This is a genomic window from Vibrio sp. SCSIO 43155 (genome assembly GCF_023716605.1).
Classification (GTDB): domain Bacteria; phylum Pseudomonadota; class Gammaproteobacteria; order Enterobacterales; family Vibrionaceae; genus Vibrio; species Vibrio harveyi.
Genome location: NZ_CP071852.1, coordinates 1,785,119 through 1,842,789 on the forward strand (window position 1 = coordinate 1,785,119; position 57,671 = coordinate 1,842,789).

37 protein-coding genes (2 of these 37 running past the window's edge) are annotated in these 57,671 nt (G+C 44.2%); 18 read left to right on the forward strand and 19 right to left on the reverse strand.

Annotated features, from left to right (window positions below):
- From J4N44_RS08070 to msrC, 12 genes are all read right to left on the reverse strand, one after another.
- Positions 1-1,721, reverse strand: partial view of an ABC transporter ATP-binding protein gene (locus J4N44_RS08070; protein ID WP_252044167.1) — the 5' portion only. Its footprint begins 199 nt before the window's first position; the window shows 1,721 of its 1,920 coding nt (coding positions 1-1,721); it begins with the start codon at positions 1,719-1,721; its stop codon lies beyond the left edge, outside the window.
- Positions 1,699-1,950, reverse strand: a complete 252-nt coding sequence (locus tag J4N44_RS08075; protein WP_009702647.1) for a glutaredoxin family protein — start codon at positions 1,948-1,950, stop codon at positions 1,699-1,701. The genes J4N44_RS08070 and J4N44_RS08075 overlap by 23 nt, the downstream gene beginning before the upstream one ends.
- A gap of 18 nt (positions 1,951-1,968) precedes the next feature.
- A complete protein-coding gene (gene rlmKL, locus J4N44_RS08080) occupies positions 1,969-4,092 on the reverse strand; it encodes a bifunctional 23S rRNA (guanine(2069)-N(7))-methyltransferase RlmK/23S rRNA (guanine(2445)-N(2))-methyltransferase RlmL (protein ID WP_050908734.1) in 2,124 nt (707 codons plus the stop codon).
- 511 nt (positions 4,093-4,603) lie between these two features.
- Positions 4,604-5,146, reverse strand: a complete 543-nt coding sequence (locus J4N44_RS08085) for a cell division protein ZapC (protein ID WP_252044168.1) — start codon at positions 5,144-5,146, stop codon at positions 4,604-4,606.
- A 169-nt stretch (positions 5,147-5,315) separates the two neighbouring features.
- Positions 5,316-6,326, reverse strand: a complete 1,011-nt coding sequence (pyrD, locus tag J4N44_RS08090) for a quinone-dependent dihydroorotate dehydrogenase (protein ID WP_017190185.1) — start codon at positions 6,324-6,326, stop codon at positions 5,316-5,318.
- 304 nt (positions 6,327-6,630) lie between these two features.
- Positions 6,631-11,472 carry an NAD-glutamate dehydrogenase gene (locus J4N44_RS08095; RefSeq protein ID WP_005446807.1) on the reverse strand — a complete coding sequence of 1,614 codons (4,842 nt, stop codon included), beginning with the start codon at positions 11,470-11,472 and terminating at the stop codon, positions 6,631-6,633.
- Positions 11,473-11,671: 199 nt separating this feature from the next.
- Positions 11,672-11,890, reverse strand: a complete 219-nt coding sequence (locus tag J4N44_RS08100) for a DUF2835 domain-containing protein (RefSeq protein ID WP_005446806.1) — start codon at positions 11,888-11,890, stop codon at positions 11,672-11,674.
- A gap of 66 nt (positions 11,891-11,956) precedes the next feature.
- A complete protein-coding gene (gene pepN, locus J4N44_RS08105) occupies positions 11,957-14,563 on the reverse strand; it encodes an aminopeptidase N (RefSeq protein ID WP_252044170.1) in 2,607 nt (868 codons plus the stop codon).
- Between the two features lie 232 nt (positions 14,564-14,795).
- Positions 14,796-15,461, reverse strand: a complete 666-nt coding sequence (locus J4N44_RS08110; protein ID WP_005446804.1) for a hypothetical protein — start codon at positions 15,459-15,461, stop codon at positions 14,796-14,798.
- Positions 15,462-15,670: 209 nt separating this feature from the next.
- Complete coding sequence (prc, locus tag J4N44_RS08115) at positions 15,671-17,665, reverse strand: carboxy terminal-processing peptidase (protein WP_252044172.1); 1,995 nt, start codon at positions 17,663-17,665, stop codon at positions 15,671-15,673.
- Between the two features lie 17 nt (positions 17,666-17,682).
- Positions 17,683-18,309, reverse strand: coding sequence for an RNA chaperone ProQ (gene proQ / locus J4N44_RS08120; RefSeq protein WP_005446802.1), 627 nt, complete (start codon positions 18,307-18,309; stop codon positions 17,683-17,685).
- Positions 18,310-18,407: 98 nt separating this feature from the next.
- Positions 18,408-18,881: a free L-methionine (R)-S-oxide reductase MsrC gene (gene msrC, locus J4N44_RS08125; protein WP_252044173.1), complete on the reverse strand. Its 474-nt coding sequence runs from the start codon at positions 18,879-18,881 to the stop codon at positions 18,408-18,410.
- Between the two features lie 92 nt (positions 18,882-18,973).
- Here msrC and J4N44_RS08130 point away from each other — a divergent pair, with 92 nt between their 5' ends.
- The 4 genes from J4N44_RS08130 to rsmF all read left to right on the forward strand — a co-directional run bounded on the left by J4N44_RS08130 (position 18,974) and on the right by rsmF (position 26,260).
- Positions 18,974-20,770, forward strand: a complete 1,797-nt coding sequence (locus tag J4N44_RS08130; RefSeq protein ID WP_252044174.1) for an ABC transporter ATP-binding protein — start codon at positions 18,974-18,976, stop codon at positions 20,768-20,770.
- A 24-nt stretch (positions 20,771-20,794) separates the two neighbouring features.
- Positions 20,795-22,042: a paraquat-inducible protein A gene (locus J4N44_RS08135; RefSeq protein ID WP_026000329.1), complete on the forward strand. Its 1,248-nt coding sequence runs from the start codon at positions 20,795-20,797 to the stop codon at positions 22,040-22,042.
- Entirely contained in the window at positions 22,035-24,689 is a 2,655-nt protein-coding gene (locus tag J4N44_RS08140; protein WP_053053150.1) for an MlaD family protein, read from the forward strand. The genes J4N44_RS08135 and J4N44_RS08140 overlap by 8 nt, the downstream gene beginning before the upstream one ends.
- A gap of 134 nt (positions 24,690-24,823) precedes the next feature.
- Positions 24,824-26,260 carry a 16S rRNA (cytosine(1407)-C(5))-methyltransferase RsmF gene (gene rsmF, locus J4N44_RS08145; RefSeq protein ID WP_252044175.1) on the forward strand — a complete coding sequence of 479 codons (1,437 nt, stop codon included), beginning with the start codon at positions 24,824-24,826 and terminating at the stop codon, positions 26,258-26,260.
- 616 nt (positions 26,261-26,876) lie between these two features.
- Here rsmF and J4N44_RS08150 read toward each other — a convergent pair.
- Positions 26,877-27,713 carry a CvfB family protein gene (locus tag J4N44_RS08150; protein WP_005446795.1) on the reverse strand — a complete coding sequence of 279 codons (837 nt, stop codon included), beginning with the start codon at positions 27,711-27,713 and terminating at the stop codon, positions 26,877-26,879.
- Positions 27,714-27,896: 183 nt separating this feature from the next.
- On the opposite strand from J4N44_RS08150, the gene J4N44_RS08155 reads away from it, so the two are divergent.
- Positions 27,897-29,249, forward strand: coding sequence for a hypothetical protein (locus J4N44_RS08155; protein ID WP_252044176.1), 1,353 nt, complete (start codon positions 27,897-27,899; stop codon positions 29,247-29,249).
- A 25-nt stretch (positions 29,250-29,274) separates the two neighbouring features.
- On the opposite strand, the gene J4N44_RS08160 is transcribed toward J4N44_RS08155, so the two are convergent.
- Complete coding sequence (locus J4N44_RS08160; RefSeq protein ID WP_045489062.1) at positions 29,275-29,766, reverse strand: DUF4442 domain-containing protein; 492 nt, start codon at positions 29,764-29,766, stop codon at positions 29,275-29,277.
- A 396-nt stretch (positions 29,767-30,162) separates the two neighbouring features.
- On the opposite strand from J4N44_RS08160, the gene J4N44_RS08165 reads away from it, so the two are divergent.
- Both J4N44_RS08165 and J4N44_RS08170 read left to right on the forward strand, forming a co-directional pair.
- Positions 30,163-31,215 carry a 3-deoxy-7-phosphoheptulonate synthase gene (locus tag J4N44_RS08165; protein ID WP_005446791.1) on the forward strand — a complete coding sequence of 351 codons (1,053 nt, stop codon included), beginning with the start codon at positions 30,163-30,165 and terminating at the stop codon, positions 31,213-31,215.
- A gap of 32 nt (positions 31,216-31,247) precedes the next feature.
- Positions 31,248-31,730, forward strand: a complete 483-nt coding sequence (locus J4N44_RS08170; protein ID WP_005446779.1) for a YajQ family cyclic di-GMP-binding protein — start codon at positions 31,248-31,250, stop codon at positions 31,728-31,730.
- 157 nt (positions 31,731-31,887) lie between these two features.
- Here the strand turns inward: J4N44_RS08170 and J4N44_RS08175 are convergent, their stop codons facing one another.
- A complete protein-coding gene (locus tag J4N44_RS08175; RefSeq protein WP_005446778.1) occupies positions 31,888-32,808 on the reverse strand; it encodes a precorrin-2 dehydrogenase/sirohydrochlorin ferrochelatase family protein in 921 nt (306 codons plus the stop codon).
- Positions 32,809-33,269: 461 nt separating this feature from the next.
- Here J4N44_RS08175 and J4N44_RS08180 point away from each other — a divergent pair, with 461 nt between their 5' ends.
- The 6 genes from J4N44_RS08180 (at position 33,270) to J4N44_RS08205 (ending at position 39,157) form a co-directional block, all read left to right on the forward strand.
- On the forward strand, positions 33,270-34,298 hold the full coding sequence (locus tag J4N44_RS08180) for an amino acid ABC transporter substrate-binding protein (protein ID WP_005446777.1): 1,029 nt from the start codon (positions 33,270-33,272) through the stop codon (positions 34,296-34,298).
- An 80-nt stretch (positions 34,299-34,378) separates the two neighbouring features.
- A complete protein-coding gene (locus J4N44_RS08185; RefSeq protein WP_005446776.1) occupies positions 34,379-35,584 on the forward strand; it encodes an amino acid ABC transporter permease in 1,206 nt (401 codons plus the stop codon).
- A 1-nt stretch (position 35,585) separates the two neighbouring features.
- Positions 35,586-36,683, forward strand: coding sequence for an amino acid ABC transporter permease (locus J4N44_RS08190; RefSeq protein WP_005443946.1), 1,098 nt, complete (start codon positions 35,586-35,588; stop codon positions 36,681-36,683).
- A 23-nt stretch (positions 36,684-36,706) separates the two neighbouring features.
- On the forward strand, positions 36,707-37,456 hold the full coding sequence (locus J4N44_RS08195; RefSeq protein WP_005443945.1) for an amino acid ABC transporter ATP-binding protein: 750 nt from the start codon (positions 36,707-36,709) through the stop codon (positions 37,454-37,456).
- 354 nt (positions 37,457-37,810) lie between these two features.
- Complete coding sequence (locus J4N44_RS08200) at positions 37,811-38,473, forward strand: Bax inhibitor-1/YccA family protein (protein WP_005446774.1); 663 nt, start codon at positions 37,811-37,813, stop codon at positions 38,471-38,473.
- Positions 38,474-38,827: 354 nt separating this feature from the next.
- Positions 38,828-39,157, forward strand: a complete 330-nt coding sequence (locus tag J4N44_RS08205; protein WP_005446773.1) for a TusE/DsrC/DsvC family sulfur relay protein — start codon at positions 38,828-38,830, stop codon at positions 39,155-39,157.
- Positions 39,158-39,230: 73 nt separating this feature from the next.
- On the opposite strand, the gene yccX is transcribed toward J4N44_RS08205, so the two are convergent.
- The gene (gene yccX, locus J4N44_RS08210) at positions 39,231-39,503 is read right to left on the reverse strand and encodes an acylphosphatase (RefSeq protein ID WP_005446772.1); all 273 of its coding nucleotides are present in this window, start codon (positions 39,501-39,503) and stop codon (positions 39,231-39,233) included.
- Between the two features lie 90 nt (positions 39,504-39,593).
- On the opposite strand from yccX, the gene J4N44_RS08215 reads away from it, so the two are divergent.
- Together J4N44_RS08215 and J4N44_RS08220 are read left to right on the forward strand one after the other, a co-directional pair.
- Entirely contained in the window at positions 39,594-40,997 is a 1,404-nt protein-coding gene (locus J4N44_RS08215) for a methyl-accepting chemotaxis protein (RefSeq protein ID WP_005446771.1), read from the forward strand.
- A 186-nt stretch (positions 40,998-41,183) separates the two neighbouring features.
- A complete protein-coding gene (locus J4N44_RS08220; RefSeq protein ID WP_252044179.1) occupies positions 41,184-42,377 on the forward strand; it encodes a class I SAM-dependent methyltransferase in 1,194 nt (397 codons plus the stop codon).
- Between the two features lie 50 nt (positions 42,378-42,427).
- Here the strand turns inward: J4N44_RS08220 and J4N44_RS08225 are convergent, their stop codons facing one another.
- Positions 42,428-43,693: a calcium-binding protein gene (locus tag J4N44_RS08225; protein WP_252044180.1), complete on the reverse strand. Its 1,266-nt coding sequence runs from the start codon at positions 43,691-43,693 to the stop codon at positions 42,428-42,430.
- 1 nt (position 43,694) lies between these two features.
- Entirely contained in the window at positions 43,695-50,864 is a 7,170-nt protein-coding gene (locus tag J4N44_RS08230; protein WP_252044181.1) for a Calx-beta domain-containing protein, read from the reverse strand.
- Positions 50,865-51,308: 444 nt separating this feature from the next.
- On the opposite strand from J4N44_RS08230, the gene J4N44_RS08235 reads away from it, so the two are divergent.
- Together J4N44_RS08235 and J4N44_RS08240 are read left to right on the forward strand one after the other, a co-directional pair.
- Positions 51,309-52,583, forward strand: a complete 1,275-nt coding sequence (locus J4N44_RS08235) for a TolC family outer membrane protein (RefSeq protein WP_005445923.1) — start codon at positions 51,309-51,311, stop codon at positions 52,581-52,583.
- 1 nt (position 52,584) lies between these two features.
- The gene (locus J4N44_RS08240) at positions 52,585-53,211 is read left to right on the forward strand and encodes an OmpA family protein (protein ID WP_005445925.1); all 627 of its coding nucleotides are present in this window, start codon (positions 52,585-52,587) and stop codon (positions 53,209-53,211) included.
- Between the two features lie 100 nt (positions 53,212-53,311).
- Here the strand turns inward: J4N44_RS08240 and J4N44_RS08245 are convergent, their stop codons facing one another.
- Positions 53,312-54,853 (reverse strand): diguanylate cyclase, encoded by a 1,542-nt coding sequence (locus J4N44_RS08245; RefSeq protein ID WP_005445927.1) that lies wholly within the window; start codon positions 54,851-54,853, stop codon positions 53,312-53,314.
- A gap of 439 nt (positions 54,854-55,292) precedes the next feature.
- Between J4N44_RS08245 and J4N44_RS08250 the strand changes: the two genes are divergently transcribed.
- Positions 55,293-57,671 carry the 5' portion of a response regulator gene (locus J4N44_RS08250; protein WP_252044182.1) on the forward strand. It continues 783 nt past the right edge of the window, so the window shows 2,379 of its 3,162 coding nt (coding positions 1-2,379); it begins with the start codon at positions 55,293-55,295; its stop codon lies beyond the right edge, outside the window.

The following is a 57,671-nucleotide window of genomic DNA, read 5'->3' on the forward strand; positions in this document are numbered from 1 at the left end:
AATTCTCTTTGCAGCTTATACGATAACTTCTTCGAATTGTTCTTAGGTTGCGTAGTTTTGGGAGTTTCCTCAACCACTTTCTCTTTCTTCGCTGCTTTTTCAACCTGACTGCGCGAAGCAAGAACTTGATCACGCTGCTGTTTTGCGTCGTGGTAACCACCAACAAACTCTTCGATTATGCCGTTACCTTCAAAAATCCAACTGGTCGTCACCGTATTGTCTACGAACTCACGGTCGTGGCTCACTAACAGTAACGTACCCTGATAATTGGCAAGCATTTCTTCTAAAAGTTCCAACGTTTCGATGTCCAAATCGTTGGTAGGTTCGTCAAGAATAAGCAAGTTGTTAGGTTTCAACAAGATACGAGCCAGCAACAAACGGTTTTTTTCGCCTCCAGACAAGGCTTTTACTGGCGTGCGAGCACGTTTTGGTGCAAACAAGAAATCTTGTAGGTAGCTCAATGCGTGACGCTGACGCCCTCCAACCATCACTTCTTGCTTACCATCTGCTAAGTTATCAATAACCGTCTTTTCAGGATCAAGAATTTCACGGTACTGATCGAAGTAAGCCACTTCGAGCTTTGTTCCACAATGAAGACGACCGCCTTGCGCTGATAATTGCCCTAATAGCAACTTGAGAACGGTACTTTTACCACAGCCGTTAGGACCAATCAGTGCGATTCGATCACCACGCATAATGTTGAAGCTAAAGTTATCAACGATTTTTTTGCCTTCAAAAGCAAAAGAGACATTCTCAGCTTCAAAGACGATCTTACCTGAGCGTGAAGCATCGTCGATGTTAAGGTTAACTTTACCTTGAACCTCACGTCTGTCACGACGTTCTTCACGAAGCTTCTTAAGGGCACGAACACGACCTTCGTTGCGTGTACGACGTGCTTTAATGCCTTGGCGAATCCACACCTCTTCCTGAGCTAGCTTTTTGTCGAACTCTGCATTTTGCATTTCTTCGACACGAAGCATCTCTTCTTTGTCATTTAAGTATTGGTCATAATCACCAGGGAAAGAAGCGAGTTGTCCGCGATCGAGGTCAACAATGCGTGTCGCCATCGATTTGATGAATGCACGGTCGTGGGAAATGAAGATGATCGAGCCTTTGAAGTCCTTTAGAAAGTTCTCTAACCATTCGATGGTCGTTACATCAAGGTGGTTAGTTGGCTCATCAAGAAGCAATACATCAGGGTCACAAACAAGTGCATGAGCGAGAGCGGCTTTACGTTGCCAACCACCCGATAGATCAGTCAGTTTGGTTTCAGGGCTTAGCTTTAGCGCACCAAGTACATTCTTAACACGATCATCAAAGCGCCAAGCGTTAAGGTGATCCAACTGTTCTTGAATCTTAGCAAGACGATTAATGTTCTTTTCACTTGGGTCCTGAGCGACAAGATCGAGAAGATCATGATAGATCTTCAACTGCTCACCGATTTCAGCTAAACCACCAGATACGTATTCGTAAACTGTGCCTTCTTGATTGCGTGGTGGATCTTGTTCAAGTCGAGAAACAACGACGTCTTGGGTGATTTGAATCTTGCCATCGTCCAACAAAATGTCGCCAGCAAGCACTTTCATTAACGTAGACTTACCTGCACCGTTGCGACCAACTAAACAAACGCGTTCATTTTCTTGAAGAGCGAACTCTGCTTTGTCTAGTAATGGGTGGTCGCCAAATGCAAGTTGTGCGTTATGAATGGTAAGTAATGCCATTATTATCCAACCAATGTTTGAGTTTTTCTAAGTCAAACGGCCAGTTCAACTCAGAATCTTGATATTTTAATACGGGAATTGTTACGCCGTAACGAGAAAAGAGAGCATCGTCGAACGCTATGTCGACGATGTGTGTTTGTTCGGCGAGACCAATCTGACTAACGAGGTCAAACGCCATCTCGCAGAGATGGCATCCTTCAGTGCTGTAAAGCGTTAGCACGTTCAACATCCTTTTACTGTTCCGTCCCTATTCTGCGTGAGTAACCAACCAGCAGTTGTGAATCTGTTTGTTACGAGAAAAATCCAATGGCAGAGTTTGAGAAGAAATGTTCTGCGCTTTTAAGCCCAGTTCTGCAAGCCCTGCTTCGTCCATCTTGAAGTGACGTTTGTTGTTCGAGAAAACAATCGTACCGCCAGCACGCAACAGACGCTTAAGGTTTGTCATTAGCTTAATATGATCGCGCTGTACATCGAACGACGTTTCCATGCGTTTAGAGTTAGAGAACGTCGGTGGGTCAATAAAGATAAGATCATATTCACCTTTGGCGTTCTCAAGCCACTGGAGACAGTCAGCTTGCTCAAAACGATGCTGGCGACCAACACAACCGTTTAGCTGCATGTTGTCTTTCGCCCAGTTGAGGTACGTGTTAGACATATCTACCGTAGTTGTAGAACGCGCTCCACCAACTGCAGCGTGCACTGTTGCACTGCCAGTGTAAGCAAACAAGTTAAGGAAATCTTTACCCTGTGCCATTTCGCCAAGACGACGACGAGTGATCTTATGATCTAAGAACAAGCCCGTGTCTAGGTAGTCATGAAGGTTTACGATCAGCTTCACTCCGTACTCGTTCACTTCAAGCGTCTCTGAAACTTGACCTAATTTTTGGTACTGGCTACGACCCTTTTGCTTCTCACGAACTTTAAGTACTACGTTATTCGCTTCTACACCTGTTACCTGAATCGTTGCACGGATGATGTCCGTTAGACGGCGCTTGGCTTTTTCTTCAGGGATATTCTTAGGTGCTGCGTATTCTTGAATCACAATTTGATCGCCGTACACGTCGATCGCTACATTGTATTCAGGAAGATCCGCATCGTAGATACGGTAACAGTCAAGTTTCTCTTTACGAGCCCACTTACCAATCTTGCCAATGTTTTTCTTCAAACGGTTTGAGAAGTCTGGTGCAATTTGAACATTAGTGTCCGCGCCTTTCACTTCATCAACGCTGCGCTCTGCAATGCTGTAGTTCTTTTGGTGACAAGGTAACGCACCATTGTTCAATTTGAACTGTTTGTCCGCACGCATACGAAGACAGCTTAGTAGCTCGTCTGAACTTGAGAAGATAGACGCTTTACAACCGCCAAACTCTGCTTTTAGCTGACCACCAAATGCTGTGTATAGCGCGATCAGACCAGGTTCAGTGCCAAGACGCTCACCATAAGGCGGGTTAGAAACGATAACGCCAGATTCGAAACCAGCCGGACGAGTAATGGTTGCTGCATCGCCTTGTGCAAATTCAATCAACTCTTCAACACCAGCTCTACGAGCGTTGTCTCGTGCAACCTTCAATACTTTCGGGTCGTTATCGAAGCCGAAAAACTTAGCGTCAACTTTTTTGACACCGCGTCGAGCTTGTACATTTGCCTCTGATTTAATCTCTGCCCAAAGCTCTGGTTCAAAATCTTCTAGCGCTTCAAAGCCCCACTGTTTGCGCTTAACGCCTGGTGCCATATTGGCTGCCATCATCGCTGCTTCAATCAGCAACGTACCAGAACCACACATTGGGTCTAGAAGCGGTTGTGAACCATCCCAGCCACAACGCATTACGATTGCTGCTGCAAGCGTCTCACGTAGCGGAGCTCGACCTGATTCTGGACGGTAGCCACGTTGATGAAGACCACTACCCACCATATCCACACCAAGAATGGCTTTGTCTTTGTGCAGACGAACATGAACGCGGATATCAGGGCGTTCTTTGTTAATGTTTGGACGAGGAAGTCCTTTCTTCTCAAAGCAATCTACGATGCCGTCTTTTACTTTCATTGCACCGTATTGGCTGTTGCGGATTTCACGGTTCGTACCATTGAAGTCGACCACAAAGCGCTTTGAACTATGGAACTGGTTTACCCAGTTAATTGAAGACGTCGACAGGTAAAGGTCCATGTCGTCGTTACAGGTAAATTCAGATAAAACACGTACAAATCGAGACGCCAAGCGGCTCCACAAACAGCAACGGTAAATCTGTTCATTCGTCGCCTTAAATTTAACGCCTGCCTGTACTGGTTTGGCGTTTTCAATGCCTAGTTTAGTCAGTTCTTCAACAAGCAAGTTTTCCATGCCGTTTGAAGTTACCGCGAGATATTGATTCATAGTGTTCTTTCGTCGATAAAAAATGGCTTTGATTATACCTGACTTTACGATCAATGCCTCGTTTTTAAAGGTATTTTTACTTTATTAGCTCAAACAGTCGCCAATCTCATCTGTTGAAAATCAAAACACAGCACATCTGCAAACAGAATACGTCTCTTTATCACTTTCTAGTAAAGACAAGCTTCATAACGAGAGTGAATACTTATTTACATCATTTTTGGTCTATACCAATCGTTGATTTTGCGTGTAATTAACTTACAAAATGAGCGTATAGGGGAACAAAAGGTGAAATATTAGGCGTCTGGTTGCCTAAATTAAGGAAACGCTAAAATGAAAAAAGTGGAATAAAAGTGAGCTACTTCATATCTGAGATACAAAATAGCCCTCACCTAGGCATGTATTTGGCGTGCACAAGAGGAGATATTCAGAAAATTCTAGGCAAAAAAAATCGACCTAATGAGGTCGATTAATGCAAACAAAGGAACGAAAATAAAGAAAAATCAAAAGGAAATTAACCCACCATCGCCATTGGTGCCATCGTGAATAAGTGATTGGCACACACCATGCGATCGTGCATTACTTTAATTGGTTGCCCAAATGGCAGTACTTTGTTGCCATCAAGTAGAAATTCATCCTGCCCTACGTAAGCACATAGGCTTGATGTTTTACCTGGTTCTAGAACGATGAATACGCCTTCTGAATATCGATTTGTTAGGAAGACCATATCCCCTTCTTCTGGCTCATGTCCATCGCATTGGGCGTCGAAGAACCAGCTCTTCGGTTGAACAGGTTTATGAAAGCGTTTTGCAGCTACGCAATAGAGCGTAAGTTCGGCTTGACGGTATTCGTTGATGTCGAGACAACGGATTCGTTCGTTGTACGTTTGAAACGCGCTTGCGTCATCAACAGTGAATTCATTGTCTGAGAAGGCACAATTGACCAACAGCTTACGGCATAGATTGGTTTGGAAAATCATCTCCTCCCCCAAATCCAGCATTAGGCAAGCTTTCTGCTCGTCAAAATACCAATTCCATTTGTCGCTGGGTTTAAGCATTATTCCGTTCTCTTGTTTGTGACTAGTTAATCAGTAATAAGAGGTAAGACGCTTAATTACCTACTCATGATTTTTAAATTTTACAAACGAACGGGCAAAAAAAAAGAGGAAACGAATTCCTCTTTTTTTAGTAACAAGCGTCGATTTCTCAACGATTTAGCGATTGCTCTTATAGATTTTTAACAATATCGCGTACGAGACCTGGTCCGTGGTAGATGAAACCAGTGTAAACTTGAACAAGTTGTGCACCTGCCATCATTTTCTCTTTCGCTGCAACGTATGAGTCAACACCGCCCACACCGATTATCGGAAGTTTATCGCCAAGCTCTTCATGAAGTTTACGAACAACTTCTGTTGAACGTGATTGAACCGGACGTCCGCTTAGACCACCCGCTTCGTTCGCATGTTTCATGCCTTCAACGACTGTGCGATCAAGCGTTGTGTTTGTTGCAATCACACCGTCGATGTTATTCTTAATTAGCGACTCACAGATCTGGCTGATTTCGTCATCGCTCAAATCCGGTGCAATTTTTAGCGCAAGTGGTACGTACTTACCGTGCTTTTCTGCAAGTTCTGCTTGTTTCTCTTTGAGTTCAGATAGCAATTCGTCTAGCGCTTCACCGTACTGAAGTGAACGAAGCCCTGGTGTATTTGGTGACGAGATGTTCACGGCGATGTAACCGGCATACTCGTACACTTTTTCCATACAAATCAGGTAGTCCTCTGCCCCTTTCTCAATTGGTGTATCTTTATTTTTACCAATGTTGATACCAAGAATGCAGTTGTATTTTGCCTTTTTCACATTCTCAACCAGATGATCCACACCTAGGTTGTTAAAGCCCATACGATTGATGATACCTTCCGCTTCAACTAGGCGGAACAAACGTGGCTTGTCGTTACCTGGTTGCGGACGAGGCGTAACAGTACCAACTTCGACAAAACCAAAGCCCATAGCGTCAAACGCTTCGATACATTCGCCGTTTTTGTCCAAACCAGCAGCAAGACCCACTGGGTTACGGAATGTAAGCCCCATGCATTCTACTGGACGATTTGGTAATTGTTGACGATAGAAAAGATCGAGAGGAGTGCCGTTAAAGCGTTGGAAGTTTTTGATTGCAAGATCATGTGCCTTTTCGGCATCAAGTTGGAAAAAGCCAGTTCTGGCTAGACGGTAAAGCATTGTGCCTCCGAAAGAAAAAAGCCCCGTGTAAACGGGTCAATATTATTTACTGTTTTTCAGTGCAATTCAATGAAAATGAGTGAATTCAGCAAAATAGTATGTCTCATTTTAATTTTGTTCATAAAAACAGTTGATTAGCACTCTATTCTCTATACAAAATTGCTAGCTTTTTATTTAAAAGCAAACGATTTCATGCCAGGAAAACTCAAATCGAACGTTACGTCGTCACTTGTTGTGTGGAGTTATAATGATTTGAACATAAAAAAGCCCCGCGATTGCGAGGCTTTTGCTAAAGTCACTTACCCTATTCGTTCGAAGAACAGTTCAGGTTAAGTAGAACCAACTCTCGAAGTGCAACAGAGAACTTAGCGAACTCATGAACGGAACCAACTTTGAATTCATTCAAGATGCTCTCCCAACGATGTAATGACAATTCATTCGTGGTCATCCAATCTTCGAGTGCTTGCATCACGTCTAGATCTTCTGTTGAGCAGCCGCAAGTTAGAACTTGAGCAGTCAATTGACGTTGTTGCCAATCGAGATCCTCACGGAATGCTGCACGAGCAAGAGCTTGCCAGTTATTATCAACCGCTTGGCTATTGATCTGTTTCAAGAACCAGTGAAGTGATAAACGGTCACCTAGATTAAAGTAAAGCTTCGAGGCTTGTTCAACCGTTTTACCCGTTTCGCTTGCTACTGTTGAAATATCCAGTGCAGACTGTAGGCTAGAGAGACGAGCTACATGGTGTGCCAGTTTCTCCTCTACTCCGCGCTCAATCCATTTCTGAGCAAGTTCGTTATGCTCTTCCACTTCTGATGCAACTAGCATGGTGTCTAGCGTTTCAGTAATAGTGTGAACATCGTCTTTATATAGCGCAACTAACTCAGTTACTGTGCTCTTACCGCTGCGATTGCGAAGTAACCAACGAGAGATACGGCGCAATGCGCGACGTACATAAAACATGATCTCATACTGTGCTTCTGCAGTTGCAACGTTATCGAGTGCACGAGTTTGCTTAAGAATATCTTCCAGTTCGAAGATCTCACGTGTTGCACTGTAAGCGTTCGCAATATCAACGACACTCGCGCCCGTCTCTTCTTGAAGACGAGTCACGAAGTTACAGCCCATTTCATTAACCATTTGGTTTGCCAGCGCTGTTGCGATGATTTCAGCACGCAGCGGGTGGTTTACCATCTGATCTTTGTAGTTACGGCGTAACTCACTTGGGAAATAAGCAACTAACTGTTTTCCATGGAATTCATCATTTGCAATTTCGTCAGCAACCAATTGTTCTTTCAGAACCATCTTACCGTAAGCTACGAGTACTGAAAGTTCAGGACGTGTCAGACCAAGACCTTGTTTCTCTCGCTCAATCAAGGTTTCATCGTCTGGAATGTACTCAAGAGCACGATCCAAGTACCCTGCTTTCTCCATTGTATGGATAAAGCGGATTTGCTCTTTAACGATGCCAACACCTTGCTGTTCAGTCACCGAAATAGACTCAGATTGACGGTATGCATCGTCCAATACGATTTCGCCCACTTCGTCTTCCATCGATTCAAGAATCTGGTTGCGTTGTTTAACCGTTAGATCGCCATTCGATACTAAACCATTCAAGAAGATCTTAATGTTCACTTCGTTGTCCGAACAGTCTACGCCACCAACGTTATCCACAAAGTCCGTATTTACACGACCGCCTGTGCTTGCGTATTCGATACGACCAAGCTGAGTCATACCTAAGTTACCGCCTTCACCAACCACTTTCGCTTTTAAATCACGTCCATCGATACGGAGTACGTCATTTGCACGGTCGCCAACATCAGTGTGTGTCTCGCTAGAAGCTTTAACATACGTACCGATACCACCATTCCAAAGCAGATCCACTTCCATTTGCAGGATCATCTTAATCAGATCGTTTGGCGCTAGAGACGCTTTCTTCGTGCCCAGCATTTTTTGGATTTCTGGCGTTAGTTGGATCGATTTAGAGCGACGAGAGAAAATACCACCGCCCTGCGAGATCAACTCGGCGTTGTAATCTTCCCAGCTTGATCGTGGGAGATTGAACAAGCGATTACGCTCTTCCCAGCTGGTGGCTGAATCCGGATTTGGATCAATGAAGATGTGCATATGGTTAAACGCAGCTTGTAGACGAATATGCTTAGATAGCAGCATACCGTTACCAAATACGTCCCCTGCCATATCACCCACACCAATTGCTGTGAAGTCAGTGGTTTGACAGTTGATGCCCATTTCTCGGAAGTGGCGTTTCACCGATTCCCAACCACCTTTCGCAGTGATACCCATTGCTTTGTGGTCATAACCGTTAGAACCACCTGATGCAAACGCGTCACCTAGCCAGAAGTTGTACTCATCCGATACAGAGTTCGCCAAATCAGAGAATGTTGCTGTACCTTTATCGGCGGCAACAACTAAGTATGGGTCGTCTTCATCGTGACGCACTACACTCTTCGGCGGAATAACTTCGCCTTCGATGATGTTATCGGACACATCGAGAAGCGCGCGAATGAAGCGTTTGTAACAACGTTGACCTTCAGCGAAGATTTCATCACGGTTAGTTAGAGTTGGCTGACGTTTACATACGAAGCCACCTTTTGCACCCACAGGAACAATAACCGTGTTCTTAACTTGCTGTGCTTTAACCAGACCAAGAATTTCAGTACGGAAGTCCTCTTGACGATCCGACCAACGCAAACCACCACGCGCGACTTTACCGCCACGTAGGTGTACACCTTCAATATCAGGTGCGTAAACGAAGATCTCAAACGCAGGCACTGGCTGAGGAATATCTGGGATTTCGCTTGGTTTCATCTTCAACGATAACCAAGGTTTCGGCTGCTTATTTTCGTCCAATTGGTAGTAGTTAGTACGTAGCGTTGCCGTGATCATTTCCATGTAGCGACGGATGATACGATCATCATCTAGGCTTTCAACGCGATCCAGTTGCTCGGTTATTTTCTTGATAAGATCGTTCTGACCTTTCTCGCTGCCTTTGTGTTTTGGATCGAATCGTTTGGCAAACAAGTTTACTAGACCCGTTGCCAAATCTGGGTAATGGCTAAGGGTATCTTCTATGTATTGTTGGCTGAATGGGAAACCAACCTGGCGCATATAGCGCGCGTATGCACGAAGAATTGAGATTTCACGACCAGACAGTGAAGCGCCTAGTACCAAGCGGTTGAAGCCATCACTCTCTAGATTACCAGCCCAAATCGCTGCGAATGCTTGTTGGAAACGATCGCGAGCTTCACGAAGATCAACGGTCTTGTCGCTCTTATGCAGCATTGAGAAATCTAGGATCCAGAATGTTTGACCATTGTTGGTTTCGATCTCATAAGGCGATTCGCCGATCACACGTAACCCTAGGTTTTCCAACATTGGCATCACGTCGGATAGGTGAATTGGCTCGTCGCGGTGGTATAGCTTCAAGCGAACTGCTTTCGATTCTGCCGCTTCTTCTTGCGGACGATAGAACAGCATGCCGAGTTTGTTGTCGTCGCTTAACGCTTCTAGACGTTCGATATCTGCAACCGCAGAACCTGGCATCATGTCTTCTTTATATGAACGTGGGAATGCGCTCATGTACTCTTTCGAAAGCGGAAGACCTTTGCTTTCACCAAAGTTAGCAATGATAGACTCTTTTAGGCGGTCGTCCCATGAAGTCGATACTTCCATTAAGTTCTGCTCAATCTTTTTCACGTCTACATCAATGTTGTTATTGTCTACACGAACAATGTAATGGGTTCTCGCCAACGGGCTTTCTGAGAAGAAGGTTGTGAATTCAACCTCTTGTTCACAGCCAAAGTACTGCTTAAGAATGCGTTGCGTTTGACGACGAAGCTCTGTGTTGTATCGATCTTTTGTCACGTAAACCATACAGCTGAAGAATCGACCAAACGGGTCTTTACGAACAAATAGACGTAACAAGTCACGATCTTGCATTTGAACGACACCCATCCCCACTTCTAATAACTCTTCTTCACGAGCTTGAAGTAATTCGTCACGTGGGTAGTTTTCTAGAATGTTGTGCAGGGCTTTGTACGAGTACGATCCGTTACGGTAACCACTCGCTTCTAGAATACGATCCACTTTCTCGCGGATCAGAGGAATACTTTGTACGGCTTGGTTGTATACAGCAGAAGTGTAAAGACCTGTGAAACGGTGCTCACCAATCACTTTGCCGTTCTTATCGAATTTCTTAACGCCAATGTAGTCAGTGTAAGCTGGGCGGTGAATACGAGATGCTTGATTGCCCTTAGTGATGATCAATGCGTAAGGCTTTTTCGCTTCTAGGCGTGCAGAGTCGGACAGTTCAGAAAGCTTGATGCTGCGAATGCGATTGTCATCGGCAAAGAGACCAAGACCTTTCTCTTTAACAGGTTGCAGCTCAGTGTCACCATTGACGCTAACAAGATCATACTCTTTGTAACCCATGAAGGTGAAGTTATGATCCCCTAACCAACGTAGGTATTCGATCGTCTCATCTAAACGATCAGTCTTCATCGAAACTCGATCTTTGTTCTTTTCAAGATCATCAGTAACGATCTTAAGTTTATCAACCATTTGTTTCCAATCATCAACCACTAAACGCGTGTCAGACAAAATGGTCAGTAGCTCATTTTTCAGCTCTTGCATTTCACCTTTACTGGTTAAGCGGTCAACTTCGATATGGAACAGAGATTGAAGAACACCACCCTCGCCATTAACGTCCGTCACTTGCCCTTTTTTATCGCGTTCTAGTTGCGTTGGGTTGTTGAGCATCAAGTGAGAAACAAGGTCAAGTCGCGTTAACGCCATCTTGATGGAATCCACCAAAAACGGGCTGTCCGGAACAACAATTTCAACAATAGTGTGTGTTGATTGCCAACCTTGGCGGCTGACGGTTGGGTTGAATACCCTGACAGAAATGTCTTCTGGTTTCTTTTCATTGACATGATGCCACAGGCTAACAACGGCACCATATAGGTCGGATTCGTTTCGCTGAATCAAGTCATCATCAGCAATGTTACTAAATAAGTGTTGAGCAAGTTTAGTTACAAGCGGTTGGTGAGAAAGCTCGAGTTTGTCTTGAATTAGTTGGTATACCTTTTCAAGCAGAACCGGCACTACATTTTCACGCGCGGTCATATTCACACTCCACATTAGAATTGTTGTTTTGTAGGGGGACTTAACTTCGGGTTTTAGCCTCGAAACTAAGCATAGGTAATGCATGCACTTATTGTAAAAGCATAATTACAAATGTTTAACAAAAATTCGCAGTGGTGGGAGGTGAAATGTTTGATTATGTGACTAAGATTCCTGTTTAACTCACTAGGAATATCAGGCATCACAGAGTTTCTAACTTTAGAAACTTATTATTTTGGTCAGTTGTGAGTCTAAAACGACCTCTAATGCCTAATTGACTAAGAAATGGTCGAAATTTTGATGCATCTAGTTGCACTCTCAAACCATTGTCAGTAATGACTTGTACAGAACTTGCGGCACCAGAGTAGTGTGAAAGAAATGTTTGATAAGAGATGTTGAGAGAGAAGTAATACTGGTTCATGAAAATGGATTGTTGTCAGAACAAAAAACTAGGGTGATCGTAATGACCACCCTATTCTTTTGTCGATTATTCGTCTAGTGCTTTAGTCACTTTTTCGAATAAGTCTTTCGCTAGATTGTCCATCGCTTTAAGCTTTTCAAGCTCTACACGAATAAGCGCTTGACGACCTTCATCGTATTTACGGAATTTCAATAGAGGATCGATCATGCGGGACGCCACTTGTGGGTTACTATCGTTCAACTGACGAAGGATCTCACCAGCAAATTGGTAGCCAGAACCAGATTTATCATGGAAACGTACTGGGTTTGCGTTCAAGAACGAACCAATCAAACTGCGCGTGCGGTTCGGGTTCTTCAAGCTAAACGCTTCGTGGCTCATGGTTTCTTTTACTTTCTCAAGTGCGTTCTCAATCGGGTTGCTGCCCTGAAGAACAAACCATTTGTCCATAACCAGACCATCGTGCTTCCACTTGTCGCTGTAATCCGCCATTAACGCTTCACGACATTCAAGTTGTGCACTGTTTGCTGCACTCATCGCCGCAATTGTGTCGGTCATATTGTTTGATGATTCATACTGCGCTTTTGCTAGCTCGTTACCCTTTTCAGTGTAAGCCAAGAACTGCAAGCACTGGTTGCGCAGAGCGCGTTTGCCAATCGCTGCGTGGTCGATGCTGTATTCTGTTTGGTTCAATGCGTGATAAGTAGCACTCAGTTCATCTTCTAGTTCTTTAGAAAGTGACGCTGTAATGCTATTCAGTACCGTATCTACCGCATCGATATCAATCTGCTTGTACCAACCAGTGATTTCGTTGATGGAAGGCAGAGAAAGCACTTGAGCAATAAACGCAGGTTCAAGGTTTGCATCAAGTAACACGCCACGGAATGCATCGATTAAGTCTTCTGATAGATTAACCTCACCACCCGCTTGAACATTAGTTACGTTTTGACGAATGTATTTCGCGAGCAGCATTTGGCTTGCATCCCAACGAGCAAAATCGTTCGTTGCGTGCTTCATCAAGAAAATCAGTTCATCATCGCTGTAATCGTATTCCAATTTAACCGGTGCAGAGAACTCACGAAGCAATGATGATACTGGTTGTTCTGCAACGTTTTCGAATACGAAAGTCTGCTTGTCTTGCTTCACGTCCAAAACGTTGTGTACGGATTCACCGTTGATAACCAGTGGAATCACATCACCATTTTGTGCGTATAGTTCAATATCGAATGGAATATGTAGCGCTTGCTTTTCTGCTTGGTCGTGCGTTGCTTCAGTAAATTGCTCAACCGTTAACGCGTAAGTTTTTGCTTCAGCGTTATATTCGCTGTTTACGCGGAGTGTTGGTGTACCCGATTGGCTATACCATAAGCGGAATTGTTTAAGATCAACGCCCGTTGCGTCTTCCATCGCAGAAACAAAATCTTCACACGTTGCCGCTGTACCATCATGACGTTCGAAGTAAAGCTTCATGCCTTTTTGGAAGCCTTCTTCGCCAAGTAACGTGTGGTACATGCGGATCACTTCGCTGCCTTTTTCGTACACGGTTAGCGTGTAGAAGTTATTCATTTCAATAACTTTATCTGGGCGAATTGGGTGTGACATTGGGCTTGAGTCTTCCGCAAACTGAGGACCACGGATAATGCGAACGTTGTCGATGCGGTTTACTGCGCGTGAACCAAGATCGGACGAAAACTCTTGGTCACGGAATACCGTTAGACCTTCTTTTAAGCTCAGTTGGAACCAATCGCGACAAGTCACGCGGTTACCCGTCCAGTTGTGGAAGTATTCATGACCGATTACCGCTTCAATGCCAAGGTATTCGCGGTCAGTCGCGGTTTTTTCATTCGCAAGCACAAACTTCGAGTTGAAGATGTTTAAACCTTTGTTTTCCATTGCACCCATGTTGAAAAAATCAACCGCAACGATCATGTAGATATCAAGATCGTACTCAAGACCAAAGCGATCTTCGTCCCACTTCATTGAGTTGATCAGCGAAGTCATTGCATGACCCGCGCGATCGAGGTTGCCTTTGTCGACAAAGATTTCTAGGTCTACTTCACGACCTGATGTGGTTGTGTATTTATCACGTAGTACATCAAAGTCACCGGCAACCAAAGCGAACAAGTAAGCAGGTTTTGGATGTGGGTCCTGCCATTGAACCCAATGACGACCATTTTCTGCCTCACCTTCAGCTACGCGGTTACCATTGCTTAATAGAAATGGGTACACGGTTTTGTCTGCGATCACTTTTGTTGTGTATTTCGCAAGAACGTCTGGACGATCTAGGTAGTAAGTAATACGACGAAAGCCTTCTGCTTCACACTGTGTACAGAACGCACCACCTGATTTGTAAAGACCTTCAAGTGCGGTGTTTGCTTCCGGGTCGATCTTAGTAACGATTTCTAAATCAAATTCTGCTGGCAGATCGGTAACAACTAGAGAGGCTTCTTTGACTTCATGATGAGACCAGTCTTCACCGTTCACTTTTACAGAGCGTAGCTCTAGCCCTTCACCATCGAGTTCTAATGTGGTTAATTCACCCTTTTGAACTACTTTTGATACTGCTGTAACGATCGTGTCGTTGTCATAAAGATCAAACGTCAAATCAATATCGGTAATTGTATGAGATGGCGCTTTATAATCTTTGCGATATTTCGCTTGGGGAGCTTGAGACATGTCCATAAATCCTTGTATATAGAACCACAAAAATACCAGGACTAGAGGCTCAAACACCTCTTACTGGTATCACGATATAAGCTATTTGTAGGGGTTGTGGTATCAGAATACAAGTCTTTCTATAAAAAAACGGAGCTTTTAGTGTCTTAGCTCCGCTTTCTGTTTAACATTTAATCAACATCAGAATATTTCACTATTAATAACCCTGCGTGAAATAATGGTGATGAATCATTTATGGTGTTACTCGATTAAGTACCGCGTACATATCACCGTTAGAATCTTGAATCGTCAGCTCGTTTTGGTTCAATGTATAGCGGGTTCCGTGCTCTCCGTTCTCGTACAAAAGAACTAGATGCTCACCTTCTGTGTAAAACACGCCTTGTTTCACTGCCTCTTCACCTTCTTCATTTGACACTCTAAACATAAATACAAAGTCTGGTTGAAGAATTAAGTCCATTTGGTTGATGTTATTTGCAAGCATGCCATCCCCTCCAACTTGAGAGCTTGACCAAATACCTGCAAGTGCATTCGACAACCCCTTAGTGAAGGTTACACCATTCAAGTCTAGGGTGTTGTGATTATTACGATATGCATAAATTTGCGGTTCATCAGTATTCAACCCAAGGACGATGGTGTCCTCATTGGCGTTATAGAGTCCTTCCCAATGGTCGATTGAGTAATCTTTTTTCTGAATGTCGATAGAGAACGTGTAGTCCGAGCCAAGGGTGAGTTTTATCGCTCTAAAGTTTTCTGAAGAATCATCAGGGTTTGGATTCATCAAATACCAATCTCCGATCAAGAATGGAGTGTCAAAGTGACTTAGTTCGTCTTCCTTGTTGGTCTCCGCGCTAGAAACACTAAAGCAGCAAAAGCTAAGTAAAATAATGAACCATTTCATAACGGTATCCTTATCGTTTTCTTTTAGCTTAGGCTCTAGATCTCATTTTCGCGAAATATTTGATCTACATCACGTAAATTGTTGGTGCAAATTAAGCGTAGGAACAACCTATTTTTATAGAAACGCCGCTTTATAAACACATAAAAAAAGAGCGAGTCGCTATGACTCGCTCTTTATATAGAGAATTATTAGTCGTTTTGACTGAATTTTTAGCCTTTCAGCATATCAACCATAACAGCAACTGATTCATCTAGATAAACGTCTGGCGCTTCGTAATCTTTTGGCACATCATCAAGCGTTTTGAATGGTTTTTTACCCATTGCTGCTTGACGTTCATTGATGCGCTCTAAGCGTAGAGCCTCGGCTTTATCTGATTCGTCTTCGCGCACTTTCTCGTTAAGAGACAACAAATTATCATCTTTCTCTTTACGGTACTTCTCAATATCTTCTTTGATGAAACGGAACTCCATCTCATCAGCAATACGTTTATTGTGAAGCTCAGTTAGTTTAGTAACAAGCGCGTCGTTGCTTGGGAATGTCTGATACTTTGCTTTATCAATGCTATCCCAAGGTAATGCGTTGTCTTCAACACTCTCACCTGTTTCGCTTGGCTCAACTGGAGTTGGGTAAGCGATGTCTGGTGCAACACCACGGTTCTGAGTACTGCCACCATCGATGCGGTAGAACTTTTGAATCGTGTATTGTACGTAGCCAAGTTCTTTGTCGAAAAGATCGTAGATATGATTCAATGAGCGGTGTTGTTGAACGGTACCCTTACCGAAAGAGTTTTCACCAAGAATAATCGCACGGTTGTAATCCTGCATTGCTGCCGCAAAGATTTCAGACGCTGAAGCACTGTAGCGATTGATCAACACTGTTAGTGGACCATCGTAACTCACTTGACCATCGGTATCTGCATTTACTTTGATGCGACCATAGCTATCGCGAACCTGAACAACTGGACCTTCTTTAATGAAGAGCCCTGTTAATGCCGTTGCTTCAGTCAGCGCACCACCGCCGTTGTTGCGTAGATCAACGATAACACCGTCGACGTTTTTCGCCTTCAATTCAGATAGCAGTTTATCGGTATCTTTTGAAAGACCAACGTAAAAACTAGGAACCTCAAGAACCCCAATCTTCTTACCGTCTTTCTCGATGATTTCAGACTTAACCGCACGGTCTTCTAAACGAACTTTATCACGCACAATAGTGACAACGTAACTCTTCGCATCTTTACCTTCTGGCAAGACTTGTAGGTTAACTTTGGTTCCTTTAGGACCTTTGATTAGTTGAACGACATCATCAAGACGCCAACCGATCACATCGACAACTTCTTCGCCATCTTGACCAACACCGATAATGCGGTCGCCCTCACCTAGCTGTTTACTCTTAGATGCTGGGCCGCCAGCAACTAATGAACGAATAACTGTATAGTCGTCGGTCATTTGAAGCACAGCCCCAATACCTTCAAGAGACAGATTCATCTCTGATTGGAACTGTTCCGCGTTTCGTGGAGATAGGTAGCTAGTATGTGGATCAACTTCACGAGCGAATGCATTCATGTAAAGTTGGAAAGCGTCTTCATTGCGAGTTTGCGTGATGCGTTTCATCGCGTTGTTGTAACGTTTCGCTAGAACCTCTTTGATTTCTGGCCATTCTTTACCAGTCATTTTAAGGTTAAGAGCATCGTACTTAACGCGTTTTCGCCATAATTCATTTAACTCAGCTTCATCCTTGGGCCATGCGGCTTCAGAACGATCCAGTTCAATAAACTCATCAGTATTAAACTTGATTTCTTTATCGAGTAGAGTCAATGCGTAGGCAAAACGATCAAAACGTTTCTGCATCGAAAGATTATAAACATCAAATGCAATCTTGTTATTACCAGCTTTAAGCTGATCATCAAGGCTGACGGACCAATCTTCGAAAGAGTCGATATCGGCTTGAGTAAAAATATTTCTATTGTAATCAAGCATTTCTACGTAGCGCTCAAAGATCGCTTTGGAGAAATCATCGTTTAGATTGAAATGCTTATAATGAGAGCGGGTAAATCGAGAAGTTACTCGTTTGCTGGCTGTTTCATGCTGAACTTCAGGTGCAAGAACCGGCAAATCATCTTTGTTTAGTTTGGCTTCTAGAGCCTGAGCTGATGCTGCTAGCCAGAAGCTAGCAGCAATCAGTGTCACTTTTGAACGGCAATTCATGCGTAGGAGTATCTCCCTTATGCGCGCAAGTGCTCCGCTTTCACAACCATTTGTAGGCCGTTAGCAAGTTGAACACGTACATCATCCTTATTGACTTCAACAATGGTCGCTGCCATGTTTCCTTTGCCCATGTTCACGTTAACTGCGTTGCCGATTGTGATTTCATCAGCGTTTAGCGCGCGTGTTTCTACAGGCTTACTTTCTTTTTGTACTTTTGGTTTGTTAGCACGACGAGGCTGTTGTGGCTTTTTAGCCGCAGGTTTCGCTTTCGCCTTACCCTCTTCGCGAGCTTTTTGAGCTTGCTCTTTACGACGAGCCTGAACTTTCGCTTTGCTTTCAGCAAGTGTCGCTTTAGCGTGTTCTACGTGTTCTTCTTCTAGCTCACCACATGGGTTGCCATCTAGATCAACACGTACTGCACCTGGTTTTACTCCGTGTAGGTAACGCCATGATGAAGTGTACTGTCTTAACGCTGCACGAAGCTGAGTTTTGCTTACTTTTTCGTCTTCATTTAGACGTTCCGCAAGATCTTGAAAAATACCAATTTTCAGAGGCTTTGCTTCACCTTCTAAAGTAAAGCACTTAGGGAAACATTCAGCAATGTATGCGATAACTTCTTTGCTGTTTTTTAACTTTTCAGTCATGAGGGTTCCTGGTTTGAGCGGATTTCCGCGAAGCATTAAGAAAAAATATTCTCGTATTATAGTGACATGCCAAGGAAAAACCACACTCGAGGGCGAATTTATGCGTCGTTAGCGTGCGAATTAAGCAGCTTTTCTACTTCAGCCATAAAATGAGTGAGGCCTTCTTCATCAATTTCATTGAATCGACCGATATTTGGACTATCAATATCCAACACGCCAGCCACTTCCCCATTGATAGTAAAAGGAATAACAATTTCTGAATTACTTGCTGCATCACAAGCAATGTGACCTTCAAATGCATGCACATCGTATACTCTTTGTACGCTGTTAGTTTGTGCAGCAGTACCACAGACGCCTCGTCCCATTGGGATACGAACACAAGCAGGCTGACCTTGGAAAGGGCCGAGCACCAACTCATCACCTTTCGTTAGGTAAAAACCCGCCCAATTCAGGTCTTCAAGTTCCATAAATAGAAGAGAGCTGATGTTGGCAAGGTTTGCGATGTAGTCTTTCTCTGATTCGATAAGCGCAACTGCTTGCTTGGTAAGTCTTTGGTATTGTTCTATGTTCATATTAACTTCCTACTTTTTATTTAGGCTTCCATTCTGTTGGTATGGCGCTAAAATGCAGCCCTACTTTTTAATAGGACTTATTCTCAATTACAATGGATCCGAAAAACGACACTATTAGCCGTTCTTGGTTGATAACACAAGTGAAAAAGCACAAGTCCAAGCTGATTCTAGCGAACTTGATAGCTGTACTTGCGACCTTGATTAGTGTTCCAATCCCTCTTCTTATGCCTCTCATGGTGGATGAAGTCTTATTGGACAAACCGGCATCGGGCTTAGCAGCAATGAACGCGGTTTTACCTGAAGCGTGGCACACACCTACGGGTTATATCTTCTTTACTCTGTTCTTGGTTGTGCTGATGAGGGCAGCAAGCCAAGGGTTTAATATTCTTCAAAGCCGACAATTTACCTTGGTTTCAAAGACAATCACCTTTGAAATGCGAAGTAAAATGATCGACAAGCTTGGTCGTATTAGCATTCGACAGTACGAAACAAAAGGCAGTGGTGGCATCAACGCTCACCTTATCACCGACATTGAGACCATTGATAAATTTATTGGTTCTACATTAGCTAAATTTGTTATCAGCCTACTGACGGTGATTGGTACAGCCATCGTGCTACTTTGGCTCGATTGGCGTCTGGGTCTGTTTATTCTTCTCGTCAACCCTATTGTCATTTACTTCTCACGTAAGCTGGGAAGTATGGTTAAGCACCTTAAGCGCAAAGAAAACCATTCATTTGAGATTTTCCAGAACCGCTTAGTCGAAACTCTTGACGGCATTTATCAACTACGAGCGGCTAATAAAGAGCGAGAGTTTCTCCAGCAATTAAAAGGTAGCGCTGACCAAGTTCGTATCGATGCTGACAAGTACGCATGGCAATCAGAGGCTGCGGGACGTGTCTCTTTCCTTCTGTTTTTAATCGGTTTCGAGTTGTTCCGTGCGGTTGCAATGCTAATGGTAATGTTCAGTGACCTTACCATTGGTCAAATTTTCGCGGTGTTTGGTTACCTTTGGTTTATGTTGTCTCCTGTTCAAGAACTATTGGGTATCCAATTCTCTTGGTACAGCGCAAAAGCGGCACTTAAGCGAATTAATGATCTACTCGAATTGGAAGAAGAACATAGACCTGTTTCGAAAGTAAATCCTTTCAAAGAAAATCGAGAGGTTGATGTAAAAATTGAACATGTTGATTTTTCATACAACAATGAAAACAAGGTGTTGGATGATCTCTCGTTGCACATTCCTGCTGGTAAGAAAGTGGCGCTTGTGGGTGCGAGTGGTGGTGGTAAATCAACCTTGATTCAATTATTGATCGGCGTTTACCGTCAGAATTCTGGTTCTATCCGTTTTAATGATGAGTTAACGGAAGACATCAGCTTTGAAGTAATACGCGACAAAATTGCCGTGGTTTTACAACAACCTATACTATTTAATGACACCTTAAGGCATAATCTGACCCTTGGTGGTGACTTTGATGAAATGTCATTATGGCGAGCACTAGAAGTCGCTCAGCTTCAAGACGTAATTTCGCAACTTAACCACGGATTGGATACTCAAATTGGTCGTAACGGTATTTGCCTATCTGGCGGTCAGCGTCAACGCTTAGCGATTGCACGTATGGTGCTGAGCAACCCACAATTTGTTATCCTAGACGAAGCAACGTCAGCACTGGACACCGCAACTGAAGCGGCTTTGCATAAGGCGTTAACGGAATTCTTACGCGGTCGAACGACTCTTATTGTCGCCCATCGCTTATCGGCGGTGAAGCAAGCAGATTTGATTTATGTGCTTGAAGATGGAAGAGTGACGCAAACAGGTACCCATGGTGAGCTCGTTGAGCAAGAAGGCTTATATCAAACCTTATATGGTGGCATTCAGTCCCACGCTTAAACCATTCAGTTTAGAGAGGTCGTTGTGACCTCTCTGTCTAAACACGCCATGCAACCGAATAGCGTCCGCTTGTGCCAAGGTTGCGAATTGCCTGTCGATATCGTCGATCTACCTAATGGCAAAAATGCACATTGTCCACGTTGTGGTACTCAGCTCTATCGTGGTGGTAGTCCTAGCCTATCTGGTAATCTCGCTATCGCTGTTACTTGTATTCTACTTTTTATACCTTCGCACTTTTTTAACTTCATCAGTATTCGGTTATTCGGTGTGATGATTCCGGCGACACTGCCATCTGGAATGATAACGTTATTTCAAGAGGGCTTCGTCCTCCTTTCTATCCTCATTCTTTTTTGTAGTTCTCTTGCCCCACTTATTGTGTGCAGTTCTGTCGTAACGGCACATTGGTCGTTGCATAAACGTTGGTTTAAAGGGCTTCGCGTTTCATTATGGTTAATCCAACACCTAAAACATTGGGTAATGTTGGATGTGTTCCTTGTGAGCATCGCAATCTCTTGTTTTAAGCTGCAAGATTACTCCGATATTTTTGTTGGACCGGGCTTAATTGGTCTTGTTCTATTACAAGTTTTTACGGTTCTGTTGATCTCTCGCATTAGTGTTCGTCGTTATTGGGAAGCATGGCAACCTGAAAACAGTTACGACTTCGAACACAAAGATGTGCATTGTCACGAGTGCCACTTATCGCAACCTGAAGGCGAAAACTGCCATCGTTGCCATCACGCGCTTTACCACCGTAAACCAAATTCTATCCAAAAAACGTGGGCATATTTAATTGCAGCGACGATTGCGATCTTCCCTGCCAACTTGATTCCGATTTCAATTTTGCTGACAAACGGTAAGCGCTTGGAAGACACTATTTTTTCAGGCGTGGCAGGCTTAGTTAAAAACGGTATGTACGGAATCGCGGTTATCATTTTTGTTGCCAGTATCGTCGTTCCTGTGGCTAAGATTCTCGGTCTGACTTACATCTTGTTATGTATCAAATTCAAACGTTCGGTGTTTAGAAGACAACGAATGATGGTTTACTTTGCAGTAAAATGGATCGGCAAATGGTCAGTGATGGATTTGTTTGTTATTTCTATCATGATGACGTTGGTCGATCGTGGACAAATTCTCGACTTCACACCGGGTTATGGCGCTGTTGCGTTTGGTCTGGTGGTCGTTTTAACAATGCTTGCGGCGGAGAGCATTGACCCAAGGCTTATTTGGGACCAAGCCCCAACACAATCAGAAAAAGAGTCAATTAATGAGTGATCAGAACAGTTCTCAAACGTCATATGTGCCAGATGTAAAGAGGAGTAAAGGTATTTCTCCCCTTTGGTTGTTGCCGATTTTGACTATGGTCTTAGCTGGCTGGCTTGTTGTGAAATCAATTCATGACGCGGGACAGCGTGTACAAATCTACTTTTCCGATGCTGCGGGTTTGGTTGCTGGACGAACCACTATCCGCTATCAAGGTTTAGAAGTGGGAATGGTGCGCGACATTAACCTGTCTGAAGATTTAGGCAGCATTTATGTCGACGCTGATATCTACCCTGAAGCGACGAAACTGCTGAACGATAAAACGCGTTTCTGGTTAGTAAAACCAACAGCAAGTTTAACTGGCGTGTCTGGTCTTGATGCGTTGGTTTCTGGTAACTACATTTCTATCCAGCCAGGTGATGGTGAACAGTTTGAAACCACTTTTCATGCTTTGGAATCGGCTCCTACCGACTTACGAGTCACTCAAGGTCTGAACATTAAGTTGAAAAGCCGAGACTTGGGCGGCGTTTCTATTGGCTCGCAAATCGTCTACAAAAAGATTCCGATTGGTGAAGTGTTCAGCTATCAACTGAATGATGATGCGAAGTCCATAACCATTCAAGCCAATATACAAGAGCAGTATCAGCACCTGATTAATAGCCGCAGCCGTTTTTGGAACGTAAGTGGAATTGGTGCAAGCATCGGTTTTGAAGGTGTTGATGTTCGTCTAGAAAGTATGAGCGCCCTACTTGGTGGCGCTATTGCTGTTGACTCGCCAGATGATGGCGAACCCGTTGAAGAGAATACCGAGTTCCGTCTTTATAAAGACCTTAAAACTGCGGGGCGCGGTATTCCAATCAAAATCGCGCTTCCTGATGACAACAAAATTAGCGGCGAAGGCGCGCCTATCATGTACCGCGGGATTGAAGTAGGACAAATCACCGATTTAAGCCTATCTGAAGGTCGTGAAGTGATTTTAGCGTCTGCTGCAATCCAACCTGCTTTCAGTGACATGCTGACTTCTGGCACACGTTTTGTTCTTGAAGAAGCAAAAGTTTCCCTTTCTGGTGTTGAGAATATCGCAAACCTTGTCCGCGGAAACTTTTTAACCATCGTCCCGGGTGAAGGTGAAAGATCTCGACGATTTACTGCCATTCGCCAGAATGTATTTAATCAGCAACAGCAGAAGTCGATTGCAATTCGCCTCGTTTCTGATAACTCCTTTGGCTTAGACAGCGGTGCAAACGTACTTTATAAAGGCATTGTCGTTGGCTCGATCATTAAAGTCGGTTTGCTTGATGAAAAACAAGCGCAAGCGGCAAAGCATGAAGTGTTCATGGATGTCCTTATCGACAATGAGTACAAGCATCTAATAAAATCGAACAACCGTTTCTACGTGACAGGCAGTGCTTCTGCAGAACTTACAGAGTCAGGATTGAGTGTCACAGTACCTCCAGCTAAGCAGCTTCTCACTGGTTCAATCAGCTTCGTTAGCCAAGGACAAGAACAAATCCAGAAAGAATACCAATTGTTCCAGAGCGCCTCTCTAGCGGAGCTTGCACAGTACAATCAATCTGGCTCTAAGACGCTGACTCTCTTTGCATCTGAGTTACCACCGATTTCTAAAGGTAGCCCTCTGCTCTACCGCAATTTGCCAGTTGGCAGCGTATCTGATTTCAATCTGGTCGATGGTGGCGTGATCGTCAAAGCAACCATTGAAAATCGATACGCGCACTTACTCAGTGAACAGACGGTATTTTGGAACCGTTCTGGTGTAGAGATTGATGCCTCTCTTGCTGGTATCACCGTCAAAGCTCACCCTCTTAAAACGTTGATCAAAGGTGGTATTGCTTTTGACTCCATTCCGGGCATTGAGAATAAAGTGGGTCAACGTTGGAAGCTATACAACGATCAGAACCAAGCACGTAAGTTTGGTCGAGTTATCGCGTTAGAAACCGATGGCAGTCAAGAAGTAACCAAAGGTATGCCAATTAAATATCAAGGTGTTAAGGTCGGTGAAGTTACTCTAGTCGTTCCAAACTTTCGTCGTGAAATGGTGGAAGTCACCGCGCGCATTCTTCCTGAATATGTCGACAATATCGCCGTTACCGGGTCACACTTCTGGCTAACAGAACCTGAAATTGGGCTGGGTGGCGTGAAGAACTTAGGCGCGTTAGTATCAAAATCGATCAGTGTTGAACCTGGTAATGGCGCCGCGAAATTCAAGTTTGATTTAGCGAAAAGCCAGCAAGCACAACAAGGAGTGTCATTCACACTGCAAAGTGAGCAACGTGGTTCAGTTCAAGTTGGAACCCCTATCCTATATCGACAAATGGAAGTAGGCAGTGTAACGAGTGTCAACTTGGGTGAGTTTGCTGATCGAGTGGTAACAAAAATCGAGATAAAGCCCGCATATGCATATCTTGTTCGTCAAAACAGTGTGTTCTGGAATGTCTCAGGCGTTGATGTCTCTATTGGTCTAGGAGGCGCAAACATCAAAGCAGGTACATTTGACAGCTTAGTTCGTGGCGGCATTGCTTTCTCAACCCCTGAGCAATCACAAATTCCACCAGCGGCAAAACAAGGGCAATCTTTCTACTTATACCCTCAAGCAGAAGAGAGTTGGACTCAGTGGCGCACTGCTATTCCAAAACCATAGTGCTTTTAGAGAAAATTATCGACGTAAAGAGCAGCAATTGCTGCTCTTTTTTATTGCTCAAACCTTGCTGGCTATTCGTTTCTGATCCGCTTTCGTATATTATTTGCGGCAAATTCTGCAATCGAGACTTCACTTTGCATTCTAACGTTTACATCCCAGAAGCTTTTCTGGAAAAAATCCAAACTATCCTCCCTGCTCACCTCAACATGGAAGACTTTATCACGTCGTGCCAAAAGCCATTACGCAAAAGTATTCGTGTTAATACGTTGAAGATCAGCGTAGAAGCGTTTTTAGAGCGTGCAGAATCAAAAGGCTGGACGCTTTCTCCGGTTCCTTGGTGTGATACGGGTTTTTGGATCGAAGCGGATGAATCGGTTGTCCCACTAGGTAACACTGCTGAGCACATGTCAGGGCTATTTTATATTCAAGAAGCAAGCTCAATGATGCCTGTCTCTGCCCTGTTCATGGATGATGAATCCTACGACGCGGTTCTCGATACCGCAGCTGCCCCTGGTTCTAAAACAACGCAAATTGCTGCGTTGATGAACAACGAAGGAGTTTTGGTCGCTAATGAATACGCCGCGAGTCGTGTAAAAGTACTTCATGCCAACATTGAGCGTTGTGGTGTGCGAAATGCGGCGCTAAGTAACTTCGATGGTCGTGTGTTTGGTGGCTGGCTCCCAGAACAATTTGACGCGGTTCTATTGGATGCGCCATGTTCTGGTGAAGGTACGGTTCGAAAAGATGAAGACGCAATGAAGAACTGGACGCAAGCGTCGGTGATTGAAATTGCAGACACACAAAAAGATCTGATTGAAAGTGCTTTCCACGCTCTTAAGCTAGGTGGCGTGATGGTTTATTCAACCTGTACGTTGAGTACCGAAGAGAACCAACAGGTTTGCCATCACCTTAAAGAAACTTTTGGTGACGCAGTTCAGTTCGAGAGCTTAAAAGATCTGTTTGAAAATGCAGAAGCGGCGTTAACAGAAGAAGGCTTCTTACATATCTTCCCTCAGGTTTATGACTGTGAAGGCTTCTTCGTTGCTCGAATTCGTAAGCTTACAGCAGTAGAAGCGCCACAAGTAAAAAAACGTATGGGTAAATTCCCATTTGTAAAAGCGTCTAACAAAGAATCAGCAGAAATCGCTAAGCAGTTACAAAACACGATGGGCATCGAACTACCAGATGACAGCACGGTTTGGATCCGCGATAAAGACGTTTGGCTTTTCCCTGACGCGCTAGAACCTATGATTGGCGAATTACGCTTTTCGCGTATGGGCATTAAAATCGCCGAAGCGCACAAAAACGGTTACCGCTGGCAACATCAAGTGGCAACTGCCCTAGCAACTGGTAACGAGAAAAACGCAATTGAGTTAACGATTGAAGAAGCTCGAGAATGGTACATGGGTCGCGATGTTCGCCCGCAAAACATTCCAACAGATATGAAAACGGGTAAAGGCGAAGTGCTCGTGAAGTACGAAGGCGCGATTATTGGTCTTGGGAAATGGGTAAGTAACCGCGTTAAAAATGGTCTTCCACGTGAATTAGTGCGAGATAAGAACTTATTTTAGTAGCAAAGTGAAATACTATAAATAAATGAAAAGCCATCGTATTTACGATGGCTTTTTGGTTCTAAAGCATGATTGGAACTGGGTTCACTAGCGATCCGAGTGCCCTGTACTAAACTGAATGTATCAAAGCATCGCTTTGAAACGGCATTTCTCTCTATGTTTAACCGACAATATGTGTTGGTCAAAAAGTTTAGCGCAGGCTCTATAAAGGAGCCGTTTCCCCTAGGCCCAAAATAAGGACGAGTTTGGGCCATTTTTTTGACTGATGCATTCCCTATATGAACTATACCCAAGTGACTTCAAGATGCAGGATTCAGAGCGTTGTCATTGATTCGAGAGTATGGAAAACAACGCAGTGTAATAGCTAGCTCTTTCCAAGTTGTTTGACGTAGCAATCGGGTCAATGACACGCTCCCAAAGGGCGAGCTGCCTTGGCTTGTATACTTTGTTGCCGATTCTTGATTTAGAATGACTAGATCTTTAAATCGCCGCCGCGTCTACAAACCAAGTCATTCTCGCTGAACCTAGCATCTCGAGGTTACTTGGGTATAATTACCCAAAAGGAAAAACTCACTAGTCCACCAGCCAACACTATTTTCATCAGCTGTGAATCTGTTTACTCGGCTAAACGGATACCGTCTTTTTCAATAACGATCTTACCTGCTTTGTACAAGCCACCAATGGTTTTCTTGTAAGTACCTTTACTGGTACGGAACGCTTCAAAAATCGCTTCAGGAGAAGATTTATCGTTTAGAGGCAAGAAGCCGCCTTTCTTTTCTAGTAACTCAATCACCTTACTAGAAAGATCATCCATCTTCGCTACGCCAACTTTTTGTAGCGCTAGATCAATCTTGCCATCTTCACGAACTTGCTTAATGTAACCTTTCAGCTTCTTACCAATAAACAGCTTACCGAACACATCCGATGGGAAGATCATGCCCCAGTGTTCGCCGTTCACGATGGCTTTATAACCAAGTTGGCTACGCTCTGCGATAATCAGATCAACTTGCTCATTCACTTCGTAGTTAGCCGGCGTTTTATCTAGCCATTTATTGAACTTAGTTGTACCTACAATACGACCAGATGCCTTATCTGTATAAACGTAAACTAGGATGTTTTGACCTGCAGTAAAGCGAGCGCGTTGCTCACTGAATGGGATAAGAAGGTCTTTTTCTTTAATACCCCAGTTTACGAACGCACCAGTCTTATTGATGCCTTCGATCTTCATTAGTCCCCATTCGCCGACTTGAGCGATTGGTTTATCAATGGTCGCAGCTAGCTGACTTTCTGAATCAAAGTAAAGAAATACATCTAGGTGCGCGCCAAGTTCTGTACCTTCAGGTACATACTTATTAGGCAGCAATACAGAACCGTAGTCTTCGCCATCCAGAAATACGCCAAAATCAGCCGTTTTAATGACTTCTAAGCTGTTAATTTGACCAATTTTAATCATCGAATTTGTCTCTTTTTAAATTTACAGGGAATTATACCCAAACTAACAAGAAAATCAGAGAGAAAAGCAAACCTCTCTGTTATGCTGTGTTAGTTCAACAATTTATCCTAGTCCGATCTTAAGTTAATTCAATTAACGGGCGCTTATGGGTATAGGATGCTTTAGCAAAATCAGGAGCTTTCCTTGGTCACTGTCGACAAACAAGACTCGGTAACTTTAAAAATTAGCCATGCGTTGGCAAAGAGTAAAACGCTCGACCTTGATATCTATATTTTCATCCCTGGTGAGTTAGGTTTAAATTCCGACATCATCAGTGAGTCTGAGTTCTACTACACTTCGATCACGCAAAAACGATCTTATTACAGTACTGAAGTACTGCTTCCTTTGGTCCACAGTCGCCTAGCCAAACGTGGACGCTTATCTAACCGTCAGTACCGTGTAAGTTTGAGTTTGTTTGCGTATCAATACGTTATCGCGCTCGACAAAGCCGTTGCCGCGCTAAATAAACATGAGAGTGACAGCGTCACGGAAGAAGAGGTAGATGAAGTCATTGAACTGACGCTCGACATCCTTAAACGTCTTCGCCGTTCGATTCCTTATGAGGAAAACCTTAAGCGCTACTACGTTAACATCGATAATTACTTGTCTTGGTACACAGAGCAAAAATTCCTATCCCTTGTGGCTCACCTGCCTCGTGAAGGAGATTACAGCACGATCAAGGAACGCTTGATTACACTGTGTGAGAAAGAGCAAGCGCACCGAAAACTAAACAATTACAACTCTGCAAGCGTTGTTGAAGATGTGACCCGTTTATCGAACAAAATGCGTTTGTTAAGACGTTTGATTGAACACCCTATCGTTTTGAGTGAAAAAACGATGTCGATGGGTAATAACATCAAACGAGCGATTAAAGGCATCGCAACAGGTCTGGTGATGGTGGTCGTGACGAGTACCGTTATTCTTGCCCGAGATTACTTAGGAGAGATTTCTGCATCTTTCATCATCGCGATGTCGTTTATCTACGCCCTACGTGAAATCTTTAAAGATGACCTGCGCGACGCTATGTGGCGTTGGATCCGCAAAGGTAAGCCAAAGTGGCGTAAGAAGTACATGGACCCAACGACAAAGAAAGTTGTGGGTCGTAAATTGGAATGGTTAGATTACCGTTCTCTTTCAAGCCTACCTGATCGTATTCAGAACATTCGTAAAAAACGAGTTGTTCAACGGGAAGAACAAATCCTTCACTATCATGCGAAAACAGAGATGGCGACATCATTGTTCTTAAGTGGTTACGAGCAAACTCGTGAGACATTAAACATGAGTTTACGCCCGATTATTCGTTTAATGGACAAAAGCTCGAACCGCGTATATCGATTAAACGAAGGGCAAGTGAGTAAGGAATCTGTTGAGAAACGCCACTTGCTCAATGTGATTGTCAAAGAAGACAACCACACCGATGAACCTGTTTACTATCGTTGGAAAGTGGTTTTGAACCGTTCGAAGATTGTGTCTATTGAGAAAATAGAATTGAACTAGAACGTCATAAGTCGTTATTGAGAAATTAAGCAGCTTGTCTTTGAGCTGCTTTTTTTATGGAAAGCGTCAAGGAAAACTCCGCCATTGGTTCGTCACCATTAATACTTGGACACAATGCGGTGATCTTAACGTCTCGATTGATACGTTCACCTGTTTCTAGAGTCATACGAAGCATTTCATCAATCAAAGGACCATCGTGACATACAAAGTGCACATCGCCTTCAGGGCGTTTTAAAAACTCAGCCGTTACTCCTTTAAATGCCAGAGAAATGCGCTCCCCTTGCTCTTGGGCCTTACTCATCGCAAGAAAACCACCTGCCACATCAGCACCAACGGCAAGCGCGCCAAAATACATGCTGTTAAGATGATTCTTGGTTCTTCTTCTCAGTGGGATTCTAACCTCCACATGTTGATCATCGATCGCAAGAATTTTCGGGCGGCATAACCAAATGAGCGGAACTTTTGAAAAACCGAATAAGTTGAGATAAAGGTTTGCACGGCGAACAGCAGATAACATTTTGGTCTCCTTACCAAACTAGTCTGACCAGTTAATCAATGAAGCACCAAAATGTCAAAGAATTGTTAATAACAAATCGATCTAGCTACGGAATTTCGCAAACGGTTTCTTTCTATTGAGTTCTAAAGTTGGATATGAAACACCCAGAATACCTAGCCTCCAAGCTTCTTTTTGCAAAAATACGTGTTATCGAATAGAAAAAGTAGTTATAAATTCAAACGACTATGTATTGATCTCCTTATCGGTTTTTGTCATTTATACATAACTATCATTAATGAATAGCCACAGCATTACATACATTTCGGTATTTAACAGATAAGAATCCCGTGAAACGGTTTATTCCTAACTATAATTCCGTTATCTTTACCGCTTCGCAATAGAGAATAAAGCTATAACATGCCTATAAAAACAGATGAATTGAGAACCCAACCTTTGGGTCCAATGCCGACACCCGCAGAGCTAGGCAGCGTACATCCAATCACTGATGATGTAGCTGATCGCATCGCTCAATCTCGTCGTCAAATTGAAAAGATTTTAACTGGTGAGGATGACCGTATCCTTGCTATCGTTGGTCCGTGTTCTGTGCACGACACTGAAGCGGCAATCGACTACGCAACTCGCCTTGCGAATATCCAAGATAAGTACAAAGACGAGCTATTTATCGTAATGCGTACTTACTTTGAAAAACCTCGTACTGTTGTTGGTTGGAAAGGTCTTATCACTGACCCTAACCTAGATGGCTCATACGCACTTGAAGCGGGTCTTCATAAAGCACGTAAACTGCTACTGGATATCAACAAGCTTGGTCTTGCTACAGCTACTGAGTTTCTTGATATGATCACTGGTCAGTACATCGCAGATCTGATTACGTGGGGTGCAATTGGCGCTCGTACGACTGAGTCTCAAATCCACCGTGAGATGGCTTCTGCTTTATCTTGTCCAGTAGGCTTCAAGAACGGTACTAACGGTAACGTAAAAATCGCAATTGATGCGATTCGTGCGTCTAAAGCATCACACTACTTCTACTCTCCAGATAAGAATGGACGTATGACGGTATACCGCACTAGTGGGAACCCTTATGGTCACATCATTCTTCGTGGTGGTGAGAAAGGTCCTAACTTTGATGAAGCGTCTGTAAAACAAGCGTGTGATGCACTTGCTGAATTCGACTTACCACAACGTTTGATTGTAGACTTCAGTCATGCGAACTGTCAGAAGCAACACCGTAAACAAATTGATGTTGCACAAGACATTTGTGAACAAATTAAATCAGGCAGCACTCGCATTGCGGGTATCATGGCAGAGAGCTTCATTATTGAAGGCAACCAGCCAATGACTGATATTAACAACCTAACTTACGGTCAGTCGATTACTGACCCATGTCTAGGTTGGGATGATACTGAAACGATGCTAGACATGCTGGCAGCCGCAGTAAAATCCAGTAAGTAATTTCCCTATAACAAGATAATCAAGGAATCTTCATGCCATCGTTTGATATTGTTTCAGAAATCGATACCGTTGAACTACGTAACGCGGTTGATAACGCTAACCGTGAACTGTCTACTCGTTTCGATTTCCGCAATGTGAATGCGAGCTTTGAGCTAGTAGAAGAAAATGTAAAAGTGTCAGCAGAAGGCGAGTTCCAGCTAAAGCAAATGCGTGACATCCTACGTAGCCACTTGGCGAAGCGTAACATTGATGCGAACGCTATGGATGCAAAAAATCCAGAAGCGACGGGTAAGAACTGGCACCAAAACATTGCGTTCCGCCAAGGTATCGATACGCCTACCGCGAAAAAGCTAGTTAAACTAATCAAAGACGCGAAGCTTAAAGTTCAAGCATCTATCCAAGGCGACAAACTGCGTGTAACGGGTAAGAAGCGTGACGATCTGCAAGCAACGATTGCAACGATCCGTGAAGCTGAGATGGGTATCCCATTCCAGTACAACAACTTCCGTGATTAATTGCGCTCTCCTACTTTCTTAATGTAGAGAATGAGAACAGTGGAATAAAAAACGCCGGCGAGATATTCGTCGGCGTTTTTGTATGTGTTGTGAGTAATCTAAGCGTCTATTTTTGATAACTAATTTAGATAACGAACTTGTATCTAGATAACAAAGCTTAGATTACCAAGTCTTGCCCTTGCAGAAGTGAAAACTCACTTGTTCCATAAGGAACGAAGATACAAACACGAAGCTTCTCTTCTTTGGCTTTTCTGAGCATATCTGAGAGCTCTGTTGCACTCGAAAATGCCTCACGCTCCGCATCTCTTCTTACTAACTCCATCACATTTGCTTCGCATTTGGTTGAGTGAAGCGCTAACTCCGCCTGCTGCATGTAGCGCACAGCTTTAATAGGCAGCATTTCAACGTCTTTACCTACCTGAATCCAAGTGCAGCTTCCTGTCTCGTCTAATGGCTTAGTCATGGTTTCTTGATAGATGGTTTCCAGCTCACGGTTATCACGTGCATTTTCCACCTCGGGGTGCGAAAAGTAGTTCTCCCAAAATTTACGACGCAAATCGACACTTGGTAATGCCTCTTTAATAGAGTTACGTTTTGAGTTGGCGAACTCTGCCATCAGTCCCATATTTTGCGGCAGGATGGCTTCTAGCTTTTCACGGATGTTTCGGATCAATACTGGAGATGCACCGCCACTCGAGATGGCAATTTGAATACGGCCGCGGTTAATCATCGAAGGCGTAATGAAATCACAATAAGGTTTGTCATCGACGACGTTTACTAAAATACCTAACTCTTTTGCGTCTTTATACACTTGATGGTTAAGCTCCGGGTTATCCGTTGTCGCCCATACTTGAATGAATGAGTTAGTGACAATGTCACTTGAATAAAAACGTTGAATCCATCGCACTTGCTGCTCTTGAGCAAGCTTATCAAGAAAGTCGACAAGGCTTGGGGAGACAATCGTGACGTCTGCTCCGGCTTTGAGCAATGCTTCCACTTTGCGGCTTGCTACTTCACCGCCACCAACAACCAATACTGGTTTATTTACTAAATCTAAGAACAGAGGAAAATATCGCATTTCAATCCATGATCACTTCAAATAACTGTCTAAATTCATGCTACCAAAAATGGGGCAACCACTTCACCTTGTTTCGGCTTCACAAATAATTTTTGTTCAAATTTTCGGCTGACATAGCCACCCTACACTAATGACACTTTTAATAACAAACTTTTATCCTTCTGTTTTAATCACTCTTTTATCGATTGTTCTGATGCACCAATCTGACAATTAGTTGCACTATTTACAAACAATTAACATTTCGTCATCCTAAATCGCAAGGCGCTTTGTGACTTCTCTCCAAAACTCTTTTTAAATTATATATTTGAGAATTAGCAAATCCTTTCCTACGCTTATAACTGATTGATTTAGCGATTGCCGTTTCTTCGAAAATCAATCATGTAGGACGAAAACACTAACGAATTGGACACGTTGTATCAGGTCGCTCCTGATTAAACATGGATCATACAGGAAGGATACAAATGGCAAACAAACTAACAGTTCTTGCTTCCGTCGTAGCGGCTTCTACTGCAATGATGGCTACCTCAGCTCAAGCAGCAGACACTACTCTGGACAAAGTCACGAAACAAGGCTTCCTTACTTGTGGCGTAAGTACCGGTCTACCTGGTTTCTCAAACCCTAACTCAAAAGGTGAATGGGAAGGTATCGACGTAGAATATTGCCAAGCACTGGCTGCAGCCGTTCTTGGGGATAAAACAAAAGTTAAATATGTACCCCTAACCGCGAAAGAACGATTCACTGCGCTTCAATCGGGTGAAATCGATGTGCTTTCACGTAACACCACCTGGACTCTACACCGTGATACGGCTCTTGGTCTGAACTTTGTTGGCGTAAACTATTACGACGGTCAAGGTTTCATGGTTAAGAAAGATCTTGGTGTTTCAAGTGCGAAAGAACTTGATGGCGCATCAGTCTGTGTGCAGTCAGGTACCACTACCGAGCTTAACCTTGCGGACTACTTCCGTAACCAAGGTATGGCGTATAAACCTGTAGTATTTGATACGGCAGCGCAAACCTCTAAAGGTTTTGATGCTGGTCGTTGTGACGTACTAACGACAGACCAATCTGGTTTGTATGCGCTACGTCTGAACTTGAAAGACCCTTCTTCAGCTAACGTTCTTCCTGAAATCATCTCTAAAGAGCCTCTAGGTCCTGTTGTACGTCAAGGTGACGATCAATGGTTCAATATTGCGAAATGGACTCTGTTTGCGATGGTGAACGCAGAAGAATACGGCATTACCTCTAAAAATGCCGATGAGATGTTGAAATCAAAAGATCCAAACATCAAACGTATTCTTGGCGTAGATGGTCCGAAGGGTAAAGGTTTAGGCATTCGCGACGATTGGGGCTACCAAGTGATCAAGCAAGTTGGTAACTACGGCGAAAGCTTTGAGCGTACGGTTGGTACAGGTTCGCCTCTGAAGATCTCTCGTGGTGTGAACGCACTTTGGAATGCGGGCGGTTTCATGTACGCACCACCAATCCGCTAATACAACGATTATCACAGGGCGGTTTATGCCGCCCTTTTTCGTGAGTGAATCTATAAATAAGGGTTTGAGGTTATCGCTGTATGAAACCGACGAATGATACATCGCCAAGTACGATGTCCAAACCAAGCGGAAGTAAGAGCCTGATTTATAATCCAGCTTTTCGTTCCGCTATTTTCCAGATCATTGCCGTAGCTGCACTGGTATTTTTCTTTTACACAATCATTAATAATGCACTGACGAACCTTGATGCCCGTGGTATCGCAACAGGTTTTGGTTTTCTTAATCAAGAAGCAGGCTTTGGTATTGGTCTGACTCTTATCGAATACGACGAAACGTTTTCTTATGGGCGTACTTTCGTCGTTGGTCTACTCAATACGGCGCTGGTTTCAGTGTTAGGTATTGTCCTAGCAACTGTTATTGGTTTTGTTATGGGTATCGCTCGTCTCTCATCAAACTGGTTGGTGAGCCGATTAGCAGCGGTATATATTGAAACTTTCCGAAATATCCCACTACTTCTGCAAATCTTTTTCTGGTATTTCGCGGTTCTTCAAGCTCTACCATCACCAAGGCAAAGTATGAGCCTTGGCGAAGCTATCTTTTTGAATGTACGCGGGCTGTATTTCCCTGCACCTGTCATGGAGGCTGGTAGTAGCTTCGTCGTCGCGGCACTAGTCATAGGTATCATCGCAAGCATTTTGATCAATGTATGGGCGAACAACAAGCAACGTTTAACAGGTCAACAAACTCCGATGGGTCGCATCGTATTTGGCCTAGTAATCGCGCTTCCTTTAGTGGTTTACTTCCTTGCTGGCATGCCAATTTCTTTGCAGTACCCAGAATTAAAAGGTTTTAACTTCCGAGGTGGTATCAGTATCATTCCTGAACTGGCTGCACTTCTACTTGCGTTAAGCGTCTATACTGCATCGTTTATCGCAGAGATTGTACGCTCTGGTATTAACGCTGTGAGTCATGGTCAAACTGAAGCAGCAATGTCGCTTGGTTTACCACGCACAAAAACTCTGAAGCTGGTCGTGATCCCTCAGGCATTACGTATCATCATCCCTCCTCTTACTAGCCAATACCTGAACCTAACCAAGAACTCTTCCCTGGCAATGGCGATTGGTTACCCAGATTTGGTTTCTGTGTTCGCAGGAACTACGCTAAACCAAACTGGACAAGCGATCGAAATTATCGCGATGACCATGGGCGTTTACTTGACGTTGAGTTTAATCACTTCTGCGTTAATGAACTTGTATAACCGTAAAGTTGCGCTGGTGGAGAGATAATATGAGTACACATCAATTTCAGCCTGATCTCCCGCCGCCAGCAAACACTGTTGGTGTCGTAGGTTGGCTACGCAAAAATCTATTCAATGGACCAATCAACTCCATCGTGACGTTGATTCTGGCTTATATCGTATTTTCTGCTCTTTGGAACATTGTTGATTGGGCGTTTATCAATGCAGACTGGGTTGGCACAACGAGAGACGACTGTACGCGTGAAGGCGCATGTTGGGTCTTTATTAGCGTCCGTTGGGAACAGTTCATGTATGGCTTCTATCCGGAAGCGGAACTCTGGCGCCCTCGCCTGTTCTACATCACATTGGCGATCTTTACTGTGCTACTTGCTTATGAGAAAACGCCAAAACGCATTTGGATTTGGTTGTTCTTCGTAAACATTTACCCATTCATTATTGCAGCCTTGCTTTATGGTGGAGTATTCGGTCTTGAAGTGGTTGAAACGCACAAGTGGGGTGGTCTACTAGTAACCTTGATCATTGCACTCGTTGGTATCGTCGTCTCCCTTCCAATCGGTGTTGCGCTTGCCCTGGGTCGACGTTCAGATATGCCAATCATCCGCAGTATCTGTACTGTATACATCGAAGTGTGGCGTGGTGTCCCACTCATTACTGTCCTGTTCATGGCATCAGTGATGTTACCTCTGTTCTTGGCTCAAGGCTCAGAAACTGACAAGCTAATCCGTGCACTTATCGGTGTGGTTATGTTCAGTGCGGCTTACATGGCAGAGGTGGTACGTGGTGGCTTGCAAGCGATCCCGAAAGGACAATATGAAGCGGCAGACGCTCTCGGTCTTACCTATTGGAAGAAGATGGGGCTGATCATTTTGCCACAGGCGCTTAAGATCACTATCCCTTCTATTGTGAACACTTTTATCGGTCTCTTTAAAGACACCAGTCTTGTGCTTATTATTGGTATGTTTGACGTACTGGGCATTGGACAAGCTGCGAATACCGACCCTGAATGGCTAGGTTTCGCAACAGAAAGTTATGTATTTGTCGCGTTAGTGTTTTGGGTATTTTGTTTTGGCATGTCACGTTACTCGATATGGCTTGAAAACAAATTGCATACCGGTCACAAACGATAACTCATCAAGATCAAGGACGTATTATGACGCAACAACAAGATTATATGATCCAATTGAAGGACATGAATAAGTGGTATGGTGAGTTTCACGTACTAAAGAATATCAATCTAGACGTTAAGAAAGGCGAAAAAATCGTCATCTGTGGACCATCCGGATCTGGTAAATCGACCATGATTCGCTGTATCAACCGTCTGGAAGAGCATCAAGCTGGCAGCATCTATGTGTCGGGTACTGAACTTACAGAAGACCTGAAAAACATTGAGGCGGTTCGTCGTGAAGTGGGCATGTGCTTCCAGCACTTTAACCTTTTCCCTCATCTAACGGTTTTGGAGAATTGTACGCTTGCCCCTATCTGGGTGAAGAAAATGCCAAAAGAAGAAGCCGAAGCCATCGCAATGCAGTACTTAGAGCGCGTTAAGATCCCCGATCAAGCGGACAAGTATCCGGGGCAGCTCTCCGGTGGTCAGCAGCAACGTGTAGCCATTGCTCGTTCTTTGTGTATGAGCCCTAAAGTGATGCTGTTTGATGAACCAACTTCTGCACTGGACCCAGAAATGGTGCGTGAAGTACTTGACGTAATGGTAGAACTGGCGGAAGAAGGCATGACCATGCTATGTGTAACGCACGAGATGGGCTTTGCAAAAGAAGTCGCCGACCGAGTCATCTTTATGGACGCGGGGGAAATCATCGAAGAAAACAATCCTGTCGATTTCTTTGAGAACCCGCAATCGGATCGTACACAGAACTTCTTGGCTCAGATTCTTCACCATTAAACGCATTCTGAACACCGAGATAACCGACAAAGCGCTGAACTAAATATCAGCGCTTTTTCTTTACTCTCATACTGGCAAACAGACCATGTTACGAAAGTCCATTTGATTCAACGCGTTGTAAATTTGCGCAACGTTACAACATTCTGCGTGAACTGGTCTTCAGAGCTTTGAATAATAAGCCTTTCTCCGCTAGGCAAGGCGGTAATATTGTGTTACAAGTTGCCACATACATAACACATTATTTCTATTATTATTTTGTTCTAGATGTACATGTGGCGGGCTTGATTTTTTGAACTATCGGGCCCATATATGTCTATATATTAAAGATAAGACAGTCCCTTATAGAGGAAGATTATGAACAGTCCTATGTTTTCTCGCACTACTACTCAAGAGAGTGCTCTACAAACCAACAAAGTATTGCGTAATACATATGCACTACTTTCTATGACTCTACTATGGTCAGCACTGGTTGCTGGCGTATCGATGGCGTTTAACCTACCACGTCCAGGTATCATCCTAATGTTGGTCGGTTTCTACGGTCTACTATTCCTGACTGAAAAGAACCGTAACAACAGCATGGGTCTTGTATTTACATTCCTATTTACGGGTTTCTTAGGTTACACCATCGGTCCAATTCTAAACATGTACATCGGTGCTGGCATGGGCGACGTTGTGCTAACAGCACTTGGCGGTACTGCTCTGTCATTCATGGCAGCTTCTGCTTACGCACTGACAACTAAGCGTGACCTATCTATGATGGGTGGTCTAATGCTGTCACTGTTCGTTGTTCTAGTTGTGGGTATGATTGCGAGTATCTTCATCCAATCTACTATCCTTCACCTAGCAATGAGCAGCTTGTTTATTGTTTTCTCTACCATGGCAATCCTGATGACTACTCAAGGCATCATCCGTGGCGGCGAAACAAACTACATCTCTGCGACAATTACGCTGTATGTTTCAATCTACAACATCTTCATCAGCCTACTAAGCATTCTAGGTATCATGAACGACGACTAAACCGTCAGATTGAATTGAAGCTCCAAAAAGCCCGAAGTTGTACTTCGGGCTTTTTCTTTGCACCTTACCTTGTGGATGTTACCTTCCTTTTTACACCGCCCCTTCAAACAACAAATTGAATACTCATGCAAAAATAGAAATACTCACCCCGAGAATTTTCTAACAACCTGCATAGGTTTACATTTTATTGCATAAATCAAAAGGTGTAAGCTTAACGATTATCGCCCACAGTTTAATATGTTGAATCGTATGAATTTAATTCGCTCAGTCGACTCAACAGATTCTTTTGTTGAGCACAAGCCAGCCTCTACGCTACCCTATACTTATCAATGGTTACTTAGCGGAAATAGAGCTATGTTCGTTTATAACGGCAAAGAAATTGAAACTGATGCTCAAGGCTACCTACTTGACCACACACAGTGGGAAGAAGGCATGATTGAGCTTCTAGCAAAAGAAGAAGAAATTGAACTGACAGAGGCGCATTTGGAAGTGGTTCACTTCGTGCGTGATTTCTATGAAGAGTTCAACACATCACCAGCTGTAAGAATGCTGGTTAAAGCGATGGAAAAAGCGCATGGTCCAGAGAAAGGAAACAGCAAGTATCTGTTCAAACTTTTCAAGAAAGGTCCCGCAAAGCAAGCGACTAAGCTAGCTGGTCTGCCAAAACCTGCTAAATGCTTATAAACCGCCCGCCTCAACGCCACGTCGACAAGCCCAGCGTGTAAAGCTGTTGCTTATCGAGTTACTGCGCTTGGAGCTATAAGATCTTAAATCCGCGGAAAGGCTTATAAGACACACTCTCTTGAGTGACACTGTCAACCGTTGCCGTCCGCGGACCATCTTCCAACCACTTAGAAAACGCCGCGATTTGTTCATCGGTGCCACAGGCAATTACCTCAACATCCCCATTATTTAAGTTCTTCGCGTACCCGGTTAAACCCAGTTTCAAGCCTTGATGTGATGTGTGGTATCGAAATCCTACACCTTGTACGTGACCTACTATCAGAAACTTCTCACACTTTAGTACCATCCGTATACCGCTCCCTAAATTTGAGTGATATATTATTTCCGTCTATTTACCCCACTAAGGATAGTGGGTTTTTATATGGTTATAATAATTATGAAAGAAATTCCTTTCCGTTGGATTGACAAATATCTCATCCATTTAAAGATTCAAGAAAAGTTCTACCTACTCTTCTTGCTCCCTCTCATCGCATTAGTCATCCTAACTCTCGTTTTGAACAGTGCCGCAGACTCACTTATTACTGACTTATATCAGGAAGAGTTGATGTTAATGAAAGGTCTTATCGAGGCAGGTAATCTCTCGCAATCTCAAGTTGCTAGCCTGATCTCAAGTTCAGATACGATTGCTTTCGGTACAGGTCCAGAAGCTGTTTCTGTTATGAATGGGGCTTTTAGTCTCGTTGCTAACCACGAACAGTCGCTATGGACAGCACTATCTACAACGCAAGTAAGCATTATTCTTATCACTCTGTTTATCATTGCAATGGGCGTTTACTACATCATGACGTTCATCGGTGGTGCGATGTTCACAATGAACAAAGCACTAAACACATTGGCAAACGGTGATTTAACTGCTCGTATGAACTTTTTCCCTGTTCGTGACGAGTTTAGTGAGATTGCTATTACGATCGATAAAGTTGCCGATCGTGAACAAAAGATGGTTCAGTCGATTCAGGAGTCTGTGGCGCTTATGCAGCAAATCAGCTCAGATCTAAACCTATCTATTCAAAACAGTTCTGAAATCTCTAACACGCAACAAGAGCACTTGAATTCGCTGGCAAGCGCAACAGAGGAAATGGCATCAACCATTCGCGAAGTAGCAACACTGGCTCATGACTCAAGCACTCAAACTGATGATGCTCGCAGCGTCGCTCAATCAGGTCAGGTGAAAGTGGAAAACACGCTTCACTCTATCTCTAACCTTTCCACCGAGATCCAATCAGCATCTCAAGCGGTAGAAGAGTTAGATGCAAACGCAGCGCAGATTGATGAAGTGGTAACAACCATCAACGGTATCTCTGAACAAACGAACCTTCTTGCGCTTAACGCAGCCATTGAAGCGGCGCGTGCTGGTGAACAAGGCCGTGGTTTCGCGGTCGTAGCCGACGAAGTTCGTGCTCTTGCTGGCAGGACTCAACAAGCAACCGTCGAAATTCAAGCAATGATTGAAGCGCTACAACGTAACAGTCAATCACTGACTAAGTTGATGGAAGTAACAGTTCACAATGCGAATGAAGGTCAAACTCTAATGGCCGAAGTGAATCAAGAGATTGGCTCACTTGCAGACAAGAACCAAACTATTTCTGACAGCAGTGTTCAAATCGCTACGGCAGCTGAAGAACAAGGCGTAGTGGCTGACAACATTGCATCGAGTGTTGAAGAGATCCGCATTCAAGCTAACAATGTGTGTACGATGATCAGCACCACATCTCAGAATGTCGAGCAGCTTCGTGCCCAAAGTGACACTATGGAATCACTGCTGACTGGCTTGAAAGCTTAATCACATACACTAATAGCTAGGGTCACTTCGGTGGCCCTTTTTTGCGCCTGGAAAACCCGTCCGTTATTCCACTCACAAGTTTATAATTAAAGCCTCTACAAATGATTGGATTGTCGATGGATATTGCTTTTGCGGGCAACATCCCGGACAATACGCCCCTTTCAAAATTCAACAAGAGCTAAAGAAATGACAGCTGCTATCTATTTGGTTAAAGGTCGTGAGAAATCGGTTAAGCGTAAGCACCCATGGATCTTCTCTCGAGGCATCAGTAAAGTTGAGGGCGAACCTGCTCTTGGCGAAACCGTTGATGTATTTACTCACGACGGGAAATGGCTAGCTAAAGCGGCATATTCTCCAGCTTCTCAAATTCGTGCTCGTATTTGGAGCTTTGAAAAAGAAGAGATCAACAAAGCATTCTTCGTTAAGCGCTTCAACAACGCTCAGCTTCTTCGTGAAGACGTTATCGACCGCGACGGTCTTACTGGCTACCGCCTTATCGCAGCAGAGTCTGATGGTATGCCAGGTGTTACGATCGACCGTTACCAAAACTTCTTTGTGTGTCAGCTTCTAAGTGCAGGTGCAGAATACAACAAACAAGCTATTGTTGATGCGTTAGTTGAGTGTTTCCCTGGTTGTAACGTTTACGAGCGTTCTGACGTCGCGGTACGTAAGAAAGAAGGTCTTAAAGAAACAACCGGCGTATTGCACGGTGAAGAGCCACCAAAATCAGTGGTAATTGAAGAAAACGGCGTGAAGATCAGCGTAGATATCGTTGGTGGTCATAAAACTGGTTTCTACTTAGACCAACGTGATAGCCGTCAAAAAGCGATGAAGTACGTGAAAGATAAAGAAGTTCTCAACTGTTTCTCGTACACAGGTGGTTTTGGTCTGTACGCGCTAAAAGGTGGCGCAAAACGTGTTATTAACGCCGATGTATCACAACCTGCTCTCGACACAGCAAAATTCAATGCAGAGCTGAATGAGTTTGATATCTCTAAGAAACGTGCTGTATTCCTAAACGCCGATGTGTTCAAACTGCTACGTGAATACCGTGACCAAGGTACGAAGTTCGACGTTGTTATCATGGATCCACCGAAATTTGCTGAAAGCAAAGCACAACTAAATGGCGCGTGTCGTGGCTACAAGGACATCAACATGTTGGCCATGCAAATTCTAAACCCTGGTGGCACGCTACTTACCTATTCTTGTTCTGGTCTGATGGACCAAGTTCTGTTCCAAAAAATTATTGCCGATGCCGCAGTAGATGCAAATCGCCAAGTAAAATTTGTGGAACGTTTCGAACAAGCAGCGGATCACCCTACTGATACCGCTTACCCAGAAGGTTTCTACCTAAAAGGCTTTGCGTGTAAGGTCCTTTAATCGCTGGCTATTTTAGATTCAAAAGAAAACGGAGCTTTCGCTCCGTTTTTTTATTCTCTCAATTGCTCAAGATTAGTAATGATACTGTTGGCAATATCTGCAGCCGATGCGCCATCGAAGTTGATATCTAACTGCTGACCGTCTTTATTGATAGTTAAAGTGGAGTTACCACCATCTTCTGTTACTGTCACAGAGATGTCATCGACTTCTCCTGCATAGTCGCCAGAACTCAAGTCATCTAATAGAACAGAAATATCATTCTCGCTCACGTCATCAAACAAATCCGTAAAATCTAAAGAGTCACCACTCTTAAAATCAGTCACAGTATCAGTTGCGGTGTCCATTTCTGTCCATTTGAAGACGTCGTTTCCTCCATTACCGGTTAATTCGTCGTCTCCTAGTCCGCCAATTAGAACGTCATTACCATCAGTACCAATCAATGTATCATCCTGAACCGTACCTTCAATGGTGTTGACCTGTAGCGCAGCAACTTGCATACCCAACGCTTCAACAGCATCGACAGACACATTGGAAAAATCGATATCAACTGTTGCCGTGTCAGCACTTGTTAAACCATCTGAATCGATTGCTTTATAGTCAAATGAATCATTCACATTGTTGAAACTGGTGATTTGAGTTCCGACTAAGGTGAAGCTGGCTTTGTCACTAGAGCTGTTAGTTTCAGGGAACAAACGTATTTCATCGAAACTACCGCTACTAATGGCAATGTTAGCAAAACCTTCTTGGTTTCCGGTAAAGACAATATCTGAGGTCTCGATCACTTGAGTCTCGGTTAGAACCCCTTCTGAGTAGAAGTAGACATTAATCCAAGCCGCACCATTGTTGAACTGGTCATTCAAGCTTGCGAGATCCAATCTAGCCTCTTCGGCTTCAAGACCCTCATCTAATTCAATAGCAATAAACTCACTGGTGCTAATCTCATCACCTTGTCCAGTTTCTCCTGGAGAAACAACAACTAAACCAACTTGTTGATTGGCAAAGTCCACTTTGATTTGAGCGTTATTGATAAAGTCTCCATTGTTATCAATGGTCCCACCAAAGAAGCTCAAACCATTCACATCAACGGAGTCGGCAATAAAGTCCTTATCAAACTCATCCAACAAGTCTTGCGAATCGAAACTTTGCTCATCGAAGAAGTCTTCCGTAAGCGCGTATCTCACTTCGGTTGACTCAGGAATGACATCACCTATTTCAAGTACAACTTCATTATTCTGATCATCAAAATAATAGAGATAACCATACTCTGGCAAAGTTGTAATACAGATACTGGTTTCTTTATCATCTAAAGGGTCCAAATCATCTTTCGAAATCCTGTGCGTAAGGACCGAAATCAATCAATGCATCTTCACCTGGGTCATTTAAATCAATAATAATATTGAAGTCTTCAACCGTCGGTGGAGTATTGTCATCATCAAGAATTGTCCCCAAGCCTGATGCGGCTGAATTTTGACCTTGGATTTCTCCCGTCAATGTAAAGCTTTCAGTTTGCTCGTAGATTTGGTCTTCAACCGTATTAACCGTTACGCTAAACGTTGTGTCATTCGCTGGGACCGATACATCAAACGTGCCATCAAGGTTTACATTGACGACTTCTGTTGTGTTATCTGCATAAGTGATTGTTACCGAGGATGCATTAAAGTCATCACCAGCTAACGCCGTACCATCGAGTAGCGATATGCTAACCAAAACCGCAACAGTGCTCGCATTACTTAACGTAACGTTGAATGTCGCGTCGTTACCTTCAAACACTTCAACATTCGTAATATCAGAAACAACAGGTTTATCTGCTTCATCATGAATGGTGACTGTACCTACCGCTGGCTGGGATTGGGTCGATGTCGCACCAGATAGCGTGAATACTTCATTCCCTTCGTAGATATCATCATTTATCGTGTTCATCGTTATGCTAAATGATGAATCAAATGCAGGCACATTAACCGAAAATGAGCCATCAAGGTTTACTGCGACGACTTCTGTGGAATTGTCCTCGTAAGTTATGGTCACTGTAGTGTCGTTGTAATCGACACCTCCGGTTGCACTACCATCATCTAAGGACATATTCACGATGGTATCTGTCGTACTTAAGTTACTTAATGTTACATCTAAAGTTGCTAGTTCACCTTCATTCACCATTGTATTGGTGATTGAGGTTACCGTAGGTCTATCATCATCTGGATCAGGTCCCGGTCCCGTACCATCATCGACGATGGTTGCAGTACCCGTATCGGTACCTTGGACAGGGCCGAGACCGGTCACATCTACCGTGAAGTTCTCTGGGCCTTCATAAATTTCGTCATCAATCGAAGCGATTCGTACATCGAACTGAGTCATACCAGCAGGAACGCTTACTATGCCATCGACAGGCACTGCAACCCATCCTGAGCCAGTGTTGTATTCAAGAGTGCCGAGGTCACCCACTTCGGTGTCACCAAGGTTAAGGTCGAGTTGAACCTCAACCGGGGATTCAGAAGCATTGGTCAGTGATACAACGAAGTTGGCGGTATCGCCTTCATTAATCGTGCCAGCATCACTAATAGATACCGTCGGACGGTCATCATCTGGATCTGGACCAGGTCCCGTACCGTCATCAACGATGGTTGCTGTACCCGTATCGGAACCTTGAACAGGACCAAGACCTGTTACGTCTACGGTGAAGTTCTCTGGACCTTCATAGACTTCATCATCAATCGAAGCGATTCGAACATCGAACTCAGTTAAGCCTGCTGGTACAGTCACTACGCCATCTACAGGGACGGCTACCCAACCTAAACCGGTGTTGTACTCAAGAGTACCGAGGTCACCTGCTTCGGTATCGCCAAGGTTAAGGTCGAGTTGCACTTCTACTGGGGCTTCTGATGCATTAGTGAGCGAGACAACAAAGTTGGCGGTATCGCCTTCGTTAATCGTGCCAGCATCACTAATAGATACCGTCGGACGGTCATCATCTGGATCTGGACCAGGTCCCGTACCGTCATCAACGATGGTTGCTGTACCCGTATCGGAACCTTGAACAGGACCAAGACCTGTTACGTCTACGGTGAAGTTCTCTGGACCTTCATAGACTTCATCATCAATCGAAGCGATTCGAACATCGAACTCAGTTAAGCCTGCTGGTACAGTCACTACGCCATCTACAGGGACGGCTACCCAACCTAAACCGGTGTTGTACTCAAGAGTACCGAGGTCACCTGCTTCGGTATCGCCAAGGTTAAGGTCGAGTTGCACTTCTACTGGGGCTTCTGATGCATTAGTGAGCGAGACAACAAAGTTGGCGGTATCGCCTTCGTTAATCGTGCCAGCATCACTAATAGATACCGTCGGACGGTCATCATCTGGATCTGGACCAGGTCCCGTACCGTCATCAACGATGGTTGCTGTACCCGTATCGGAACCTTGAACAGGACCAAGACCTGTTACGTCTACGGTGAAGTTCTCCGGACCTTCGTAGACTTCATCATCAATCGATGCGATTCGAACATCGAACTCAGTTAAGCCTGCTGGTACACTCACCACACCATTAACAGGGACGGCAACCCAACCTGAGCCAGTGTTGTATTCGAGAGTACCAAGGTCACCTGCTTCGGTATCACCGAGGTTAAGGTCGAGTTGCACTTCTACTGGGGCTTCTGATGCATTGGTCAGAGATACAACAAAGTTGGCGGTATCGCCTTCGTTAATTGTGCCTGCATCACTAATAGATACCGTTGGACGGTCGTCGTCCGGATCGGGATCAGGACCCGTACCATCGTCAACAATAGTTGCGGTACCCGTATCAGCGCCTTGAACAGGGCCAAGACCGGTAATATCTACCGTGAAGTTCTCTGGGCCTTCATAAATTTCGTCATCAATCGAAGCGATTCGTACATCGAACTGAGTCATACCAGCAGGAACGCTTACTATGCCATCGACAGGCACTGCAACCCATCCTGAGCCCGTGTTGTACTCAAGAGTACCGAGGTCGCCCACTTCGGTATCACCAAGGTTAAGGTCGAGCTGAACCTCCACTGGAGCTTCTGATGCATTAGATAATGAGACAACGAAATTGGCGGTATCGCCCTCGTTAATCGTACCAGCATCACTAATAGATACCGTTGGACGGTCATCATCCGGATCGGGGTCAGGCCCCGTACCGTCATCGACGATGGTTGCTGTACCCGTGTCGGAACCTTGCACAGGACCTAAACCAGTTACGTCTACCGTGAAGTTTTCAGGACCTTCGTAGACTTCATCGTCAATCGAAGCAATTCGAACATCGAACTGAGTTAAACCTGCTGGTACAGTCACCACACCATCAATAGGTACAGCGACCCAACCTGAGCCGGTATTGTACTCAAGAGTACCGAGGTCATCTGCTTCGGTATCACCGAGATTAAGATCCAGTTGAACTTCCACTGGGGATTCAGATGCATTGGTCAGCGAGACAACAAAGTTAGCGGTGTCACCTTCGTTAATTGTGCCAGCGTCACTGATAGATACCGTCGGACGGTCATCATCTGGCTCTGGCTCTGGCCCCGTACCATCATCGACGATAGTGGCTGTGCCCGTGTCAGTACCTTGGACAGGACCAAGACCTGTTACGTCTACGGTGAAGTTCTCTGGACCTTCATAGACTTCATCATCAATCGAAGCGATTCGAACATCGAACTCAGTTAAGCCTGCTGGTACAGTCACTACGCCATCTACAGGGACGGCTACCCAACCTGAACCGGTGTTGTACTCAAGAGTACCGAGGTCACCTGCTTCGGTATCGCCAAGGTTGAGACTTAGCTCGACTTGAACATCATCTTCAGAAACATTCGCCAAAGTAACAACAAAATTAGCCGTATCACCCTCATTGATGACACCAGCATCACTAATAGTAACGCCCGGGCGATCGTCATCCGGATCTGGACCAGGTCCCGTACCGTCATCGACGATAGTGGCTGTGCCCGTGTCAGTACCTTGGACAGGACCAAGCCCGGTCACGTCTACGGTGAAGTTCTCTGGACCTTCATAGACTTCATCATCTATCGAAGTGATTCGCACATCGAACTCAGTTAAGCCTGCAGGAACACTTACTACACCACCAACAGGGACGGCAACCCAACCTGAGCCAGTGTTGTATTCGAGAGTGCCAAGGTCACCTGCTTCGGTATCACCGAGGTTAAGGTCGAGTTGCACTTCTACTGGGGCTTCAGAAGCATTGGTCAGAGATACAACGAAATTGGCGGTGTCACCTTCGTTAATCGTGCCAGCGTCACTGATAGATACCGTCGGACGGTCATCATCCGGATCGGGGTCAGGCCCCGTACCATCATCGACGATGGTTGCAGTACCTGTGTCAGTACCTTGGACAGGACCTAAACCAGTCACGTCTACCGTGAAATTCTCTGGACCTTCATAAACTTCATCATCAATCGAAGCAATTCGAACATCGAACTGAGTTAAGCCTGCTGGTACAGTCACTACACCATTAACAGGAACGGCAACCCAACCTGAGCCGGTGTTGTATTCAAGAGTGCCAAGGTCGCCGGCTTCGGTATCACCAAGGTTAAGGTCGAGTTGTACTTCGACTGGGGCTTCAGAAGCATTGGTCAGTGATACAACAAAGTTGGCGGTATCGCCTTCGTTAATCGTACCAGCATCACTAATAGATACCGTCGGACGGTCATCATCTGGCTCAGGCTCTGGCCCCGTACCATCATCGACGATAGTGGCTGTGCCCGTGTCAGTACCTTGGACAGGACCAAGACCCGTTACGTCTACCGTGAAGTTTTCCGGACCTTCGTAAACTTCATCATCAATCGATGCGATTCGAACATCAAACTCAGTTAACCCTGCTGATACAGTCACTACGCCATCGACAGGGACGGCAACCCAACCAGAGCCAGTGTTGTACTCTAGTGTGCCTAAATCGCCAGCTTCGGTGTCGCCGAGGTTAAGATCAAGTTGAACTTCAACTGGCGCTTCAGATGCATTGGTCAGCGAGACAACAAAGTTAGAAGTGTCACCTTCGTTGATCGTGCCTGCATCACTGATAAATACGGTTGGACGGTCATCATCTGGATCGGGATCAGGACCTGTACCATCATCAACGATGGTTGCTGTACCCGTATCGGAACCTTGAACAGGACCAAGACCTGTTACGTCTACGGTGAAGTTCTCCGGACCTTCGTAGACTTCATCATCAATCGATGCGATTCGAACATCGAACTGAGTGATACCAGCAGGAACACTCACCACACCATTAACAGGAACGGCTACCCATCCTGAGCCAGTGTTGTATTCAAGGGTACCAAGGTCACCGGCTTCGGTGTCACCGAGGTTAAGGTCGAGTTGCACCTCAACTGGGGCTTCAGAAGCATTGGTCAGTGATACAACGAAGTTGGCGGTGTCACCTTCGTTAATCGTTCCAGCATCACTGATAGATACGGTTGGACGGTCGTCGTCCGGATCTGGGTCAGGACCCGTACCATCATCAACAATGGTTGCAGTACCAGTATCGGTACCTTGGACAGGGCCGAGACCGGTCACGTCTACCGTGAAGTTTTCAGGACCTTCGTAGACTTCGTCATCAATCGATGCGATTCGTACATCGAACTCAGTTAAGCCTGCTGGTACGGTCACTACGCCATCTACAGGGACGGCAACCCAACCAGAGCCAGTGTTGTACTCAAGAGTACCGAGGTCGCCGGCTTCGGTATCACCAAGGTTAAGGTCGAGCTGTACTTCCACTGGAGCTTCAGAAGCGTTAGTTAACGAGACAATGAAGTTGGCAGTGTCACCTTCGTTAATTGTGCCAGCGTCACTGATAGATACGGTTGGACGGTCGTCATCAGGGTCAGGTCCCGGGCCAGTACCATCATCAATAATGGTCCCTGTTCCCATTTGAGGAATCGCTTGATTGCCAGTGTTTCCAGACAAAGTAAATGTTTCTGAGCCTTCAAAGAGGTCGTCATCAGTCGTACTAATAGTGACACTGTAGCTTATATTATTCGCTGGCACGGATACATCAAAGCTACCATCTGGATTGATGTTTACGACTTGAGTGCTGTTGTCTTCGAAAGTAATCGTAGCAGACGTGTTGGTGTAATCTATTCCACCTTCAGCGCTACCATCAGCCAGATTCATACTGACCACAGTATCGGTCGTACTTAGGTTACTAAGCGTCACATCTAATATGGCTAAATCGCCCTCATTAACCGTAGTATCACTAATAGATGCAACTGTCGGTCTATCGTCATCCGGATTGGGACCGGGACCAGAACCGTCATCAACGATGGTTCCCGTTCCTGACGTTGTGCCATTTTGATTCTCTGTTGAGCCCGATAACGTAAACGTCTCCGTTCCTTCAAACAAATCATCGTCTATTGTATTTATCGTGACATTGTAACTAACCTCATTCGCAGGGACAGTGACAGCAAAACTACCGTCTGGGTTTACATTAACAATCTGAGTGCTGTTATCCTCGAACGTAATAGTGACGGAAGTGTTTGTGTAATCTAATCCACCCTCCGCAGTTCCATCAGATAACGTCATGTTCACCGTCGTTTCTGACGTACTCGGGTTGCTAAGCGTTACCTCAAGCACAGCTTCCTCACCCTCGTTTACGGTTGTATCGCTTACAGAAGCAACGGTCGGTCGATCGTCATCAGGCTCTTCACCCGGACCAGTGCCATCATCTGTTATTGTTGCCACACCTGTAACGGGTTCCGGTTGGTTCTCCGTACCACCGCTTAACGTGAAAGTTTCGTTTCCTTCAAATACGTCGTCATCAATCGTATCCACCGTGATTACGAACGACTCATCTCCAATGGGGATTGAAACAGAAAACGTCCCATCTTCTCCGACATTTATTTGATCCGTACTTCCATCTTCAAAAGTAATAGTAATAACCGAGTTGTCGTAATCAGCTCCCCCTGTCGCAGAATTATCACTAAGGGATAAAGTCACCTCAGTCTCTTGCTGTGTGGGTTGATCGAGAGTGATGTCAAAAATGGCTGGGTCGCCCTCACTGATGGTCGGACTCGATATATCCTGAATGATCACTTGTGCGGGAATGATGGCTTCTTGATTAACAAACTCTAGTAACGACAGTTCTTGGCTTTGTGAAAGAGGTATCAGCGTGCCAACCGTTTCAAAATCTGTGCTAGCGAGGGATTCTGCCCCTGTTCTATCTATCGCTCCGGTTGACTGTGGGCTCGAACCATCGCTCTCACCCGCAGCTGGCTCAAAATCACCTTCAACTTGCGCTGGGTCAGCCCCTGCCGCGATCGCCTCTATAAGAGCCGTGATATCATCGGAGACATTTATCGAGCTGCCATCAGGCGCGACTTGCTCGAAGTTAAGCTGCGAAGTATCGGATACTTCGGTAATAATCAATTCTCCTGGCGCCGGCAATTGGTCGGGCTCTAACGTTTTAATTTCCCCATCAATCCCTATCACCACGATATTGCTCGCAAGCGAGCCGAAGGCTGCTCGATCCATAAATCACCTCACCCGACTTTCCAGTCGTCAAAAGTTTGTCACCCCAACAAATACGACTATAGTTTAGTCAAAATCATTACGTTTTCGTTGTAAGTGGAAGCGGTTGAGTACGGATGAACTCAAGGGGCGGGGCTCATTCAACTTGAAAGCTAAAACATGTTGTAGAGCGCTATGATATTAAGAATTCACGCTTTTCTTCTGATATGAACTAGCAGGCAAATGAGCAACATCGCTCATATGTGCTAAAGTTTTATTAGGCGGAACACTGGATTTTCTAAACAAAAGCCTAGGGTTAACAGGATGTTGATAAATTTATCGACAATAAGCTGTTATTTGTGATGTTTCGTCTCATTAATGAGATGAAATAACAAAAAACAATACGATTTTTCTAGGAGAGCCACCGTGAAATGGAATCGACTTAAAATAGCTTGCTGCTGTAGTTTTATGATTGCGTCACCCGTTTTCGGTCAAACTTTAGAGCAGGCTGTCGCGCTCACGTTAAAGAACAACCCAGACATCAAGAGTGCGTTTAACGAGTTCAACAGTCGTAAATACATCAACGAAGCGTCGTCCGGTGCTTATCTGCCGTCTATCGATTTGGATGCGGGTATTGGTTATGAAGGGATTGACCCCGCTGAAGAAGTTAGCCGTGGAGATACAGATTTAACACGAAAGGAAGCATCCATCACTTTAACCCAGCTCATATGGGATGGCAGCGCAACACTGAATGATATGGACCGAACTGCAGCAGATGCTGAATCGGTAAGGTTTCAACTACTCGCTGACGCTTCAGACACCGCGTTAGAAGTAACCAGAGTTTATTTAGACTCAGTGAAAGCGTACGAAATATTAACGCTGTCAGAGAACAACCTTGCAGTGCATAAGAAAATTTACGCAGATATTAAAAAGCGCGTAAATTCTGGGATTGGATCGACTGCCGATTTAACGCAAGTTGAAGCTCGTTTAGCGAAAGCGCACGGTAACTTAGCGGCTGCACAGAACAACCTTTTCGATTCTCATACCATGTTCACTCGTTTAGTGGGTCAAACACCACAAGGTTTGATCTTTCCACGTGCCGATGAAAACTTCCTTCCTTACACCGTGGACGAAGCAATCGGATTAGCATTTGAAGTCCACCCAGTCATCCAAGTCGCGTTGGCTGATGTGGATTCCGCAAAGTTCCAGTACAAACAATCTAAGGGCGTTAACTACCCAACCATCTCAATTGAAGCTTCTCAGACTTGGCGTGATGATGCGGACGGTCTAAAAGGCAGAAGCGACGAAACACTGGCTATGCTCAGATTGCGTTATAACCTTTACAACGGTGGTAGCGACGCAGCGAACTCTGAAAACTTCGCTTACCAACTCAATAAAGCAAAAGACCTTCGTGAAGGTGCATATCAAAATGTTGAAGAAGGTTTAAGGCTGTCTTGGAGCGCATTGGATCTTACGCTGCAACAAAAAGAGTTCCTATCCGATCACGTAGATTCAGCCGCAAAAACAGTCATTGCCTACGAGAAACAATATCGTATTGGTAAGCGTACCCTACTCGATTTGCTCAACACAGAAAATGAGCTGTTTGAAGCACGTAAGGACTACTTGGATGCCAAATATGCCGAGCAATACGCAAAATACCGCGTAATGAACGCAACCGGTCAACTGCTTAACTCTTTGCGTATCGATATACCACGAGAGTGGCTAGAGAAAGTGGAGTATTAATATGAAAGTAATACCTATTTTTTTCATGGTTGGTTTGATTTCCGCTTGTAGTGGCTCTAATTCAAACAGAGTAACCGGTGATGAATACGAATACATGGAAACACCGACAGCTAACCAGATTGCTGACTTAATCGACGATGACAGAGACGGTGTTATTAATGCACGAGACCTGTGTCCTGGAACACCAGAAGGCTCTTTGATCGATAACGACGGCTGTGGGGAATACGCGAAATCATCCCAAGAAATGCAGATTCGAGTTCTATTTGCTAACGACTCTTCTGAAATCAACCCTGTATTTGCTCAGCAAATTAGCGACCTTTCTGATTTCCTTAAAGAGTACCCAACAACGTCAATTGAACTGCAAGGTTACACCAGTATCACTGGTACGGATGAATACAATCTTGCCCTTTCGAAACGCAGAGCAGAAAGCGTTCGCAACGAGCTGATTCAAAATGGGATATCACCAGATCGTCTAAGAATCGTCGGCTTTGGTGAAACCAAGCTTGCCGCTCAAGGGACAGATGAAAGAAGTCATGCACTCAATCGCCGTGTAACCGCAACCGTGGTCGGATACAAAGGTGAAGTCGAGAAAGAATGGACTATCTTCACAACGCTACCTAAGAATTAATAGTTAATAATTAATAGTTAAAGCCACTCTGTTAGGTAACCATCTCAAGCAATAACAAAAAAGCCAGCAAGATATCATTGCTGGCTTTCGTTTGGGCTTTCTACACCGAACTGACCAAAGGTACTTCAATCATAGATGAGTGGTAAAACTTGTAGCGCCCCTTCCCTAGTTGTTTTGCGCGGTACACCGCCATGTCTGAGCAATGGAGAAGCGTCTCAATATCTCGCTCTACATCCTCTGTCATCACAACACCAATCGACGCGGTTAGATTAATATCAATACCTAAACGGTCTGCGGTTGCTTGGAGTTGGTGAAGAAACTGATCCAACTTTAATTCTAGCTCTCGCTTACTATTAAACTCTTGAGTTAGAACAACAAACTCATCCCCACCAAAACGACCGATGAGGTCTCGTTTGTGAGCAAAGTGTTCTCGCAAGACTGCCACAAACAACGCAATCACTTTATCCCCAGCCATATGACCATAGGTGTCGTTGATAAACTTCAGGTTGTCCATATCAAAGAAGATACATGCTTTAGGACTGTTACTGAGCGACAGTGACTTTTCAGCGCCACGCAAGAAGTATTCACGAGTCAGCAAGCCACTTCGTGAGCAAAAAACACCATTCCGACTTGCTTGAAGAACTTGTTCAAAATGTTCCTTTAGCTCCATGGATGTGTCGTTGAACACAACTTGGCTCTCTTCTAAAAATCGGTCAAGGGGCTGGGTCAAACCAACCACTTGTTTCCCCATCATACGAGCAATCACAACGTAAATAGCAATGATCATGAGAACATTCACACCAAACATCATGGTGCCTTCACCCAACAAACTGCTGAACTTAGCTTTGGATAACAGAATCCAAGGTGTTCCATCTACTTTAGTGAATTCAACGTAAGATAGATCAAATGGCGAACTGTAAGTAAAGAATCCCCCATTATTTGCCCCGGTAAGTGCTTTCAGATTCCCTTCGCGATCAAACAGCTTCTCATAACCGTAGTTGAATAAGTTTACCCCTACATAGAACTCATCTTTAGAGTGGCTAATGATATTCAGATCTTCGTCCAGCAAAACGCTGTAGATATCATTTTCGCTATCGCTTTGGAGCGCGGTTTGAATTTCGCCAAAATGAATAGAAGCTGAGATGGTACCCATTAGGTCTCCCAATTCATCGAACATAGGGCGACATAACACGTATACGATATTGCCGTTTGAGATATCAGTGAGAACGTCGGTCATCACTGCTTTTTTACTGCGAATCACTTGATGAAAGTAATCTCGATGAGCGATGGAGTGCACCTTATTGTTGTGCGTGCTCACCATGTTCCCGACTCCATCACTAAAGCCAATACCCGCAAGCTCAAAGGCTTGCTTGTAAGGGACCGCACGATTTGCCCGTTCTTGCAACGTAATATCGGGTTCGATGAAGTGTTCGTCTTTGCTCATTGCTCGTAGTAAATCGCGGTATCCATCGACGATGGTTCCTAGGTTGATCTCCGCCGATTTTACATGGTATCGAGCTAGGTTTTTCGCCTCATCAACTTGTTGATACGCCCAATAAGTAAAGTTAGTAAAGAGTGCTATCAACACTATTGGGACAGTGTAACGCAGGGTGACTGACTGAAGACTTCGAGATACGTTCATGATTTAGTTATTGTTATTTGCCATCGATTAGCGGTTTATTTAAGCCTTTTTCCAGCTCATGGGCCTTGAATGTTGGCGTACAGATTTTAAAAAATACAAGTACGTTTACACTACGGTCTCACCAGCAAGAAAATCCGCCAATTATACTCACCCCTGTATATCGAAACAGACATTTTAGTAGTCTTGACGACAAAACATTTTAATCATTCAACAAATGAAATTTGTTTATAAATATCAGTAAATTGAATAATTCTCACTGAATGAGAAACGCAATTTTTATTGATAGATTTAAAGTTTTATATCCTTAACAAATCGAACTTTTGTCGCAGGTGTCACAGTTTTCATATGGCAAAAGTACGAATTTTTGTGCTGAATTTCTAACAATTGAGATAGTTAGCCTACACTTTTCATATCAACTTATTGGATATGGACGTGCACAGTGGTCGGATCGTTTTCATGGAATAACCTATCGGTAAAACACAAGCTATTTAGCTTGGTTTTCTTACCCATCATTTTGCTTCTCTTTCTAGCCGGACAGCAAGTTCATCGACTATCTAGCCAAGCGCAAGATCTTGAGAAAGCGCAACTGTTCTCTGACTATATGGACAAAGTCTCTTATCTCTATAATTTGCCGAATAACACTGAAGTTACCGATGTTGAAGCAGAAATAAAATCGGTAACTCAATCACTCAGCAATGGTGCCAATGGCATTTTCTTGGATAAAGGCGCTGAGATGAAAGACCTTCTTTCTAGCCTCGAAGAAGCGAACCTCTCTCTGTCGGCAGCCACCGACATGGACGAGCGTCTCGATATCGCAGAGTGGCGTGCAGATACCTACAAACAGATTTTATTGGCATTAGAAAAGGTGCCATTCAATGATGCAACTTTTGAAATTCAAGCCCACCTTTCAGCATTGATGCAAATTGAGTGGTTAATGTTCTGGTCTCAAGAAGAAAACCTGCTCAGTCAATATTTAATTTACTCTATTGAACAAAATCAAAGCTATGACGTAGATGTCAGCAGCGAGATCGACTCCTTAGTTAAGAATCAGCAACTGTTCTTAGAACGCTTCGTCACATTAAACGCCAATCAACAGCAAGTTGAATTGCTTATTGAAACTTTCACCAATGACGTCTTTGTGCGCAGTCAAGAATTTAGAAGCTTCCTTTTAAATGAAGAAGCACTTAGTACACTTCCACCACAAGAAATCGCAGCTGGTTTAACAGCTCTAAACGGTCGACTCGCTCTGCTTAAGGCGGTCGACAACAAAATGACGGAGCAATTGCAAGCAGACGTAGAACATGCCATTTCCGCGGCAAACCAACAACGACTGATGTTCATTAGCGTCATGTCAGTCATGACAATTCTCGTCGTGAGCTTAGCCGTGCGTTTGGTTCGAAAAGTAACCAGTAATCTTCAACTGGTTCTTGAGTTCTTACGTCGTGACAGTTACAGCGAAGAATCCCCCCTTGTCGAATTAGTCAAAGGTAAAGACGAGCTGAGTAAGTTTGCCCAAGAAGTCGAGAGGCTCAGTTATGAACGAGAACAAGCCAAGGTTAAATTAACTCAAGCGAAAGAAGACGCAGAGCGCGCAAAAGACGATGCAATTAAAGCAAGCAAAGCGAAAAGCAGCTTCTTAGCCAACATGTCCCATGAAATCCGCACCCCTCTTAATGGCGTTATTGGTATTTCTGAAGTGCTATCTGATACATCATTAACCGCAACACAGCGCGACTATGTTGATACGATTGAAACGTCCTCCCAACTGTTACTTAGCTTGATAAACGACATACTCGATTTCTCTAAGATTGAATCCGGTATGTTATTGATCAGTCCGCACTCGACCTGTGTGCGTGAATCCATTTACGATATTGCTTCTATCGTTTCACCAAAAGCAAAAGAGAAAGGCATCGACCTTAAAGTAAACATCAGCCGCAACACGCCTTTCCGCTTAATGATCGACGATCACCGTTTACGCCAAGTCGTAATGAACTTTATGTCTAACGCCGTTAAATTTACTGATAAAGGAACGGTGCTCCTCTCTGTTACAACTCATGTTGTTTCTGGTTCAAATGCCGTAATGGAGTTTTCTGTTCAAGATTCCGGTATTGGTATTGATGAGCAACAACAGAAAAAGATCTTCGAACCATTCGCACAAGAAGATGACTCCACTACCCGCCAATTTGGCGGTACTGGGCTGGGCTTAGCCATCAGCACTCAACTGGTTGAGTTAATGGGTGGGCAAATTCAACTTGAATCAGAAAAAGGCAAAGGTAGCCGCTTCTTCTTCCAATTGAACCCTTCTGTTGTTCAACTCGACTTTGATGCAAAACACACCGTAAATTATGGACAAATTTGGTTGGTCTGCGACGACACCAACATGGAAACAACGCTTCGTGATGAATTGAACTTCTACCGTATCGCTGTTCACCAATCGGTTACGAGTTTAGAGAGTTTACCAACATGGATTAATGACAATGAGCACATCATTGTTATCTACGCTGAAACTCGACCAAATGCTGCAATGGAAAGCGAAGATCACTTCAACAAGCTTGAATCGCAGAACGTCCGCTTATGCTTGGTTAAACACCTTCATAGTGACCAATTTGATTTTGGTGAAAGTGTCAGTGCCATCATTACGCAACCTCTTCTTGGGCAACGTCTGGTCAAAGCGCTTGAAAATTGCGAGACCAAATTCAACCAAGCAAATTTACAAGCAGTGGTGGGTACATCAGAACCGTCGCAAAGTAAGATTTTGGTGGTCGACGATAACACCGTAAACCAGAAAATCGCAGGTTTGCATGTAACCAAAGCGGGT

Excerpts from the sequence above, each read along its gene's own strand:
- J4N44_RS08215 (WP_005446771.1), top strand. The coding sequence starts at position 39,594 with ATGAAAGAAATTCCTTTCCGTTGGATTGACAAATATCTCATCCATTTA.
- J4N44_RS08185 (WP_005446776.1), top strand. The coding sequence starts at position 34,379 with ATGAAACCGACGAATGATACATCGCCAAGTACGATGTCCAAACCAAGC.
- proQ (WP_005446802.1), bottom strand. The coding sequence starts at position 18,309 with ATGACTGAAAAGTTAAAAAACAGCAAAGAAGTTATCGCATACATTGCT.
- pyrD (WP_017190185.1), bottom strand. The coding sequence starts at position 6,326 with ATGCTTTACCGTCTAGCCAGAACTGGCTTTTTCCAACTTGATGCCGAA.
- J4N44_RS08140 (WP_053053150.1), top strand. The coding sequence starts at position 22,035 with ATGAGTGATCAGAACAGTTCTCAAACGTCATATGTGCCAGATGTAAAG.
- J4N44_RS08220 (WP_252044179.1), top strand. The coding sequence starts at position 41,184 with ATGACAGCTGCTATCTATTTGGTTAAAGGTCGTGAGAAATCGGTTAAG.
- msrC (WP_252044173.1), bottom strand. The coding sequence starts at position 18,881 with ATGAACATAGAACAATACCAAAGACTTACCAAGCAAGCAGTTGCGCTT.
- J4N44_RS08110 (WP_005446804.1), bottom strand. The coding sequence starts at position 15,461 with ATGAAATGGTTCATTATTTTACTTAGCTTTTGCTGCTTTAGTGTTTCT.
- J4N44_RS08200 (WP_005446774.1), top strand. The coding sequence starts at position 37,811 with ATGAACAGTCCTATGTTTTCTCGCACTACTACTCAAGAGAGTGCTCTA.
- J4N44_RS08150 (WP_005446795.1), bottom strand. The coding sequence starts at position 27,713 with ATGATTAAAATTGGTCAAATTAACAGCTTAGAAGTCATTAAAACGGCT.
- J4N44_RS08165 (WP_005446791.1), top strand. The coding sequence starts at position 30,163 with ATGCCTATAAAAACAGATGAATTGAGAACCCAACCTTTGGGTCCAATG.
- J4N44_RS08170 (WP_005446779.1), top strand. The coding sequence starts at position 31,248 with ATGCCATCGTTTGATATTGTTTCAGAAATCGATACCGTTGAACTACGT.
- J4N44_RS08230 (WP_252044181.1), bottom strand. The coding sequence starts at position 50,864 with ATGGATCGAGCAGCCTTCGGCTCGCTTGCGAGCAATATCGTGGTGATA.
- J4N44_RS08235 (WP_005445923.1), top strand. The coding sequence starts at position 51,309 with ATGATTGCGTCACCCGTTTTCGGTCAAACTTTAGAGCAGGCTGTCGCG.
- J4N44_RS08100 (WP_005446806.1), bottom strand. The coding sequence starts at position 11,890 with ATGAACCAGTATTACTTCTCTCTCAACATCTCTTATCAAACATTTCTT.
- J4N44_RS08205 (WP_005446773.1), top strand. The coding sequence starts at position 38,828 with ATGTTCGTTTATAACGGCAAAGAAATTGAAACTGATGCTCAAGGCTAC.
- yccX (WP_005446772.1), bottom strand. The coding sequence starts at position 39,503 with ATGGTACTAAAGTGTGAGAAGTTTCTGATAGTAGGTCACGTACAAGGT.
- J4N44_RS08175 (WP_005446778.1), bottom strand. The coding sequence starts at position 32,808 with ATGCGATATTTTCCTCTGTTCTTAGATTTAGTAAATAAACCAGTATTG.
- J4N44_RS08190 (WP_005443946.1), top strand. The coding sequence starts at position 35,586 with ATGAGTACACATCAATTTCAGCCTGATCTCCCGCCGCCAGCAAACACT.
- J4N44_RS08095 (WP_005446807.1), bottom strand. The coding sequence starts at position 11,472 with ATGACCGCGCGTGAAAATGTAGTGCCGGTTCTGCTTGAAAAGGTATAC.
- prc (WP_252044172.1), bottom strand. The coding sequence starts at position 17,665 with ATGAATTGCCGTTCAAAAGTGACACTGATTGCTGCTAGCTTCTGGCTA.
- J4N44_RS08195 (WP_005443945.1), top strand. The coding sequence starts at position 36,707 with ATGACGCAACAACAAGATTATATGATCCAATTGAAGGACATGAATAAG.
- J4N44_RS08240 (WP_005445925.1), top strand. The coding sequence starts at position 52,585 with ATGAAAGTAATACCTATTTTTTTCATGGTTGGTTTGATTTCCGCTTGT.
- J4N44_RS08085 (WP_252044168.1), bottom strand. The coding sequence starts at position 5,146 with ATGCTTAAACCCAGCGACAAATGGAATTGGTATTTTGACGAGCAGAAA.
- J4N44_RS08160 (WP_045489062.1), bottom strand. The coding sequence starts at position 29,766 with ATGTTATCTGCTGTTCGCCGTGCAAACCTTTATCTCAACTTATTCGGT.
- J4N44_RS08075 (WP_009702647.1), bottom strand. The coding sequence starts at position 1,950 with ATGTTGAACGTGCTAACGCTTTACAGCACTGAAGGATGCCATCTCTGC.
- pepN (WP_252044170.1), bottom strand. The coding sequence starts at position 14,563 with ATGTCTCAAGCTCCCCAAGCGAAATATCGCAAAGATTATAAAGCGCCA.
- J4N44_RS08130 (WP_252044174.1), top strand. The coding sequence starts at position 18,974 with ATGGATCCGAAAAACGACACTATTAGCCGTTCTTGGTTGATAACACAA.
- rlmKL (WP_050908734.1), bottom strand. The coding sequence starts at position 4,092 with ATGAATCAATATCTCGCGGTAACTTCAAACGGCATGGAAAACTTGCTT.
- J4N44_RS08180 (WP_005446777.1), top strand. The coding sequence starts at position 33,270 with ATGGCAAACAAACTAACAGTTCTTGCTTCCGTCGTAGCGGCTTCTACT.
- J4N44_RS08245 (WP_005445927.1), bottom strand. The coding sequence starts at position 54,853 with ATGAACGTATCTCGAAGTCTTCAGTCAGTCACCCTGCGTTACACTGTC.